The following is a 57,671-nucleotide window of genomic DNA, read 5'->3' as shown; positions in this document are numbered from 1 at the left end:
TCTTTAGCTAATGAAACAATCTCTGTCCGAGGAACCATAATTTCCTTTGCAATCCGATTATCAAATTCGAAGATTTTATTTACATACTTAAACTCAGATTGGTTAATTTCACCACTTTCATAGCTTTCAGAAAGTATAATACGAAGTTCTTCCTCAGAATGGGCCAACTCATGCTCTGATGCAGGCTTCAAACCGAATAAGCCAGTCAGAAGTCTTGCAGATCCGTTTAAAATCCAAATAAACGGGAACATTATTTTATAGAACAAGATCAACGGTTTAGCGACTAATAAAGTAACTGCCTCAGCTTTATGAATGGCGACTGTTTTAGGTGCGAGTTCACCAACTACCACATGTAAAAATGTCACAATCATAAACGCAAATGCAATGACCAGCACGTGTGATAGTGACTCAGGCAAGCTGAAAAATTGGAAGATAGGAGACAAAATACTTTCAAACGTCTTTTCACCGAGCCAGCCAAGGGCTAAAGCAGTAATGGTAATTCCTAGCTGACAAGCAGATAAATATTCGTCAAGATGTGTTGTCAGTTTTTTTACAGCAATCGCTCTTGTGCTGCCTTCTTCTATTAATTGGTCAATTCTAGAACTTCTTATTTTTACGATGGCAAATTCTGAAACTACAAAAAATGCCGTTAAAGCAATTAAAATGGCTACTATAACCAAGTTTAATATGTCCAAATAAGTTCCCCATGTCCCGAATGAACGGGCAGGGTGTCACCTCCTAATTTTCTTGAAAAGTTGGACTAGCTTTTTAAGCTGACAAGAGCTTGAAGCAAGGCAGACCCTTCGAAGGTCAGCTTCTTAGAGACATCGTCTTTTTCTTTCTCCTCTAAATTTTTGATAAGAGGCATCAAAACCGATATTTCATAATGAAGATGTTTCATTTGAAGGGTCACTGTCTCAACCTGCTTGTCGATTTCTCTTGTAAGGAAATCCCTTTTCGTATTCATTTCTAGCTTTCTCTTAATCTCTTCAAGAGGTATATGCATTTTTTTGCATTCATCAATAAACCTTAAGTCCAATATCACGTCTTCAGAATAAATTCTATAGTTGGATTTTGAACGTTCAGCATGTATTAATCCAATGCATGTATAGTAGTCTATTGTCCTTTTGGACACGTTTGCAATATTTGCTAACTCACCGATGCGATAGAATGCCCCATCGTATCACCTCAGTTTTCTTATAATATAAAAATAATTATACTTTAGTAAAAACCATACAGTCAAACGTATTGGTTTAAATAGCAGGTTCCAATTTTATTTTATGCGAAAATTCTGTTAATATGAAGTATTAATTTTAAAAAAATTTTATGTTTAAATATATATGGTGTTAGGGAAAGCATACTATATTCTTGTCCAAAATAATAAAAAAGGAGAGAGGTCTCCTTAAAATTCATGATTAATTATCCGTATTTTGAAATAAGGTTTGGACAGGGAATAGTGAAAAGAGTATTTCAACATAATAGTGTTAGTTCATAATGGTAGGTTTTATTTGTTTAAGTCAGATAAAAGAAAAGAGTAAACGACCAAATCGTGATAACGATTGTTAAGTAATTCACCATCTCGCATGAGACCTTCTTTTGTGAAGCCAAGCCTTTCAGGTATGGAGCGACTTTTGTTATTATTCAATCCGCACTTGATTTCAATTCGATTCAAATGTAACTCTAATAATACATATTGCATAAGGGCTTTAACAGATTTAATTACAATCCCGTTTCCTTGAAACTGTTCACCTAAGAAGTACCCGATATTAGTTTGCCTATTCATCCAATCGATTTGATGCAGACTAATAGAACCGACTAATTGTCCGTTGAAAAGGATGGCAGTATTTAATCCGATATGATTAGTATACATTTTTTGCCACATATCTATTAAATAGCGGCATTGAGCGTGCGATTGCGTTTGATCAATCCATGGAAGCCATTCCCTCAAATGCTTTCGGTTGGAGTCGATGAGATGGAAAAAATCGTTAGCATGATGAGCCTGCAAAAGCTGTAAATCGATTTCATTATCGACCTTTAGAGTGAACAAATCGCTCACACTCCCTTCTATATTAAAATATTCTCGTGCAAAGAATGAAATGCCGGTCCGTAGAAAATATTCGAATTTCTTAAACGAGTTGAAGGAAATAAAAAATAGTAAAAAAGAATTAAAATTATAGTAAGATAATTCATTTTCTTTGCGTTAGTAACGTGCAATATATTATTCTTATATTTCGAACTAAAAATTGGGAGGTCTTTTATGAAATTAACGACTAAAATTGTTATTGCTTTAATAGCAGGTGCAATTGTAGGTATTACTCTTAATATCACTGCCCCTGGTGTATTTGATGTACTAGATACTTGGTTATTTAGTCCGCTTGGCAAGATTTTTCTTAATTTGATTAGTATGCTTGTTATTCCTATTGTACTTTTCTCAATTATCTTAGGGTTTAATGGTTTGGGTGAACCTAAGCACTTAGGAAGAATTGGTGTAAGAACGATTTCATATTTTGTATGTACAACCTTTGTCGCTCTTGCAATAGGAATGTCATTAGCATTAATTTTTAAACCAGGTGAAGCTGGGGAATTTAATACGACAACTACATCTGATTATGAAGCATCTGAAGCACCGCCAATTAGTGAAACGCTATTAAATATTATTCCTTCTAATCCATTTGAGGCGATGTCTTCTGGAGATATGCTTCAAATTATTGTGTTTGCAGGGTTTATTGGATTTGCATTAACGGTACTTGGGGAAAAAACCAAAGGGGTTGTCAATCTGATCCAGCAAGGAAATGATATTATGATGTATCTTGTTGGAATCGTGATGAAATTTGCTCCTTATGGGACCTTCGGGTTGCTTGCCTCAGCTATTGGAAGCCAAGGCTTATCGGCAATAAAAGCAATGGGCTTATATATGACAATTGTTCTGGTGGCGCTTATAATACATAGTTTTATTATGTATGGAGGCACGGTATACTTCTTTGGCGGCAAGAGAAATCCATTGAAGTTCTTTAAGGGCTTTGCTCCAGCAATGGGAGTAGCTTTTAGTACATCAAGCAGTAATGCTGTACTCCCGGTATCGATGGAAGTCGCGCAAAAAAACTTGAAAATCCCAAAAACAATCAGCAGCTTTGTACAGCCCTTAGGTGCAACCATCAATATGGATGGTACGGCAATCATGCAAGGTGTAGCTACAATCTTCATCGCCCAAGTTTATGGGATTGACTTAAGTTTTGGGCAATTATTAACGGTAGTACTGACAGCTGTCCTTGCTAGTATAGGTACAGCGGGTGTACCTGGTGTTGGGCTGATCATGCTTGCAATGGTCTTACAGTCAGTAAATCTTCCTGTTGAAGGAATCGCTTTGATATTAGGTATCGACCGATTATTAGATATGGCAAGAACTGCAGTCAATATTACAGGTGATGCAGCATGTGCAGCTTGGATTACTGAGTCCGAAAGAAAAAGAGAGCTTAAAGAAAATACTGCACAATAAGCAAACAAAAAAAGACGACCAACATTCTATTTTGAAATGTAGTCGTCTTTTTTTATGGAGCCGTTATAGCTCCCATATTGGCAGGAGTTTAGATTCATACTAGCGCTCAATTGGTAGGATAATTGAAAAGATCGTCTGATTTTCTCCAGATATGCAAGATAATGAGCCACGGTGTTTTTCTATTATCTCCCTGCAAACAAATAGTCCTAGACCTGTACCAAGGGTCTTAGTGGTAAAGAAGGGCTCAAAGATGGTGTTTACCAAATTTGAAGGGATTTCTGGGCCATTATTAGCGATATGGATTTGTACCTGATTCATATCTGTTATCCCTAAACTAATTATTATTGTAGGGTTTAACCGCTCAGGACTTAATACATCAATTGCATTGAAAATAATATTAATCAACACTTGTCGAATTTCATCTTTATACCCGATTAAAATGACATCATCTTTTTGTATTTCTTTAATAATTTTCACTTTGCTATCAAGAATGCTTGGGTAGAGGAAGTTGAGTACTTCTTCAATTAATAGATTGAGTGAGAATTTGGTCTTGTCCTTTCCAATGATTTCTTTCTTGGAAAGGAGCAGGAACTGAGAGATCCGAAAGTTTAACTGCTCAATTTCATTTGAAATGATCTCCAGGTATTTCATATTGGGATAATCGGATTTGAGTAATTGAATGAAGCCCTGGATTGATGTTAATGGGTTTCTAAACTCATGAATGAAGCTTGATGTCATTTGCCCTAATAAAGTTAGTCGGTCCTTGTGTGTGGAATCAATAAACTGGTTTTTCTCCTTAATAATTTGGTTCTGATTCTCACTATAAAATGAAACCGCATAATACAGGAATTGATCAAAGCAATAATTCATCTGTTGAATATATGTGCGCATCTCAGCTTCAGTGGATTCGATTTGAAATAAATACTTTTGCGTTACTTCCCTTCCAATATTTACATTAAATACAAAGTCACCGATATTAATATTTGCTTTTACTCTTTGCTTTGCAACTGTTAAAGCGAGTTCTCTAAGGATATTGTCTAATTCTTTACCCTCATCGGAGAAAATTCTCATGAGTAGAAGATACATGACTTCTCCGTTAATTAAGACGGATTCCTTAAAAGGATCATTATTCGTAATTCTTATCTTATCAGCCCATTCATGCAATATCTCATTTTTCCTTTTAGCGAAAAAAGCAACTAGCTTTTCATAGGTTCCAGCATGCATATAACCTAGTACCCCCATTAATCTTTCATGTAAATATAGATTCGCCTAGATTGTCTTAAATCCTCTTATAATCAGTTGGAAATTTCATCCGTGAAAAATATTTGTGTTTTAATTGAAAAATCCTAATTATTCGCTTTATAATAGAGTTACCAGGTGTAAAATTACACTGCTACTTTTAGCCTACTACTTTAAAAGGACTGAATAAACTTTGACAAGAGATGAAATTATTTTAAAAGTGTCTGAAAAAATGCGCCTTATAAGAACTGAAGCAGGCTATACGCAAGATAAAATGGCTGAAATCATAGGCGTTTCTAAGAAAACCCTTGTCCAGATTGAAAAGGGAAGGGCAGAGGCAGGCTGGTCAACCGTGGTTGCTGTTTGTGCTTTATTTCGTGAAACGGAAACGGTCCGATTCTTATTTGGGAACGAGCCTTTGGAAGTGTTAGAGACGATCGCCAGAGAGGGTTTAGATTATAGAAAAGAAAAAACACTAGGTGGTAAAATTTGGTGGAAAGAAATGAAAAAAGAAAACGGCTATATCTTGCAGCAGAACATCATTAGCCAGCATTATCGGATTATTGATGAAGAGCACTTTAGAATTTACAGCAGTTTTGACGAGGGTACGGCTATTGACCGGTTTTCTGAAATTATTAAGGAATCTTATATTTAATTAGTGCCAGTTTTTTTGTAGCTAATGGCTCGAGGTCATAGGGGAAGGACTCCAGATATAAATCCTGAAGTCCTTTCTTTGATCACCCTTGAGCAACGCTTCTATGCGTTCCTATTTGGCTATTAAGACATTGCAGTTGGCGTTTTTCGTGATTTTTTCACTTGTGCTGCCAAGGAACATCCGTTTGATTCCCTGTTTTCCCGAGCTTCCTACAATAATTAGGTCAGCTCCTTCAGTATCTGCAAATTGACAGATGCTATCTGCTGGTTTTCCTTCGAGAATCTTATAATTAATCTCCATATGATTTTTTTCCACAATTTGTTTAGCGTGCTGTATGGCCTGATCTACGCTGTTAATGACTTTTGAATGAGAGGATGCCGGCGGCTCGTGATCACTAATCGATAATGGCTGAAGCTGCATACCTTCAATCATATTAGCATTTGCCCTAAGGTGCGAGTCTGGTGAAGCAACCTGGGCGTGCTCCAGCTTTTCTTCATCTACATGTGCAAGTAAAAGTTCTGTATTAGGTGTGAGTTGTGACAATTGAATGCCTTTTTCCAGCGCGTTCCTGCTTCCCTGGGAGTCATCATAGGCAACGATGATTTTATTAAATATCATAGACCATCATCCTTTCGTGATATGATAGTTCCTTACCCGATATTTAGTAAAGATAATCACAAATAATTTAAAATTTTTATGTGATTACATCGCTAAAATCCATATCGTTTACGAATATTAATACTAGGGAAAATAAATGTTAAAGCTTTAATTCTTAAATATTCAAGGGAACTAATTTGAATACGATAAGCATCATGGGAAGAGTTTGGAGGAAATATGCAAAAAAAATCTAAGGTATCCAAGTTAAAAGGAATATGGAACAAGTTCCATATTACGCAAGTCATGTTATTGTCATTATGTTTATTTACATTGTGCTCATTATTAGTTATTTACCCATTTTCCAGTAATGCTGATATCAGTACTATCGAAACGGGGTTATCTCAGCCGACAATTATCTATGATAAAAATGGCGATCCAGCCAGTTCAATATCGGCTAACAAAAATGAGGGGGTCGCAATTTCTGATATACCTGAAAACTTGAAACAAGCGGTCATTGCTATTGAAGATCATCGTTTTTATGATCATAACGGTGTGGATTACAGAGGGATTGGCAGAGCTTTCGTCAGGAATATACAGGCAGGTCAAGTGGTTGAGGGCGGGAGCACAATCACACAACAACTAACTAAAAATGCATTGCTTACATCAGAAAAAACATACGGCAGAAAGATTGAGGAAGTTTTCTTGGCGCGTGAAATAGAAAAGAAATATTCGAAGGATGAAATTTTACAAATGTATTTGAATCAAATCTATTTTGGTGAAGGTGCGTATGGTGTGAAACGCGCAGCAAAAAAATACTTTGGCAAAGAAGTGCAGGATTTAACAGTAAGTGAATCTGCGCTGCTTGCTGGATTGATTAAAGCACCATCTACAATTAATCCATATAAAAATGAAGCAAAGGCTCTGGAAAGAAAAAATGTTGTTTTAAATCAGATGAACCAGCATGGTTTTATTTCACAAGATGAGCTTCAGAAAACAAAAGGCGAAGAGTTAGTTTTTAAGGATGGGGGCGGAGATCCTCTGAAAGGATTGTTTCCGTACTATGTGGATGTCGTGTTGGAAGAGGCAATGGAAAAGCATGATTTAACTCTTGATGAATTGCTGACAAATGGTTATCACATATACACAGAGCTTGATCCCAGCATGCAATCAATGGTGGAAGAAACGTATAAGAATGATTCATTATTCCCTAACAGTACTGGTGAAAGACCTGTGGAAAGTGGAGCGCTATTCATAGATCCAGCAACAGGGGGAATCCGGGCCTTATCGGGCGGCAGAGGCGAACATACACTTTTAGGTCATAACCGTGCTATCCATCCTGTTGGACAGCCAGGATCGACGATGAAACCAATTGTGCCTTATGCGGCAGCAATCGAGGATGGTTGGAAGATTACGGATGTGCTTAAAGATGAAAAAATGGAGTTCGGCGATTATGCACCAAATAATTATGGCGGCCAATATAAAGGTGAAGTTCCAATGTATGAAGCCGTGAAGGATTCTCTTAATTTGCCAGCTGTTTGGCTGCTTAATGAAATTGGAATTGATAAAGGGACAGAAGCAGCAAGAGGTTTCGGTTTCCCAGAAGATGTGATTAACCCTAATCTTGGACTAGCATTAGGTGGTACAAGTAAAGGTGTTTCACCGCAGAATATGGCAGAGGCATACGCTGTTTTTGCGAATGAGGGAATGAAGACAGAGTCTCATACTATTAGCAGGATTGAAAATCAAGAGGGGAATATCATTGCTGAGTGGGAAGACAAACCAGCTGAAGTGATCTCTAAAGAAACTGCAGATCAAATTACGACCATGCTGCTTGGAGTAGTGGATCACGGTACGGGAAAAGCAGCCAAAATTCAAGGCAGAGAAATAGCAGGTAAAACAGGATCAACTCAACTGCCAATTGAAGGGACAACAGGGACAAAGGATCAATGGTTTGTCGGATATACACCACAGCTTGTCGGGGCTGTATGGGTTGGATATGATAAATCGGATAAAGATCACTATTTAACGACGACAAGCAGTGAAGGTACTGCACCTTTATTTAAGGAAATGATGTCAAAAGCTTTGGCGAATGAAGAAGTAGCTTCTTTTAATGTCTCTAAGATTGATGGGCTTATCCAGAAAAGGCAGCAACAGGAAGAAAGAAAGGCACTTGAGGAAGCCATCAATGAAGAAAAAGAGCGCTGGGATAACTGGTTTCAAAGAGGTAGAGAGCGCTGGGACGGTTGGTTTAGAAGAGATGGAGAATAAAAATAGCGCACAGCATCATTAATTGCTGTGCGCTTTTATGGATATATGGTTAAGATCATTGCAATTGGTAAGTTCTTGATCAAGTTAACCAAGTAATAAGGGCGCTGACAACAACGATTAACCCGATGATCATTAATATTGTACGAATCATTTATATTCACTCCTGTTTATATTAAATTTGGATTGTTTGGTATTGATGGATTGCTCTTTCCTTTGTGATTTTCAAATCTGCCACTTGAGTGGTGCAGAGTGCTTCCATTTTATCTAATTGATATTGGACGTCAGTACCTTCAACAATGATTTTTAATTTTGAGTTTGGTTTGACCATAAGGAGAAATGATACTACTCTAGAAAGATTTGAGCTATCAACAGCCTTTTGCTCGTTTAATAGATAAACAGTACCGTTGAATTCCTTTGCTGATTGATAAATATCAATCATTTTTTTCATAGTGAACTTTTTACTTACTGTTACATTAGCGGATATAATCTTTTTATTCATAATTTATTGTTCTCCTCACTTTGTGACCTAAGTTATTGTTATCGTTAATAAATAGTTACCCCAACTCCATAAATATAAAACCTTTCTCTTTTTACAAAGAAAGAAAAAATAAAAGGCAGTGAACGATTTTATTATTTATTCGTCTTATCTATATGAAAAAGGGATAGAAGTGAAAGTGAGTGTGAGAGCCGTGGAGGAAAAACAACTAATAAGAAGAGCAAAAAAGGGCGATCAACTTGCATTTGCCAAGCTTTTTCAAGAGAATTATCCCATTTTATTTAAATACTTAATAAAAGTAACCATGAGTGCAGAGCTATCAGAAGAACTTACACAGGAAACCATGGCAAAGGCCATTGAAAAAATGCATGTTTTTCATGAGAGATCTAAATTTTCTACTTGGCTCATATCAATTGCGACTAATCTTTATATCGATTTTCAAAGAAAGGCAAAGCGTGAAAGGAACTGGAAAGCACAAGAGGATGCTTACCGTAAAATGAAGTGGCAAGTTGAAAGCAATAATGAAGATTGGAATGACGCATTAACGGAGCTTGGCAAGTTGCCTGAAGGCCACAGGGTTCCCATCGTGCTGAAGCATTATTATGGTTATTCGTACGATGAGATTGGCGAAATCATGAACATATCTTCAGGAACAGTGAAGTCAAGAGTGCATAATGGGATTATGGCGGTCAGAAAGGGGATGAATATTAATGAAGAAGACTGAAACAAATACTGAGATGAAGGATGAAGTAATAGAAGAGCTTACAAAAGGGTTGGACTCCCTCGATCAGCAAGCTGAGATCGATGTTCCAAATATCAATTGGTTTGAGAACTATGTAGCGGAGCAAAAATTAACTCAGCGAAAAAGGTTAATAAAGGATTTATGTGTATTTGCGATCGTCGCTCTTTTCGTTTTAAGTACAGTCTTGTTTACTCTCTATCAGCAGCCTTATATCTTTCTCTCGATTCAGACGATTTGCATTGTATTTATAACTTTTTATACAATCTTCCGCTATAAGAAGAAGGTGAAGAGTGAATGATTGATGAAAATGTTACTTTCGTTATCATTACTGTAGGCTTCATCTTAATTTGCCAGAGCCTATTTCTGTTTATGGATGCAAGGAAGCATGGTCATAACTATTGGCTTTGGGGAATCATTGGCCTGATTCAAGCACCGATGCCAACACTATTTTACCTTACCTTCGTTCGTAAACTATGGATGAAAAAAGAGAAAAGAAATTGAAATTACTATCGATAGACAGTAAAGTGAATGCCTTATGATTTTGCCGAAAAGAGAGAATAAACGAAAACCGCATAAAAATTGGCGGTTTTTTTTGTGTGCTCCATAGGTCATTTAGCTTGTGGTGCTTTTGAATACAGAAAAAGAAAAGTTCATTGCTGTGCAGAGATAATAAAGTTGTTTACTTTACAATAAAGTCCTTTGAAAAATAATAAAGTTGTTTAATTCTTATAGAACTAACGGAGCAGGTTAGTTGAACAATATGATATAATCATTGTAAAAAAATGGAGGGTGCTGTATGGCGATTTATATATGGGAAGATATTGAGAATGAAGGACTGGAATTTCTGGAATTAAACGCACATTTAGATAACTATTAGAAATGATTGAAAATTTTGAGTCTTATCCAATTAAAGATGAGATGGCAGATTATTTAGAGTCTTATGTAGAACATTTTCAATTACCTTATCAACTAGGTGTGAAGGTTAAAAAGGTGGAAAAGCAAGATTATTGCTTCACTGTGCATACATCACAAGGGACTTTACAGACGAATGAAGTAGTTGTAGCTTCGGGTGCTTTTCAAAAACCGTATGTTCCGTCTGTAATTGAAGTGATGTTTCTATATCCCATTTACATACCTCCGAATACAAAGATTCATCGTCATTAGATAGTGGTTCTGTAATGGTTGTAGGAGGTGGCAAAGGGTTGTTTGTGGTATCTTTATGTAAAAAGGAAAATGACATTTATGTTAACTTTAATAAAAGATTGGGGAATTATTTAATAAAGGTATGGGTGTATTAATGGATATAAAAACATTATGGGGTTTAAGGGTTCAAGAATATTATAGAAAAATGTTCAGGTACTATTCAATAATTGGTGCAAGTGTTTTTTATTTTTTTCTGATCATTAGTAGTATTTTAATTTATTTTTTTAATTTATTTCTACAGTGGATACCTCCTCAAATATCTGTTGAAGTCATCTTATCACTATTAGTAACCTACATTTTAAAACGGACAAAAGTACGGACTTTTGTTAAAAGGGCAGATATACTCTTTTTGTTGCCATTAGAATGGCGGTTAAAGCCTTATTTTATTAAATCACTTATATATAGTTTTGTTATTGATGTTATTAAATTGGTAAGTTTCATAACTGTTTTTTTATCCCTATTTTTGCACACAACTAATATAAATCTTCTCTTTCTTTTTTTTATAGTGGGGATTGTTGTTTATAACATTTTAATGAAGTGGATTGAACAATGGTTAGAGAACCATGTACAACTTGTGTTACATAGGTTGAATAGGTTTTTTTTAATATATTTAATGTGTTACTTTTTGTTTAAAAATGACTGGATTTATGTACTTATATTAATGAGTATAAATCTCGTCTATTTAATTAACTTTATAAGAAAAAAAAGAAATTTGAATTGGCAGTGGCAAATAGATGAAGAAGAAAGTGCCTTATTAAGAAATTTTAAATTTATTAACTTTTTCATAGATGTCCCTAATCTTAAACGTTCTTTTCGGCGTAGACGATTGCTCACAATGATTCTGCAGAGGTGTATCCCATATAGTCAGAGTAGTACATTCGTATATTTATACTCACACTTGTTTGTAAGATACAATGATTACTTTTACCTTTATTTAAGACTGACTGTAATTGGCATATTTGTTAATTATGCTATGCCAGCAAGTGGTTGGATCTTTAATCTCCTCATTTTATTTATGACTGGATATCAAGTAATTCCTTTACAACATGAAATGAAAGAAAGTGTATTACTTTATCCTATTTCAAAATCTCAGATAAAAGATTCTTTCTTAAAGTTTGTCTTGGTCATACTATATGCACAATTTTTTATTCTATATTTCGCAATGTTCATGCATACTTCTAATGCTAACTTATTCAATCTTGTAATTGGAAGTTTATTTGTTTATGTATTTGTATATTTTTTTGTATCAAAGAGAGTCAATGTCTTAGGAAGTACCTTTAAAGAATAGCGTGGTATTCAACTAACGGGGGCTTTAGTTGAATAAGAATTAAACAACTTTATTATTGATTTTTAAGTACAAACACCATTAAAAGGATAGGAATTAAAACAACTTTAAAGAGCCTTACTACAATAAAATGTAGCAAGGTTCTTATATTTTCATATTAAAATTAAATAACTTATTAATCACTTTACAATTGCAAACCATTTAAAGTTCATGAAATAGGGAAATGAATACAATATAGAAAAAAGTTTAAGGAGGTATTCATTTGTCTGATTATCGTATTGAAAAAGACACTTTAGGTGAAGTAAAGGTTCCGGTAGATAAATACTGGGGGGCACAGACTGAACGCAGCAGAAATAATTTTAAAATAGGGATTGAAAAAATGCCTCAGGAACTGATTTATGCGTTTACGGTTGTTAAAAGATCAGCAGCCATTGTTAATTATGAGCTCGGAAAGCTTGCAGAACATAAAAAAACAGCCATTGTGACAGCTTGTGATGAGGTGTTGGCTGGGCAATTTGATAGCCATTTTCCTCTGGCTGTTTGGCAAACAGGAAGCGGAACACAAACGAATATGAATGTAAATGAGGTAGTGGCAAGGAGAGCAAATGAGCTTTTGGAAGAAAATGGGGAAAAGGAAGGTGTTCATCCAAATGATGATGTAAATATGTCACAGAGTTCAAATGACACATTTCCCACTGCCATGCATATCGCGTCTTTAAAAGAAATAACAAATGATTTGTTACCATCACTGCAAAAGTTAAAGGAGACAATTAAAGAGAAGGAAAATGCTTATCAATATATTGTGAAAATTGGCAGAACGCATCTTCAGGATGCAACCCCCCTAACATTAGGGCAAGAAATGAGCGGCTGGCGCTACATGCTAGAAAAAAATGAAAAAATGCTACAAGATGCAAAAAAATATTTAGAAGAACTTGCTATTGGAGGGACAGCCGTAGGAACTGGGATTAATGCCGATAAAACATTCGGTGATAGAATGGCAAAGGAAATCTCTAGGCACTCAGGTATTGTGTTTATTTCATCACCAAATAAATTCCAGGCTCTTACTAGTCACAGCGAGATGGTTCATGTTCATGGTACATTAAAAGGATTAGCTGCTGATCTCATGAAGATAGCTAATGACGTAAGATGGTTAGCTAGTGGACCAAGAAGCGGAATCGGCGAATTAACTATTCCTGCGAATGAACCAGGTAGTTCAATTATGCCAGGCAAGGTAAATCCAACTCAAAGCGAAGCATTGACAATGATAGCCTGCCAAGTGTTCGGCAATGATGCCACAATAGGATTTGCTGCAAGCCAAGGGAACTTCGAACTTAATGTTTATAAGCCTGTGGTCATTTATAATATGTTACAAAGCATTAAAATACTTGCGGATGGCATGATGTCATTCAATGATAGATGTATAGCTGGATTGCAAGCCAATGAAGACATAATTAAAAGTTATGTTGATCAATCTTTAATGTTAGTTACTGCCCTCAATCCCCATATTGGTTATGAAAAGGCAGCCGAAATTGCTAAGCTGGCTTTTACAGACAATTCGACTTTAAAGGAAGCAGCACTTAAAACAGGCTACATCAATGAGGAACAGTATCAGGAATGGGTCGTACCAGAAAAGATGATATAAAAAAGATAAGCCCCCTATGAATAGGGGGCTAGTCCATATTATGAAGTTTTCTTAATTAAAATTTGCCGCCGCCAAGTTGTTGTTCAGCCATTTGCACAAGACGTTTTGTAATTTCTCCACCAACTGATCCGTTTGCACGAGATGTTGTTTCTCCACCTAAGTTTACACCAAATTCGTTTGCAATTTCATACTTCATTTGGTCTAAAGCTTGAGATACGCCTGGTACTACTAGTTGGTTGCTGCCTGATTTGTTTGCCATGTGTGAACACTCCTCGTGATTTTTTTATGGTTTGGGTTAGCTGGAATTGCACCAGCACAATGTGATTGTACCTTCAAGGTTAACCCATCGGTAAGAGTGAAGCGTGTTGGTGAATTGCTGTTTGTACTCTCTATTATGTTTGATTTCTTAAAGTTTATTCTCTGAAATAGTAAGGGAATTATTTCCTTTTTTTTGTAGAGATTTTAAAACATGATTTCTTTGTTTTCTTGCTTTTTCATGTTCTAATAATCGGATTAGAACACGATTTCTTCGTTTTCTCGCTTTTTCATGTTCTAATAACCGGATTAGAACATGATTTCTTCGTTATCTTGCTTTTTCATGTTCTAATAACCGGATTAGAACATGATTTCTCCGTTATCTTGCTTTTTCATGTTCTAATAATCGGATTAGAACACGATTTCTCTGTTTTCTCGCTTTTTCATGTTCTAGTAACCGGATTAGAACACGATTTCTCCGTTTACTTGCTTTTTCATGCTCTAATAACCGGATTAGAACACGATTTCTCCGTTATCTTGCTTTTTCATGTTCTAATAATCGGATTAGAACACGATTTCTCCGTTTTCTCGCTTTTTCATGTTCTAATAACCGGATTAGAACATGATTTCTCCGTTATCTTGCTTTTTCATGTTCTAATAATCGGATTAGAACACGATTTCTTCGTTTTCTCGCTTTTTCATGTTCTAATAACCGGATTAGAACATGATTTCTCCGTTATCTCGCTTTTCCATGTTCTAATAATCGAATTAGAACATGATTTCTTCGTTATCTCGCTTTTTCATGTTCTAATAATCGAATTAGAACCTGATTTCTTCGTTATCTTGCTTTTTCATGTTCTAATAACCGGATTAGAACATGATTTCTTCGTTATCTTGCTTTTTCATGTTCTAATAACCGGATTAGAACATGATTTCTCCGTTATCTTGCTTTTTCATGTTCTAAATATCGGATTAGAACACGATTTCTCTGTTATCTTGCTTTTTCATGTTCTAAAAACCGGATTAGAACACGATTTCTTCGTTTTCTTGCTTTTTCATGTTCTAATAATCGAATTAGAACATGATTTCTTCGTTATCTCGCTTTTTCATGTTCTAATAATCGAATTAGAACACGATTTCTTCGTTATCTTGCTTTTTCATGTTCTAATTTTTTCATGTTCTAAAATCTATATGAAGAAGATCTTTATTTTTTTATAATTAAATAAACACCCTTTCAATAAATTTTTTTCTTTTTTCATGAAAATGTTATAATAGATAAAATGGATTATTAATGGCATGAGAGGTGAGCTAATGGAGTACTCACAAGATATGAAAAACCGATTAAAAAGATTGGAAGGACAAGTACGAGGCATTTTACGTATGATGGAAGAGGAGAAACATTGCAAAGATGTAGTCACTCAACTATCAGCAGTTCGATCTGCTGTTGATCGCACAATGGGATATGTCGTTGCGAAAAACCTTGAAGCGTGTATTCGCGAAGCAGATGCAGAGGGTAAAAATGCTGAGGAAGCGATTCAAGAAGCAGTGAATATGATTGTAAAAAGCAGATAATTATCTTGAAAGCATCCGAGTAAATAACATATAAATAAAAAAGAAGATGGGTTTATGCATAGACATAAATCCATCTTCTTTATAAATTCAATTTAAATTTTGGTTCCTGAGCTTAATCTGAAGTGTGCGGCGGATCTTCTTCTGGCAGGTCACGGGCTTCTTCTATGTTTGACTTGCCTCCGCGGACTTGAACAAGTCCCCCTGCCATGCCTTCATTGATGATGCGATCAATATCTAAGTAGGCTTCGTTTCTACCTTCATTTTCGATGTCTTTTTTTACATCTGGCTCTCTATTATCAGACATACAAAATCACTCCTATTATAAGAAATTAGTCTTATATTTCCAAATAAAGGAGAGATTTATTCAGTTACTTAAAGAGAAGAAAGGATAAAATTTCTATTGGAATAATGCCAAGCTCCAACGCCTATCAACTTCAGGTCTCCTCCTTTTCGAAAAGTCAACATCGGTTCGCTAGTGCTCACCGTGTTTCCTATAGCTCAGTCGAAGCCCTTCTGCGTTTGTACGGTAATGAGCAGGGCGCCCACGCATTTCTAATTATCATATACATGAAAAAGCATCAGTTCATGAATTTGGCTTTTAACTTGTTCTATATTAACTGCTTCAGGTGCACCCGATGTCCACTCTATCTTTCCATCTGGGTGATATACCCCGTTATACTTCTGTTTATGAAAGTAAAAGGAAAATTTCCAGCCTGGTAGCTGCTTGTTATCATATAATGGCTTGAATTGAAAATGTGTCAGCATTGTCTTCTCCCCCTTCAATTTATTGTACATGTTTTAATATGAAAGCCCAAGCGCTTCATGTAATATATTTTGAAATCTGTTTATGAATTGTCCTTTTTGGGGATTAACTAAATATAGATGTAAAAGTTCATGAAGGGAGGATGTAGAAAAATGAAAAACAAATTTGCCTTTACGACCATTGCCCTTGGTGCAGCTTACTTATTAAGAAACCCTAAAGCACGGAAAAAATTAGTCAAACAATTTGAGTCATTAAGAAGGTCATAACAGAAAAAAATGGTGATCAGGAATTCAAATCCTGAACACCGTTTTTTATTCATACTCACTCAATTCGAAAAATAATTGAGATAATAAGTGAATACGTTTTTTTTCAATCTCTGTTTCATCAAAACTCATTGGCTTTGAATTGACTTCATATATATAATAATCACCTTGATGAGAGATACCAGCATCAATGGAAAATTCTCCGAAGAAGCCATGACTTTCTGTAAGAATTCTGCCAACCTCTTTTACAATAGAGCGGAAAAATTCATCATGGGTACTGGTTTGAAACTGTTTATAAGGTATAAGAACCCCGCCATTAGGAATATGTGTGGTTACTTCCTGTGACTGTGATTGCCGAATGCCAACACCTGTAAGAATATGTTCATTGCCATTGTAGTGAGCGAGAATACGAAAATCATAGCGGTGGCCTTCATTCAGCGCAGGTTCAATGGCTTTTTGTGCTATATAGGTTTTTTTTTGCAAAGGCCTTTTCTGCTCTTCCCAAAATTCGTCAAAATGAGAATAAACAACAGTCTCTTTAACCCCTTCTAATTTAACCTCTTCATTAGGAAGGAAAGTCAGGAGATAAATACCTTTTCCCTTCGAACCAAGTGCAGGCTTTAAATAAACTTTTCCATTTTGTTTAAGAAACGTATTTAGAGTATTTTTCTTTGGATTAAGAATGGTTTCAGGTAAGTAAGTCTTTAAAATGTTCGATTTATTAAAAACATTATACAAGTTAAATTTATCTAGGAAGCCAGGGTTGAAAAACGGTATACCCTTTTTGCTAAAGAATTCTGCAGCTTCAATAAAGCTCTCCACCGCTTCCTGTTTTCTAAATGGGACCCGGTTATAAACGATATGTGGAAGAGGGCAGGTGACAGGCACCCATTGATTATGATTCGGTGAATAGAGAAAGCCTTTTACAGTTTCTTCACTGAGATTATCAGCTGTGAACACTACTGTGATTCCTTGGTTTTTTAATACTTCTTTTTGCAATGCAATAAAGAGGGGGCCATTTCCTGCTAAGGATTCTTTCTTTCCTTTACCTGTTAGGATACCTATAATTGGCCCAGCATTTTTATTGCAGGAACGAAGTTCAAACTGCAGCCAATTCTTTGCGGGTGCCTGCACTTTAATCAAAGGTATTGAGTTGCTCCCCAAAAACAAATCCTCTAAGCTATACCATTGATTCTTCTTTCTATCATAAAAAGCTTTCATCTAAAAATTTCCTCAGGCTTAGTTAGCATTTGCTCTGTTAAATAGATTGAAAAGGCTAAGGAGAGTTTTCGTGTCAGCAAATCAAATTCTTTCAGTTGCGGATGTTTAAAGATGGATCTTCCTGGCTTAGAGTTGGCTTCAAACAACCAAACCCTTCCGTCACGATCAAGTCCAAGGTCGAACCCAATTTCTCCGAGAATCCCTTCGATATTCTCATCCAGTGCTTCGCTTAAAATTAAAACGGCTGTCTTCAATTTTTCAGTGGCTGATATCTTTTCTGCATCATTATCAAAAATCTCACTCATTGATTTAATGACTCCTCCACTTTTCACATGAGTTGTTACACTGCCTGCGCCGGCAATTTTCGCTGCCATTGCTGTTACGTTCCAATTTCCGTCTTCATCTTTATTCGTATGCACTCGAAAATCGATGGGGCGCTGGTCTTTTCTTAATAAATATATCCCTTGCTGCACAAGCATGCGAGTTAGCTTCTTACCGCCAAATACATGCTTCATTAATGCTTCAAGTGATGGATATTTTCTTAAAATATTTTTATCCACCTTATGATCTCGATATCGGCAAAAATAGGTATGCTCATGCTTATCATAAATGATTTGATGAATCCCCAGACCAAGACTACCATTAACGGGCTTTATATACACATGACCATAGTCGGAGAGCATTGTTTCTATTGCAGAGAGTGAAGTGAAGGGCTGTGTTTCAGGAAGATAGCGTGTGACTTCATCCTCTTGCTGTAGCCGTTCATATATATCCATTTTGCTGAAAAAGCCTGGATTGTACCATGGAATTAAGTATTCTGTTTGTAAACGATTTTTCACATTTCTCAATTCCTCTTGCCGTTCACTTTTACGGTTTGGCAGTCTGTCATAGATAACATTTGGAAATGGGACTTCAATGGTTCTCCATCCCTCAAGATGATAAAACAAGCCCTTTATTGTTCCTTGCTCCCAGTCAATATGTTTTTCACCGAAGACAAAAGGGAGTGCACCGACATTCTTGCTGACTGAAAGAAGCTTGGCAAAGAACATAGACCTTTCTCCAATGGGTCTCATAGGAAAAGGGGTAAACCCGGAGGTGAAAATACCTACTAAAGGACCAACCAGCATCGTTTCATTTTCAATAAATAGATGGAGGGGGATCTTTATGGTTGGAATTTTAAGTTCTTCTGCAATATCCTTGCTAATTGTTATGGTCATTCGACTATCAGGCTGCTGTTTGAACTTAGCATCAATTGCCACGGTGCCAAAAGCAATTTTATATAAGGCTGTGTCTAAGTTTAGCTGATGTGGGAGGAAGACCGACCCTGAATGTTCATCTGATATATCAATTTGATATCTATTTCTCATCCTGTTTATCTCCCTTCAAGCGCGTCAGTTGACACCAAGGTTTTTCCGTATAAAAACGGTGCAGAATATAAATCATCTGCTAGATCAGGTCTTGTTTCAAGGACAAGCTTTCTGCCTGGCTTTGAATTGATATCAAGAATCCAAATGGCACCATTGCTTTCAATCCCAATATCTACACCAATTTCAAATAATGGCGGAAATTTATTGTCCAATATTGCGGGAAGTTTAGCTAAGATTTCTTCTAATTCTGCGCTTAAAAATGTTTGCTGATTTGCTGGAATAGTTTGAAGCCAGACTTCATAGGGTGAAAACTTCCCGCCTGCACTTATATTTGATATGATTCCGCCTTCACTCCCAGTGCGCATTCCTCTTGTTAATTCTCTCCATGTTCCAGCTTCTGTTTTTTGCATAAATATTCTTAGGTCAAATGGTTGATTGCACTCGTTTTGTAAGTATAAGTACGGTTGAATGAGATAGCGATATTTTCTTGTCAGTTTTGCTAACCAATTAGCTGCTGCCTGGAGTGAGAGTGTATGTGCAATATGATTAGTTTGCTTATCGGTTTTAATAAGAAAGTGATTATCGTACTTTTCTATTACATATATTCCTTTTCCTTGAGAGCCATCTATTGGTTTCAGCACAAGCGGTTTTCCGGTAGTTAATTGTTTTATGAAGTCCTTTGTCGAAGTGAAGGGCTCAGACTCTGGTAAATATGGTGAAATAGCTGTTTGCCTTAGCTCTTTATATAATTCAAGCTTGTTGGGCAGCCCAATCCCGAGAAAACGGCTTTGATGGTTTGTTTTCATCCAACTGACGATTGCCTTGCATTGCTGTGAATGAAAGTCTTCCTGATAGAAACAGCGATCATACAGGAGAGAAGGTAAAGGGAAATTACAAGCCTCCCATTTTAAGGTTGCTGGATTGAAATATTCTCCAGAAATCAATTGAGTTGCAGGGTTAATATCAGTTGGTATAAAACGATAGCACTTAATGTCATGTTGGTTTGCCCGCTTTGCCATTTCATTTATATAGGTTTGTTCACTTCTTTTACTCATTGTCATGATTCCTAGTGATATCATCATCAGAATCCTCCCTTGTCACTATTTTTGAAAAAGCGAGAAATGTACAGTATTCGACAAGTGCTTTTGCAGATGGACGGACTTTGTTAAGGGAATCTTCGCTTTGTTTGGATGGCTTTGAGTTTGCCTCAATAATCCAAAGGCCGCCTGCCTCATCCACGCCAATATCAATTCCTAACTCTGCAAATAATCCGCACGTTTTCTGATCGATAAGAGATGAAGCCTCTGCAGCTAATTCTTTCATTAAGGCTAGCTGCTGAATGGCTGTTTTACGATCAAAAAGCTGTGTAAGTAAAGAAAGGGGCTTCATCATTTCACCGCCCTTAGCAAGATTTGAGACAAATTGATTTTCGCTGGAAATTCTGGCAACCGCGGAAGTTGCTTTCCAAATCTCTTGGAAATTTTTATGGCAAAGAACGCGAAAATCTAGCGGTCTATTCTTGTAAGTCAATAATGGAATGGCTTGTTGTACAATATATTGCCTGTCTTTACTGTCACGATAAAACTGGCGAATGAACTTTTCCGGCGTTTCATAAAGTCGTGTACCTCCGTTGTTGGTACATGAAGAGTATTCAGCTTGATAGCGGTTATTCACCTCTGTAAGCCGAATAATTTGTCTGCCTTGACTGCCATGAATCGGTTTTATGAATAATGAAGAGTATTTTGCTATGAAATCAATAATTGTTTCTTTATTGGCTCTGGCTGTATCTGGAAGATGAGGCTTTAAATGGATCTCAGAGATTAAAAGCTGATGAACATCTTCCTTTGATAGAAATCTGTCATTGAATAGAGGGATATTGTGCTGATACAGCAGTTCTTTTAAACGTGAAAGACTTTTGGTAGCTTCAAGCTTTCGAGAGTGTATGCGGTTATAAACAACATCAGGCAATGGAAGATCTGCTTTTACCCAATCATCTTCTTGTAAGTAATAACCGTAAATTTTTTCCTGAGTAACATCTTTTGGATGAAATACGAAAAAAAATCCTCCAATATCAGAGACTACTTCCTGTAATTCGTGGCAAAATGAATGGATGGAACGGAAGTTAGGCTGCAAATTCTCATCACTTTCGTTTAAGTCAGTTAACAGCCCAATGACAGGACCAATGGTTAAACTATGATTTTTTTGGGTATACGAACCGATGAGCTTGATATTTAATAAAGGTAATAGAAGCTCTTTTTGCAGTCCTTCGCTAAAAAACACTTCATCCTTTGTTAAAGGACTGCATTCAATCATTACTTGAAGTTTTATTTTTCCGAAACTCACTGTTAAGGGTCTACTCGTAGGTATGTTCCAGTATTGTGCCAGTGAATAGCTCATTAATAGTCGGTGTTCTTCAATGTTTTGAAACGAGGTGGCCGGTTTAATCGTAATTGGTATGAAAGAGATGCTCATAGTCATTCCTCATTTGCTCGTCAATGCGTGTGGATATATAATGAAAAAATAGGCGAAAGCTGATACGGTATCGTATGTGATGCAGTCTAAAAAGGTGATTTTCGCGCTGCTGCACTCAAGAAAGGTAGAGGACTTAATGGAAATTTTAACAACCATCATATTAATGGCAGTTATTGGAGCGATAGTTGGCGGATTTACTAACTATTTAGCAATCAAAATGATTTTTAAGCCATACCACCCGATTTATTTAGGGAAATGGAGGCTCCCATTTACGCCAGGATTAATACCAAAGCGCCGCGACAAAATGGCAGACCAAATGGGTGATTTAGTTGTCAACCATTTATTAACAGCTGAGAGTATCCAAACGAAATTCTTAAATTCTAATTTTCAAACGGAAATGACAGTGCTTGTCCAAAATGAATTATCAAATGTACTAACATCAGAGAGGACCTTAAATGAGGTATTAGAGGGCTGGGGACTATCTGAAGGACAAATGAAAACTGAACAGTATTTGAACAATTGGATTGAATCAAAGTATGATGAAATGATGGGCACTTACAGGGATCAGCCGCTTAAGAATGTTTTATCGCCAGAGCTCATTGCAAAAGGGGAAGAAAAGATTCCAGTCATAAGCAGGCTGATTATCACTAAAGGGGTCGATTACTTTTCCAGTGAAGAAGGTAAGATTCGTATTCAAAGAATGGCAGATGATTTTGTCAGCGGAAGAAGTGGCATGCTGAGAAATATGCTGCAAATGTTTTTAGGAAATGTAAATCTTGCAGATAAAATCCAGCCGGAAATTGTTAAGTTTTTGAAAAATGAAGGTACAGCTGATATCATCACGGCTTTATTGATGAAAGAGTGGCATAAGCTGCTTGAAAAAGATACAAGTTTGATTGAAGAGCAATTGGAGAAAGAGAAAATCATAAGAATTATTAAAGGTTTTAGCTATAAGGTCATCAATATGCCTGTTTTATTCCATTCATCTATTTCTGAGCTCACGGTGAAAATCCGTCCGTATCTTATTGATGAGTTGACACCTAAATCAATTTTACTCTCTAGTAAATGGATTTCAGGTAAAATTGAAGGCTTAATGAAGAAGCTGCGCTTAAACGAAATTGTTCGTGAACAAGTCAGCACTTTTTCCGTTCAAAGATTGGAAGAGATGGTATTCTCCATCATTAAAAGTGAATTAAAAATGATTACCTTTTTAGGTGCATTTCTTGGAGGTTTAATTGGGGTTGTCCAAGGTGTAATTGCTGTTTGGATTCTATGATAAGGGTAACTGCTCGATTTCCTTATCATAGTCTGTTATAGTGGTAAGAACGTTTTAGAGATAAGGAGTGTTATTTATGGCAGTAAATTTACATGATTCAGCCTATGAAATGGAAAAAGTCATTCGTGAGAGTGATGAATACACAGCACTAAAGAAAGCATTCGATGAGGTTAATGCAGATCCTTCTGCTAAAGCAATGTTTGATAATTTCCGAAATGTTCAAATGGAGTTACAGCAAAAACAAATGGCAGGTCAGCAAATTACACAAGAGGAAGTTGACCAAGCGCAAAAAACTGTTGCCCTTGTTCAACAGCATGAACAAATTTCAAAGCTCATGGAAGCTGAGCAACGCATGAGTATGGCAATAACAGAATTAAATAAGATTATCATGAAGCCTTTAGAAGACCTATATGGGTCAGCTGAATAACTTCTGTGGTAAAAAACGATCGTAAAGTTATTGCGATCGTTTTTTATTTGCCTGGATAAAATGAAAAATAAATATACATGCTCCCTATATTGTTCTAATTCACATCCTAGTGTCATAAAAGTGAGATAAGGACAATTTTCACCAGGAATAGGGGGCAAGAAGATGATTTATCGTCTGCTAGCTTTAAATATTGATGGAACACTTCTGCAAACAAATGGAAGGCTCCACAAGTCAACTAAAGAAGCGATAGAATACGTGCAGCAAAAAGGAATATATGTAACCCTTGTGACTTCAAGAAGCTTTCCCTCTGCTAGGAAAGTTGCCAAAGCGTTAAAATTAGATTCATTACTTGTCACCCACCGTGGGGCATATATTGCAGGATCTTTAGAGAAGCCAATCCTCGTCAGACGTATTCCTGAAGAAATCACTTATGAAATTGTACGGCTTCTAGAAGGATTCCCATGTCAGATTAGATTAGTACACGAAAAATTTGCCTTAGCTAATAAGTCTAAGCTTAATCATAATATGTTGGCTAAAACGGTTTTTACTTCTGGAGATCCTGTGTTTTATTCACAGCAATTTGTAGAATCATTAAGTGAAACAATCATCGAGGAACCAGTGACACCGCCAAAAATTGAAATTTATTTTGAGCATCCTGAAGATCTCGTCGATGCACAAGCAGCCATTTCCGCATTATATGATGAGGAAATTAGCACCATTGTATTAAATGATTTGCGTTTGGATATTGTTCATGATGGCGTATCTAAATTGAACGGCTTGCTTTACTTAGGCGAGAGACTGGGCATTAACAGGCACGAAATGGTAGTCATTGGGGATGAACTGGACGATTTAGAAATGATTGAAGCAGTTGGCTTAGGGGTTGCGATGGGGAATGCCCCAGCTGAAGTGAAAAAAGCAGCTGATTGGCTGACAAGAACGAACGATCAGCAAGGTGTAACTTATATGGTAAAAGAACATTTTAGAAAACAGCACCCGATTCAGTTTCTAAGAAAAATGAATCTTTTGAAATGAAAGGCCGATGACTATCATCGGTCTTTTTTCTGATTTGAAGGAGATCGCTGTGATAAATAGCCTGTTTTATGAATGAATCAAAAAGTAAAAGCAGCTTATTTCCTTAGGTTCCATTGTTGACCTTAAATAGGCAATTTTGTACACTTAAAGAAGTTTGTCAAAAACAATCTGCTGTCGACCGATTGTGAGGCAGCCTGAATATATATAAAAGGTGATAACTTTGAAATTATTAATAACTGGTTTACATGATGAGCGTTTCTATAGAACGCTCCAATTAATTGGGGATTTGTTTTTTGAAGAATGTGTGATAAACCTCGAAAAAGCTGATGATGAAAGAGACCTCACCCTGGCATTTCATTTAGAGGCAGGGGATCAAGTAAAAGTACAGGTGAATCTGTTTGATCATGAAGGCAATGAAAAATCAACATCATATGTGAAGGCAATGCAGCCTGTAGAAACAGAGAAAGAAAGATTCAATCAACTGAAATACGCTGTGTCCCATGCATATTTAACTGTTCTGCAAGAGTGGACAGGAATGGTGCAAAAATGGGGGATATTAACCGGAATACGTCCTACAAAGCTGCTTCATCGCCATATGAAGGCTAAGACGGCTAAGGAAGAAGCACACAAGCAGCTCAAAGATGATTATTTGATTACTGACGAAAAGATCGAATTAATGCAAAGAATTGTGGATCGTCAGCTTGCAGTCGTTCCTGATTTATATGAATTGAGAGATGAGGTCAGTATTTATATTGGCATCCCTTTCTGCCCGACAAAATGTGCTTATTGCACATTCCCGGCGTATGCAATCAATGGTCGTCAAGGCTCAGTCGATTCGTTTCTTGGCGGACTACATTATGAAATGAGAAAAATAGGCGGATGGCTGAAAGAAAACAATGTAAAGATCACAACCGTTTATTACGGTGGAGGTACGCCAACTAGTATCACAGCTGAAGAAATGGATATGCTGTATGAGGAAATGTATGCTTCTTTCCCTGATGTTGAGCAGATCCGCGAGGTTACAGTGGAAGCAGGAAGGCCTGATACCATTACTGAAGAGAAGCTGGAAGTGCTGAAAAAATGGAATATTGACAGAATCAGCATCAATCCGCAATCATACACTCAAGAAACGCTTAAGGCAATCGGAAGACATCATACGGTTGAAGAAACGATAGATAAATACCACCTGGCACGCAATATGGGTATGAATAATATCAACATGGATTTAATTATTGGACTTCCAGGTGAGGGGGTAAAGGAATTCGCGCATTCTCTGAGTGAATCTAAAAAACTCATGCCTGAATCTCTTACTGTTCATACACTTTCCTTTAAGCGCGCCTCTGAGATGACAAGAAATAAATCTAGATATAAAGTAGCTGAACGTTCTGAAGTAGAAGAAATGATGAGCATGGCTGAAGAATGGACGAAAGAGCATCAATATGACCCATACTATCTTTATCGTCAAAAAAATATTTTAGGGAACCTTGAAAACGTGGGGTATGCCCTGCCAAATCAGGAAAGCATTTATAATATTATGATCATGGAGGAGCAACAGACCATTATCGGTATTGGCTGCGGGGCAGCAAGTAAGTTTATTCATCCTGAGACTGGAAAAATTAATCATTTTGCTAATCCAAAAGATCCTAAAACATATAATGAAAGTTTTGAAGCATACACAGAGAAAAAGCTGAAAATATTAAATGAGTTATTCGATAAGAAAGAATCGCATGCTTAATATCTTAAGCTTCCCTTGTGATAAGGGAAGCTTTTTTTTTTGCCGAGATAAGTAATTTCAATTGATTAACAAAAATATTATTTAAAAGAAGGAGATGTCTGATTAAAGAAGAATGATATAGGTACAAAAGATCATTAACTTCTACGATATTGGATGTAAGCGCTTTACCAAAGGAGGAATGGAATATGATGAATACACCTTTGACAATGACGCAAATGATCAACAGAGCAGAAATATTTTTCCCGAAAAAAGAAGTTGTATCAAGAACGGAATCGAGAACACAAAGATTTACTTACAAAGAAATCGCGAACAGGACAAAAAGACTTGCAGCAAGCCTAGAGGGGCTAGGTGTGAAACGGGGAGATAAGGTCGGAACGATGGCATGGAATCATCATCGTCACCTTGAAGCCTACTTTGCAATACCTTGCAGCGGCGCAGTCCTTCATACCATTAATATTCGCTTATCCCCGCAGCATATCGTTTATATTATTAATCATGCGAAAGATAAAGTGTTATTAATTGATGCGGATATTGTCCCGTTAATTGAAAAATGTCAGGATCAGCTTAGGACAGTCGAAGCATTTGTCATTATGACTGATGATGATGAGCTTCCTGAGACTAGTTTGTCACCTGTTTATCATTATGAAAAACTTCTTGAAAATGCGGATAGTGAATATGCTTATCCAGATGATCTAGATGAAAACGCCGCTGCAGGAATGTGCTACACATCTGCAACGACAGGTAATCCAAAAGGTGTCGTTTATTCTCACCGTGCCATTGTTTTACACAGTATGGCAATAGGAATGGCAGATAGTGCAGCTGTAAGCGAGCAGGACGTTGCAATGCCAGTTGTACCTATGTTTCATGTCAATGCTTGGGGGCTTCCGTTCGCGGCAGTCTGGTTTGGCACAACATTAGTTATGCCAGGCCCTTACTTCACGCCAAAGCTGCTAGCAGAGATGATCCAACAGGAAAGAGTAACAATCACTGCAGGCGTGCCAACAATATGGCTCGGCCTGTTAAAAGAATTGGAAGAAAACACTTATGACATGAGTTCCTTAAGAGGAGTGCTTTGTGGTGGTGCTGCTGCTCCAAAGGGGTTAATTCGAGCGTTCGAGGAGAAGCACAAAATACCGTTCATGCATGCCTATGGAATGACGGAAACCTCTCCATTAGTCGTTATATCGACTCTAAAAAGCTACCAAAAGGAGCTTTCATATGAAGAGCAGTTGGATATTAAAGCTAAACAAGGTGTCCTCGTTCCTGGTCTTGAAATGAAAATCATGGGAAGCAAAGGCGAAGTGGCATGGGATGGAAAGGAAATGGGCGAACTATGTCTGCGGGGACCATGGATTGCCTCAGAATATTATGATGATGAAAGAACAGCTGATTCTTTCCGAGATGGGTGGCTCCATACAGGTGATGTTGTTTCAGTTGATGGGGAAGGCTTCATGAAGATTGTTGATAGAACGAAAGACTTAATCAAGAGCGGGGGAGAATGGATTTCCTCTGTAGACCTTGAAAACACCTTAATGGCCCATGAAGCTGTCTTTGAAGCGGCGGTCATAGGTGTTCCCCATGAACAATGGCAGGAACGCCCATTAGCATATGTGGTATTAAAGGACCCATATAAAGGGAAAATATCACAGGAAGAGCTATTAGAATTCCTGAAGCCGCAGTTTGCCAAGTGGTGGATTCCAGATGATGTTATTTTCATTGATGATATTCCAAAATCCTCAGTCGGTAAATTCTTAAAAAGAGAACTAAGAGATATGCAGCAAAAGCAATTATCTAATAGTGAAAACTAGTTATGAGATGAAGCAGCCATTGGCTGCTTTTTTTATTGTAAAAATGGAAAGGTGAAGAAGCGTATTGAGTATCGCATTTATTAAGTTTTTCTCTTATATATCTTGAAATAAGTACCGCGAAATATGGCGAAAAAACCAATTTTTTTGTTAAAAATTGCGAAAATATAGAATTTTTATTTATAATAAGACTATGAAACCTTAAGGGGGAGATTGGTTTGGCAATCGATTATGTAACTGAAACGGTAAATTTAACAGTTGAAGGCAGAGTAGCAACAATCGAGATGAATAGGCCTGAATCTTTGAATTCATTGAATGTTGATATGATTAAAGGTTTAGCATCAGTAATGAAAGAGGTTAGTAATACAGAAGAAATAGATATTGTGGTACTAAAAGGTGCTGGTCGAGCTTTTTCATCCGGAGGTGATATTAAAACCATGCTTTTAGAGGCGAATGAAAGCGATTTCCCTCTTGTAATGGACGCAATTAATGAAATGGTTGTAACTTTGTATAGCATGCCGAAACTGACGATCAGTGCAGTGAAAGGTGCAGCAGCAGGCCTAGGCTTTAGCTTGGCACTTGCAACAGATTATGTTTTGGCAGATAAACAAAGTAAATTAGCAATGAATTTCATCGGTATTGGACTGATTCCTGACGGCGGATCTCATTTCTTCCTTGAGAGCAAGCTTGGGGAAGATAAAGCGAAGCAGCTTATTTGGGAAGGAAGGCCAATGAAGGCTGAGGAAGCGCTGCAAAAAGGTCTTGTTCATGAAGTGGCTGAAGGTGATTTAGATGAAGCCCTTCAAGTTAAACTACAAGCATGGCTTAATAGCCCTGTTCAAGCAATGATCAAAACGAAAAAAATTCTAGCCGATAAGAACCGTCCGCTACTATTAAAAGTGCTCGAGCTTGAAAAATTAGGTCAGGCGCAAATGCGCAGAACAGCTGACCATAAAGAGGGCATCGATGCTTTTATCCAGAAGAGAAAACCAGTTTTTAAAGGAGAATAGTGTAAAGGGGAAGAGCCTTGTGCTCTTTCTTTTTTTGTGGGAGTGATTAAGAAAAGGTGGCGAGTGACTAAAAAAGGGTAGTGAGTGACTAAAGAAGGTTATAACTGACCCAAAAAACCATCAAGCAGTGGGAGTGTAAGATAAACTGTGTAAGTAAAAGAGCGTTCGACTTTTACTGCGCATTTTTATTTGTTTTTGGAAGGATAAAGAGAATAAGAATGGGATGTTTTTTACATGTCTAAAACTAAGCGTGACCTCAGTCCGTTGAGTTAGCGAATCTCATCTAAGAGAAATATCAACCGAAGACGGTGGATGAAATGAAAAAGGCGATAAATGATATCTTTGGCCCAATGTTTGAATCCATGTTAAAAGGTGAAATGAATCACCATATAGGTTATGATTCAAATGATAAAAGCGAGAAGTCTACGACAAATAGTCGGAATGGATATGGAAAGAAAATGCTTAAGACAAGCTCTGGGGAAGTCCATATTCAAGTTCCGAGAGATCGTGAATCGATATTTGAACCGCAGCTTTTTCCGAAACGAAAAAGAGATGTTTCTGCCATTGAAGATAAGGTATTAGCTATGTATGCACGCGGAATGTCTCACGTGATGTTTCCTCCACGATTGAAGAGATCTATGGATTTTCTATTTCCCATGAGATGATTTCGGATATGACTGATCAAATTCTACTCGACCTAGAAGAATGACAATCCAGACCTTTAAGTCCGAGTTACGCCCTCTTATTTGTGGGCTGTATGGTTACAACGTTTCGTAATCAATATGAGATGTGTATGGAGCTCCAAGTCAAAAGGCTAGCGAAAGTGCATTCGAGTCATTTTTCCAACAGTGGTCAGCCTATCCTGGGGCAGTAGACGTATGGATTCGAAATAGGAATCATGTAGAACAGCTTTTTGATTATGGGAGTGCGATAAGAAAAATTATGTATACGACTAATGCAGTGGAAAGCATTCATGCCAGCTTTCGAAAAGTAACCAAAAAAGGAGTATTCCCCCATGAGAATGCCCTATTCAAGTTACTCTATTTACGTATTCAAGAACTAGAAACGAAATGGGGAGGTGGACATATACAAAATTGGTCAATGGTCATGAATCAACTCTTTCTATACGAAAAGCTGAAAGAACGTGCCCTTACCTACCTAGAATAATTTACACACTTAATTTGACAGACCCAAATATCTAATAAAAACCATCTAAAAAGGATGGTTTTCGTTTAAATCATTTTATTATCTGTGAAATAACACCAATTTACCCGCAGGAGATGAGCATCGATGTGTTTTTTCATCGAGTTGTTTTTCTTTAAGCATTCTTTCACCGATTCCTTTTGCTTCAGTGTCATCCTCTGCTTGGAATGCTTCATCAAGTATTTTTTCACCATTCGCTTCAAATGCAGTAAGTTTGTATGTTTTCATTGGAGAACCCCCTAATAATAAAGATGCGAAAATTCAAATAGTTACTATTATTCTTACATAATTTCTTGAAATGTGCAAAATATAATTTGTAAATAAATGAACCTTTTCTACAGTTCAATCGTAATAGTAATGAGAGAGGGAGGGTGTGTTCGACTATGACTTTACAGATTGACCATATTACGAAAAGGTTTGGCGAGTTTACTGCGGTAGATGATCTTTCTCTTACCATTCCTGAGAAAGAAATGTTTGGATTTCTAGGTGCAAATGGAGCTGGAAAAACAACGACTTTCAGAATGACTCTTGGTCTGATTGATCCTACTAAGGGAAGCATTACTTGGGATGGCAAACCGATTGATTATTCGACCAGTTCCATTATCGGATATCTGCCTGAAGAAAGAGGGCTTTATCCTAAATTAAAAGTGAAAGATCAGTTAGTTTACTTAGCAAGGCTGAGAGGCATGGAGAAGCAGGACGCATTAAAAGAGCTGGATTACTGGCTATCACTGTTCAAGGTCCCAGAATATCGGGACAAAAAGGTGGAGGAGCTATCAAAAGGAAACCAGCAAAAAATTCAATTTATATCAGCTGTTATACATAAACCGAAGCTTCTGATTCTGGATGAGCCATTTAGTGGATTAGATCCGGTGAATGTAGAACTCTTGAAGGATGCAGTAGTTGATTTGAAGAATAATGGCACAACGATTGTCTTTTCATCTCATAGGATGGAACATGTTGAAGAGCTTTGTGAACATTTATGCATTATGCAAAAAGGCAAACCCATTGTGCATGGCGAATTGCGTGCAATAAAACGTTCATTTGGAAGAAAAAAGCTAATTGTTCACGGTGATTTTAATATGGAATTCTTTAAGAGCCATCCGCTTGTAACGAAGGCGCGTATTACAGCAGAAGGGGCGAACCTTCAAATTGAGAATGAGCAAGCTGCGGAAGAAATTCTAAAAGGTATTGTCGGAATGGGCTTGATCAGGAAGTTCGTTATTGAAGAGCCTTCTTTAAATGATATCTTCATTGAAAAGGCTGGTGCAGCATATGAATAATTTCTGGATTATCCTTTGGCATACGTATAGTACTAAATTAAAGACGAAATCATTTATTGTTACGACAATTATCACTTCTTTACTTATTATAACCTTAGCAAATATGAGTAATATCATTAATTATTTTTCATCTTCTGATGAGAAGGAAAAAATTGCAGTCATTAATCAAGCAGAAAGCTCCATCCCAATAGTGGATCATATGTTGGCTGTTAATGAATCGATCGTGTTAGAAGATTATGATGGCTCAGTAAACGAGGCAGAATTGGCTGTTATTGAAGGTGAATATGAAGGACTGCTCATCCTTTCATTAAATAATGAAGACCTTCCAGTTGGCGAATATAAATCGAGAAGTGTTGCTGATACAAGCAAATCTTTAGAATTGCAAAATGCTCTGCAGCAAATTAAAACAGAGATGGCTGCATCAAAAATTAATTTAACATCTGAACAACTGAGCGAATTATACGCACCAGTTGAGTTTAACACAGTTGCATTGGAAGAAAATGCAAAGACTGAAGAAGAATTAAGCCAAGCTAGAGGGCTTGTTTATGTCCTGCTTTTCCTTATTTATTTTGCGGTAATCACTTATGCAAATATGATTGCCATGGAAGTGGCAACTGAAAAGTCATCTCGTGTAATGGAAATATTAATTTCTAGTGTTCCACCAATAAAGCAAATGTTTGCAAAAATATTAGGTGTTGGTTTATTAAGCTTAACGCAAATGGTTGTCATTGGTTTAGTCGGTTATTTTTCATTGCAGAAAAACCTATCTTCAATGGAAGGCGGCTTTTTTGAAGCATTTGGTTTCAGTGATTTATCCATCAGTACAATCGTTTATGCTGGTGTATTCTTCTTATTGGGTTATTTCCTTTATGCTACACTCGCAGCATTCTTAGGTTCACTTGTAAGCAGAATAGAAGATGTTCAACAAATGATTATGCCAATGACTATGGTTATTATTGCAGGCTTTCTTATTGCAATGTTTGGTCTATCGCAGCCCGATTCTACTTTTGTAACCATTACATCCTATATTCCATTCTTTACTCCAATGCTGATGTTTTTAAGGGTTGGGATGCTTTCGCTTCCGATTTGGGAACCAATATTAGGAATTGCCATCCTTGTTGGAACGACAGTTATTCTGGCGATTTTTGGATCGAGAGTATATAAGGGAGGCGTATTAATGTATGGAAAATCTTCCTCATACAAGGATGTGAAAAAAGCGCTGCAGTTAACAAAAAAAGAAGACTCCGCCGATTAAGGCGGAGTTTTTTTGATTATCCTGTAGCACCATCTAGATAAAACAAGTCAAATCATTCTTCAAGATATAAACCTAAAATTGTTAAAGGAAATCAGAAACTCTTTATAAAGTGTCGGAGAACAGAAGAAAATGCATGTGCTAATTTGGGTGTTGGTTTTTATTTTGAAAATTTAAAAATCGATCCGTGGATTGATTAGTAAACAAAAACCTTAGGGAAAGCTTGTCTCGATAATTTATTAAAAAGTGATATTGTTTTTTAATCAATGTGTCAAATGGGCTAATTTTACTTTTTCAGATGATATTCCCACATGTTGCCGTTTTTCCAGTAGGCTTGTTTTGAATTAAATCTATTAAAGTGTTGTGTTCCTCTAACCTTGCAAGATCTGCTACGACGTGTCCCACGAGTATTTCGGCAAGAGCAGTTAGATCTGCGAGTGGATCTGCGTGTGCATCTGCGTGTGCATCTGCATGTGCATCTGCGTGTGCATCTGCAGTTAGATCTGCGAGTGGATCTGCATTTAGACCTGCGAGTAGACCTGCGAGTGGATCTGCGATTAGATCTGCGAGTGGATCTGCGATTAGATCTGCGAGTGGATCTGCGATTAGATCTGCGAGTGGATCTGCGATTAGATCTGCGGGTGGATCTGCAATTAGATCTGCGAGTGGATCTGCGACTAGATCTGCGAGTGGATCTGCGACTAGATCTGCGAGTGGATCTGCGAGTGGATCTGCGGCTAGATCTGCGAGTGGATCTGCGACTAGATCTGCGGCTAGATCTGCGACTAGATCTGCGACCAGATCTGTTTGATCCTCTTTTTCCAGGGCCTTTTCTGGCTACAGGATCTTGGAATAAATAGAACTCCATTCCTGCCGATTTTACTTCATCCACTGCCAGCAAAATATCTGATTCATTATAGTTTCTCAAAGTAATCCTCCTTAACGTTTTAATAAAGGAAATGTTTAGAACATTAGTTAAATTAGAATGATTGAATATTACTAAAATCCCTTTTCCTCTATATCGTACGCTTAGCACTATAAAGTTGACTTGGTCATATGTGCAATTTGTTGAAAATGATTGAATCGCCCTCAGTGTCATACTCTCTTCATTTGTCATAATCTTTAATATCTTATGAAAACAGGAGGATTAGTCATGGGAGGTAGTGAGCTTTCAACATATAAGGTGTTTATTCAGCCGCAGGATTTCTCATTTTTAAAGAGTGATATTTGGTCAGAGGAAAAGGTTCCGGGGTATGTAACAATACAAAATAAAAAACTTGACATCGATATAGGATTTAGAGGGTCACATATAAGAAAAATCAAAAAAAAATCATATCAAATTGAATTTTATAAACCTAAATTGTGGAAGGGTGCGAAGGAAATTCATTTGAATGCAGAATATAATGATCCTTCTATGATAAGAAATAAATTATCATATGATTTCTTTTCCAGTATTGGCGTATTAACCCCCTCTGCAGAGCATGTTTTTATTACATTAAACGGTAAGAAAGAGGGAGTTTATCTTCAGCTTGAATCAGTAGATGAGTATTATTTTAAAAAAAGGGGGCTTCCGGTTAGAGCGATATTTTATGCAGTTGATGGTGATGCTAATTTTTCGTTATTTAGTGATCTTGATAAGGAATCTAAAAAATCTTTGACTCTTGGTTATGAGCTTAAGTACGGAGACGAGGAAGAGGAACTATTTCTCCAAGAATTCATTTATAAATTAAATACTCTTTTGAGAGATGAATTTGAGAAGGAGATCATTCGATATTTGGATGTGGAAAAATATTTACTCTGGCTTGCTGGGGCAGTATGTACCCAGAATTATGATGGATTTGTACACAACTATGCATTGTATAGGAATGGAGAGACTGGATTGTTTGAGATTCTTCCATGGGATTACGATGCCACTTGGGGCAGGGACATTAATGGGAAGAGTATGGATTATAACTACGTAAGGATGGAAGGATTCAACACTTTATCAGCCAGAATATTGGGAATACCAGCTTTTAGAAACAAATATTATCGTATTCTAAACGAGTTACTTGATGATCGATTTAATGTTGAAACAATTAGACCCCAGATAAATGCACTCTATTCTAAACTGAGGCCTTATTTTGGTAAAGACCCTTACAAAAAGGATAAGATTGAGGATTTTGAAAAGGAACCAGACTTTATTTGCCGGTTTATTGAAGACAGAAATTCTTACTTGCGAGCTGAATTAAAAAAATTAGGTCAATAGAAATGGGCGATAGATATGAGTGGTAAATAGGCATTTTATATAGTACATCCACCCTCCAAGATACGTATATATGAAATAGAAACAAACATTTAGATCAGACCATAAGGAGGAGAATGGGAATGAAGAAAAGGATTCTCAAGAATCCCATACAAGACAAATCTAATGGATTTTTAGATTCGTTTGTTGGCAGGAAGGTAAAAGTATACAGGGGGGGACCGGAATCTAAGGAGGGTACACTTCTGTACGGTAATGCTGATTATTTAGCACTTCATCTTGAAAAGGAAGAAAAGGACCTGAGTAATATTGTGTATTATCATACCCAGCATGTCAGAAGCATAAGTGAAAATTCAAAATCGAATTCAATTCAGAAGACTGTAATCAATACGATGGATCAAGAAGTAATAGATACGGATAGCTTTTCCGAAGTAGTCTATAGGCTTAGAAATAAAAAAGTGAAAATCAATCAAGGTGGTCCAGAAGCGACAGATGGATATCTCTTAGATTCAACAACAGATTATTTAGTTCTATTCACTGAAAAGGATGGAATAGTGTATTTTAATATCCATCATATTAAGAGTGTTCGAGAATTCATCCAGCAGGAGGGTGAAGAGACTGAACATTCCATGACATTTTTTCCAGCAAACAAATTTGAAGATTTGTTCAAACGGATGACTCACACATGGGTTTCGATCAATAGAGGCGGTCCGGAAGCACTTGAAGGGATTCTCGTCGAAATCGAGGAAGGGAATTACACATTAATTAACAATGAAGAAGTTCTCAAAATCCAGCCATTTCATGTAAGAAGCATTAGCCCTGGATCAAAAGGGTCTTTCGATCAAGGTGAAAAAGAAGATTCAATTGATGATGAAAAAAATAGTAATCATTCAGGGGATAGAGAAACTAGCGGTAATAGGTCAAGTGATAGAAGGTCTACCAGTAATAGGTCAAGTGATAGAAGGTCTACCAGTAATAGGTCAAATCGACGAAATACAGGTGGGTTACAGCACAGGGATGATGAGAGAACAGGACGCAGAGACTGGAGGGAAAAATATAAAAGAGAAAAAGTAGTCAAGTCAGTTGATTATGAATGGAAGCCTGTTAAGGAATATTAATTAACAGGGCTAATATAAAAAATAGGTGCATTTTATGGAAGATGCATCTATTTTTTCAGTAAGGGGTGAAGCTTAAGTTGTCAGGAATAGATCAATTACAGGGTGAAATGGTAGAAGTTAATATCTCGGGTAGAAACAATGTAAGAGGTATATTAATTGAAAATGGAATGGATATTTTAGTTATATTTGATGGTGAAATTTATTTTTATATACCTCTTATACATGTACAGAATGTAAAAATGAGTCCGCTTGAAGATAATGAAGAAAAGATAGAGTTAGATGAAGACTTACCGTCATTTATAAACCATGAGACGATATCCTACCGTAAAATGTTGACCAATGCGAAAGGGCGTTTTGTAGAAGTATTTGTAACCGGAAATAAAACGATACATGGTTATATTACAAGTATTCTGAATGATTATCTTGTTTTTTATTCCCCTGTGTATAAAACCATGTTCATCTCATTATCCCATATTAAATGGGTGACTCCGTATATTTCTACCCTCACACCGTTTACATTAAGTAATGAAAAACTGCCACTGCAGCCTTCAAATATTTCTGTCTCACGAAACTTTGAAGAGCAGCTAAAAAAGCAACAGGGAAAACTTGTCGTTTTTGATATGGGTGAAGACTCTGAGAAAATCGGCCTGTTGAAAAATGTGGATAATAATATAATCGAAATGGCAAATGCAAATGGAAAAATGATATTCTGGAAGCTAAGCCATTTAAAAACCATCCATTTACCTTGAACGATCAAAAGACCAACGTGCACATTACGCTGGTCTTTTTTCCATTCAGAATTTAAGGACTCATAATCAATCATGTTGATACTTACATAAAGAAAACCTGAAGCATCTAAGCAAAAACAATTTGAACCCAACAATAGAGTAGGAACAGTGTAATAATTGTTGTTGCAGGAATGACAAGGAGTGACACTTTTAAATAATCTTTCCACTTTATTTCAATTTGGTTCTGTCTAAGAATATGCATCCAAATAAGTGATGCAAGTGTTCCGATTGGCAACAATAATGATCCCATATCACTCCCTATAATATTGGCTAGATAAATAGTTTTTAAGGTGATTGGATCTAGACCCATCTCTGTCAATGTAATGGTTCCAATCATTAAGGCTGGATGATTGTTAAATATATTCGATAAAATGGATACTAGCCCTCCCATAATGAAAGTGGCATGAAATAACCCTTGATTAACAATAGGATTAAATAATTCGACCATCATCGCTGTTAATCCCGAATTATGGAGGCCGTAGATAATGACATACATTGAAAAAGCAAAAATGAGAATGTGCCAAGGTGTCTTTTTCAATATATCAGTTGGTTTGGTACCTAACAGATACCATCTCCATATCAAGAGTCCCAAAGATCCGGAAACAGCTACAAGTGCAATAGGGATGGAGAAGTAAGAGGCTACAAACAATAGACAGCGTAAAACGAAGACAAAAATTAGTATTTTTAACATAAGTTTTGTTCGTTTTCTCTTCGTTTCTACAGAAATTTTATCTTTTAATGGATGAAACTCTTTTGTGAAGAACATCTCCTCAATATTAATAAATGAATCTGGCAGGCGCTTAGGTAACTGTTTTTTGATTATTAAGAACATGAAAAACGACATGAATAACAATCCAATCGTCGCAGGTACAAACATCATGGCTGTATGCATATAAAGTGACATGTCAATAATCTCTAAAGCAATCAGATTGACAATATTACTGACACCGATTGGTGCACTGGAAGCTGTTGCAATCAGCGCTCCGCTTAACAGGTAGGGAATCATTTGATGTCGTTTTAATTGTAGATTTTGGAGAAGTAATATTAATATGGGAGTGGTGATTAGTATACTGCCATCATTGTTGAATAAAAGAGTCATTAAAAAACATAAAAGTTGAATATACCAGTAAAGTCGGTAACCAGATCCTTTGGATAAAATAACAAGCTTTGCAGCTGCCCAATGGAAGAAACCGAAGCTCTCGAGAATGACTGCCATAACAATTGTAGCGAGTATGGTTACAGATGCGCCACTGATTTTTTGAAAAATATCTGCAATATCATGAAGAGAAACAATCCCTGTAATAAGAATGATTATTGCTCCAATGGAAGCTGGCCAAGCTTCATTTATTCCCAGTGGTCTCCAAAAGATAACGAACATAGTCATTAAAAAAATTAGGATTGTTAGCCCTATTCCAAGAGTCATCATAACCCTCCTTTCTAAAAGTCTAACAAGACATTTGACTTGGCATGTCCTATTCCCTATATATATATTCGACCCTATCGAGGAGGACTAGATTGTAATCTAGTTTTTTAAAAAATGTATGTTTATCATTATAATAAAAATACCTATATGACAAATGGCTACTAATGTGTAAGCCCAATATTAAAGTATCAAATATACTCTTGATAAGAACGTGCATTCGTGTGGTGGATGCGTTAGAATGAAGGAAAAAGCTTGTGAGGGTTTCTATGAAGAATATTACATTTATTCATGCTGCGGACTTGCATTTAGATAGTCCAATGATCGGTTTAAAGCATTTACCACAAAGTATTTTTCGCAAACTGCAAGAAAGTACTTTTGAATCCTTTTCTAGAATTGTCAAAACAGCGATGATTAAAAAAGTTGATTTTGTTATTCTTGCCGGGGATCTGTTTGATGCTGCAGACCGTAGCATCAAAGCGCAAACGCGTTTTCGCAAAGAAATGGAAAGATTAGCTGATGCTGATATTCAGGTTTTTACTGTTCATGGAAACCATGATCATATGGGGGGAGAATGGGCTCATCTATCTTTGCCGGATAATGTCCATATATTTAGCAATGAACCGGAAATGCTGTCATTTATGAAAGAAGACGTGAAGGTTCATTTATACGGTTTCAGCTATCCAACAAGACATGTTCATCAGAGGAAAATTGATCACTATAAAAAGGTGGATGGCGGGGATTATCATATTGGAATATTACACGGTAATCTCGAAGGAAGCACAGACCATGGGAACTATGCACCTTTTTCTCTATCTGATTTGACATCTAAAGGATTTGATTATTGGGCACTTGGCCATATTCATAAGCAAGTGATCTTGAATCAATCTCCTCCCATTATTTACCCTGGAAACATTCAAGGGAGAAATAGAAAAGAAACAGGGAAAAAAGGTTGTTTTTTCGTTGAATTATCTGATGCTGGTCAATCCTTTGAATTTATTGAGACAGAAGCTGTCATGTGGACGGAAGCAACCCTCGATTGTTCTTCTATTGATTCTTTCCAAGGGATTATGACTGAGTGCTTAAAATTACTTGAAGCGGTGAGGTATGAAGGCAAAGGTACCCTTTTGATTTTAAATATCGAATCTGTTTCTCTGTCCCCGGTGGAAAAAAAGGGGCTGGACAACGGTGATTTATTAGAGCTCTTACAAGAGCAAGAAAAAGATGAGGAGTCATTTGTTTGGGTATCGGATTTGCGGTATTCAGACAAGGTTAAGTGGAATCGTGCTCAATTAAAAAAGGAATCGGAATTTTATCAAGAATTCTTTAAGCAAACAGACCAGCGTGAAAATTATCATCAAAGCCTATCTCAGCTATACGCTCATCCAATTGCATATAAATATGTGGAAAATTTGACGGAAAAGGAAATAGAAAAAATCGTAGATGATGCGGAAACAATGCTGCTGAATCTTCTTATGAAGTCGGAGGTGAAATCGTGAAAATCCAAGCAATACATATTTATGGCTATGGAAAGTTAACGGATGTCATCATCAATAATCTTCAAACGTTTCAAGTTTTCTACGGAGAAAATGAAGCAGGGAAATCGACAATAATGTCCTTTATTCACAGCATTTTATTCGGCTTCCCAACAAAGATTCAGACAGAGCTTAGATATGAGCCGAAGACAGGGTCGAAATATGGAGGACGATTAACCGTCCATTTTCATGATAGAGGTACGGCTATTATTGAGCGTGTAAAAGGAAAGGCTGCAGGGGATGTAAATGTTTTGTTAGATGATGGAACAAGGGGAGGAGAAACACTTTTAAATGAGCTCTTGCACGATGTAGATAAGCAATTGTTTCAATCGGTTTTTTCATTCAATATTCATGGATTGCAAAATGTACAGCATTTAAAGGGTGAAGACTTAGGAAAATTCCTTTTTTCCGCTGCTGCAATTGGAACAGACGGAATCGTGATTGCAGAACAAACCTTACAAAAGAAACTGGACGAGCGTTTTAAACCGAACGGAAACAAACCATCGATTAACGTACAATTAAAAGAATTGCAGCAGCTGCATAATGAATTAAAAAAAGCTGAGCGGGAGAACGGTGATTATTGGACGAAAATACAATTGAAAGAAAAATTAGAGAATGAACTTGATTTGCTAATTGAAGAACGTACTGATAAAGAAGGGCAGTTAGCGGAAATAAGAGAATGGGAGAAAATAAGGTCTTCATTTATTCAATATCAGCTATTACAAGTGGAGGCTCATTCGATGGAGACTGCTCATTTTCCAATAGGTGGATTAAATCGATTAGATCGTCTTGAAGCAGCCATGAAACCCATTGAAGCGCAAAAAACCAGCATAGAGGCTAGAGTTCATGCATTGAAAGAGAACATTTACGAAAACAAACCTCATGCTAAAACGCTTGAAAAAGAAAATGAAATTCAAGCTGTAATAGAGAGTATCCCAGTATGGGAAAGGATTCTACAGGAAAAAGAGGAACGCTCAATTCAATTAAGATCCATTGATGAAGAGTTGAGTATATTAGGTGAAAAGCTTCATATTGAAATTGAAGAAGAGAAAGTCAGAGCAATAGATACGAGTGTAATTCATAAAGAAAAAGTAATAAAAGCAGTCGAGAACCAGAAAAAGCTGCATAGTAAAAAAATGGAGCTAGATGAGCGTTTTGAAGAGGAAAGAAACACTTTAGTCGATCTGGAGGACAAGATAGAGAAGGTTAAAAGCAATTTATTGACAGATGAAGAACGTACCGAATTACTAAAGAAACAAACGGTTTATAAGGATAAAAAACAGATTGAACAAGAGTTACAAGAAATTAGAGAAAGAATGATCCATTTAACAAATGAGCAGAGTAGGACTCGTCAAGAACAATTGAGTAATAAAAGAAGAGATCGCTTCCAATTCTCCTTTTTCACAATAATGTTTGCATGTTTGGTCATCTGGGGACTTTTGAATTCGCACTGGTTTATGGCAGTTATTGGCTCGGTAGGATTCGTTTTCTCACTCTATTCAATATTAAAAAAGTCGCCTGCCATTACAGGTGATTTAATTACAGATGAGTTGGCTTCGCTTCAAGAGCGGGAACAATTACGAATAGCATCATTGAGCAAGATAGGCTTAATGGAAAATGAGGATGTAGAAGGTCTATTGACGATAGATGATGAAAGACAATCTCAATATCGCCATCATCAGCTTCTTTGGCAGCAAAGTAATGATAATTACGAAAAAATCATTCGTTCCTATGAGGAATGGGAAGTACTATCTGCTGAGGTTCATTCGGAAATTAATTGTTTAGGTCAGAAGCTCAACTTACCGGAGCATATTGTGAAATCACACCTTTTAGAAGCTTTTACGTTTATAGAACAGGTGAAAGCACTACTTAGGGAAAAGACGTATTTAAATGAGCGCCAAATCCTTGGAGAACAAAAACTCACATCAATAAACGATTTATTTAACGAATTAAATCAGCTTCTTGATCGAAAGCCAGCTAAGATACACGAGGGTGCATTCTTATTAAGGAAAAAGTTAAAAGAAGAAATGGAGAAACAAATTACACAAAGAGAACGGAAGGAAAAGCTGTCAGAATTAGAAGCTGAATGGGAGATGAATCATTCAAAATACCTTCATTATCAGCAGGAAGTTTCAGCGCTGCTGGCAGTTACTCAAGCTGTTTCGGTAGAAGAATTCATTAAAATAGGTAATCTTGCAGAGAAGAAGATCGCGCTAGAGGGAGAACTTCAAAATCTGAAATTGAAGGTAAAAATGTCTTCCCTTACAGATGAAAGGATGAAAGCGTTGGTATCAATAGACAACCTTTCAAACATTGTTATGGAAAACGAATCGAGATTATCGCATATTGAAAAGGAAGTTCCATCATTGCAAAGGAGGCTCGCTGAAACTAAATATGAAATTACCTTGATTGAGGATGGAGGAACTTATGCAGATATACTGCACACATTTAAAATGAAGAAAGCTGAGTTTGATGAAGCTGCGAAAGAATGGGCGACATATGCAACTGCAAAAGACATTCTCAAGAGGACCGTCAATCGATTTAAAGAAGAAAAGCTTCCTAAAATTGTGAAAGCGGCAGAACGTTATTTTTCTTTATTAACGGGAGAAAGATATAAAAGGGTCTATCTAAATCAAGAAAATGGTTTATTTCACATAGAAAATAAAAACGGCCTAATATTTGAAGCAAAAGAGCTGAGTCAAGCGACTGCGGAACAGTTATATATTAGCTTTCGGTTAGGATTAGCAGAAATTGTTTTTGAAAAATACGCAATGCCGATTATTATTGATGATAGCTTTGTAAATTTCGATCAGGAAAGAACAGAAAATGTGATTCGATTATTTAAAAGTATAACAGGAGTGCAAATATTATTTTTCACATGTCAGCGACATCTAATGCCCTATTTTTCAGAAGAGGAAGTAATTGAAATCAATCATTTGACGAGCATGCCTTCGTCTTTCTAGTGCCCATCCTGAAAACTTTAGTAGGGCAGAAGCTAGTATGATATAATTGTCAAATAGAAGAGTGCATGTAGAAGTTTTTGAGTAATTGTTAGAAGGGAGATTTTGGGCGGCTATGTCAAAGGGAATTGTATATTATGAAGTAGGAGAGCAAATTGAGGTTTTTTTACTAATCAAAAATGCCACAAAGGGAATTGCCAGTAATGGAAAGCCTTTTTTAACATTGATTTTTCAAGATCAAAGTGGAGATATAGAAGCAAAGCTATGGGATGTTTCTGATCAAGATGAAAAGAATTATAGTCCTGAAACGATTGTAAAGGTTACGGGAGATATATTAAACTATCGGGGACGTAATCAGTTAAGAATTCGTCAGATAAGACCCGCTTCACCAACAGACACAGTGAAACTGGCTGATTTTCTAGAGACTGCACCTCTAAGCTCTGAAGAAATGATGGGGAAGGTAACTCAGTATATTTTTGAAATGAAGAATCCTAATATACAGAGGATTACAAGGCATTTGTTAAAGAAGCATCAAGAAGCTTTTCTTGAATACCCTGCGGCTACGAAAAATCATCATGAGTTTGTTTCCGGTTTAGCTTACCATGTTGTATCAATGCTTGATTTAGCAAAAGGGATTGCTTCGCTTTATCCAAGCTTAGATAAAGACCTTCTTTATTCGGGTATCATTCTCCATGACCTTGGTAAAGTAATTGAACTATCTGGACCTATATCTACTTCCTACACAGTTGAGGGGAATTTACTTGGCCATATTACAATCATGGTCAATGAAATTGGCATGGCGGCAGAAGAGTTGTCCATTAACGGAGAAGAAATAATGATCCTTCAGCATTTAGTACTGTCCCACCATGGTAAAGCGGAATGGGGCAGCCCGAAACCACCATTAATAAAAGAAGCAGAAATTCTTCATTATATCGATAACTTAGATGCGAAGATGAATATGCTTGATCGCGCATTAGAGAGAGTGAAGCCTGGAGACTTTACTGAGAGAGTCTTTGCTTTAGACAATCGCTCCTTCTATAAGCCAACTTTTCATAAATAAATAGTAGAAATCGTCCGATCATAGGACGATTTTTTTTATTGGTTGGTTAATGCAGCACCATAAGTATTCATCTACTCGTGGTTATAGTCTTTGCTTGTAAAAGCTCAGGATATAGGTCATAAGGGTTTTGTTAGAGTAGTGAGTAACGAGGCAAATCATATCATTGTGTCGAAAGGAGGAGGCTCCTATACCTCTGAGGATCCTGGGCTGAGCAGTCGCCTCCGCATATCTATTTGTCCAGCTTCGGCTCCTAGCCCCTCGAGGTCTTAAGCCAGAGCAATCAAAAAGGCAAAGGTCACGCCTTTTCGTTTGCTCCGTCTTAAGCTTGTCGGGGCTGAGCAGTCGCCTCCGCATTTCTATTTGTCCAGCTTCGGCTCCTAGCCCCTCGAGGTCTTAAGTCAGAGCAATCAAAAAGGCAAAGGTCACGCCTTTTCGTTTGCTCCGTCTTAAGCTTGTCGGGGCTGAGCAGTCGCCTCCGCATTTCTATTTTTCTATTCATATTTTTGGATATTTGGCATAAATTTTAATAGAAACGTAGACAACCTAATAATAGGGAGGATTTAAATTGATACCAGTATGGATCTATTTCATTGTAGCAGGAATTTTTGTTAGTGCATTTATGGCTGTGAAAACGGGAAGAGATGAACGCAAGACTGAAAATGCATTCATTGAGCAGGAAGGCGAAGTATATATGAAGAGGCTTGAGGAAGAAAAAGAAGAGAGAAAAACAGAACAAGAACAGCAACAATCGCTTGGAGTATAAGAGGGTCAAATATAAAAAAGGAACCTATTTGGGTTCCTTTTTTCATTATTATTTTGTTTCGCTGTCTTTGTCGGCTTCAGCTTTTTCTGGATTAAAAAGATCTTTTAGTTCTTTATCATTTACCTTAACATCAGCTTCTTTTAATTCACGATCCATTGCTTCTTGGATGACTGTTCCGTCAAGCTTGGACACTTTTACATCATATTCCATTTCTTTCTTCATATCTTCAAAAGGTTTTTTTTCTTCTTTTTCAGTTACTTGAATAACATGGAATCCATGAGTGGATTGGACTGGTTCACTGATCTGATCAACATCAAGATCGTAAGCTGCTTCTTCAAATTCTTTAACCATTTGTCCTTTACTAAACCAGCCTAGGTCCCCACCATTTGCAGCAGATCCTTGATCAGTGGAGTATTCTGTTGCAAGTTCAGCAAAATCTCCTCCATCTTTAAGCTTTTTCTGAACTTCTTTGGCTGTATCCTCATCTTCTACCAGAATATGTCTTGCTTTAATTCTAGGTTCATAATTGTCGTAGTACTCTTTCACTTCTTTTTCAGTTACTTCAATATCTTTAATCGCTGCTTTTTCTTGCATTAAGCCTGTTCTTAAAGTTGATTTTAAATGTTCTTCATCTTTATAGCCATATTGCATCAGTGCCATTTCAAAGTTTGCACCTAGCTGTTCTTTCATTTCGTCTACTTTTTCATTTAACTCTTCATCTGAGACTTCGTAGTTTTTGGAGAGAACTTTTTCATAAACAAGTTCTTGAAGAACGGCATCTCCATTTTGAGCCTTCAATGCTTCGTAAAATTCTTCTTGACTAACATTACCGTTTCCTGTTTCCACAACTACATCTGAATCCCCAGAACTACACGCACTTAAACCAATGACGCCAGCTGCAACAGAAAGGGATATAATCCATTTTTTCATGTTGAACACTCCCAAATTATTTGTCGTTTTTGCACATAATTTACTATAACATAAATAGATTTGATAACAAAAACATTTTGGATAAAATTAGCTTAAATTCTGAAAATTTTGGGTATTCGCCTAACCATTTACTTCATTCATACATACGATATATAGAAACTTTAAGGATATTTCGTCCAAATTAAATAAATTTGGTTTAAGGCGAGATACGTACCTATTCGAAAAACAATCAGTATGAATAGAATATGGTAACTACCATAAGGGAGGTGTTATCATGAGCGGTGGATATGGCGGCGGAGGATACGGAGGCGGCTTCGCGTTAATCGTTGTATTGTTCATTTTATTAATAATCGTTGGTGCTTCATGGCTTTAATTTAGAGAATAACTATGGGATTTGCATATAATCCTATAGCGATTGTGAAAGGAGGGTTTGCATGTCTGGTGGTGGCGGCGGTTTCGGTTATGGCGGCGGTTTCGCTTTAATTGTCGTTCTTTTTATTTTGTTAGTAATTATCGGAGCTTCTTGGCTGTAAGCCAACCTGATCCTTATAAGACAGTATTGTATAAACATCCCTTTTACACCAATTAAATAAAAGCGGTGGACTCAGGTCCACCGCTTTTACTATTCATTAGTTACATAATTATGTGCTTTTTTACGTAAAAGCAATATCTACAAAAGAAGAAATCAATAATATCGTAATAAGGACATTGATTGTCCGATATACTTTAGGTTGTTTTTCTTCAGGGATTTCTTTTTGTAAACATAATGAATACGTCATTTTATTAATGTAATATAATATAAAGACGGCAAAAATAATGAAAATGGAGATCATCGAAGATTCCCTCCTCTAGTCAGACTGTTTGTATGTTACTTACCATATCAAAGTTAAGTAAAAAAAGAAAGTATAAAAGGCTGGAAGACTGATATTTTCGGTAATCTCCTGTTTATATGAGACTGGAAGCTTCTTTTTTTCAATCTGGATTGGTAACGAGTATTTCAATTCCATCAGCATTTTCTTCAATATATGAATGATTAGGTGCCATCATCACAAATTTCACATAAATCATATCATAAAATGATAATCCGACATGATAGGCTAGCAGGATGATAAAATACAGTGCAAATTGCGTATACATAAAACATAAGACAATTAATGAACTATTAATAATAATCGAAGGAGTCAATAAAGCCACTAAAAATGAAAACTTCGAAATCGGCTCCATAATTTGTACGGTGATAATTGGGTAAAATCCAGATCTGAATATTAATCCCTTCTTGATCTTTTGTCGCATATGCAAAACAGGTAAATAATGAAGTAGCTTATGCAACGGATAAATCATTAATAATGCTACAAGGAAGATGAAAAATATTCTGTCACTAAAGGTGGTTGAAACGAATATATAGGTTGCTGGTATATAGGTTATAATGAAAGTGAAAAACATGGTTAATAACGAGAAAATCATGATTCTTAAATGCCCATATTGTTTCGTAAAGTTAATTGCTCTCCAGCAATTCATTGTCATGATAATCCTCCATAAATAAATTCTTAAACTCAAAACTTACTTAGTTACTTTACTCCGAAAGAACTGAAAAATCAATAGGAAATAAAGTGGTCTTTTCATAAGAAAAAGGGGACATCAAAATGTTTATGTGAAACATTGAGCATGAGTGAACAAAAATAAAAAGCGGAGAAGATAGATCTGAGAGATTCCGCTTTATAATAAAAAATCATTTAATTAATTCTTTTTCATTTTCTTCTTTTTTTACTAATTTTCCATCTTCCTCTTTAAACTCTCTATCAATATTCGAGAAGGATTTTTCAAATATCTCCATAAAATCATCGCCATAAATGTTACGAATGATGGCCATCATTTCAATAATATCAGGAAACTTGCCATACAAATCCCGCAAAGGCATTGCACCAGAAAAAACTGAATTCTTATCTGGTTGAAAAGACTCCATTAAATTTAGAAAAACGCTTTCACCTTCTTCAGTCAGTTGAATATACGTATTTCTTTTATCACTTTCTCTCTTGGAAAATTGCAAATAACCTCTTTCTTCTAATTTTTTGGAAAAATTAAAAGCTGTTGATACATGCATTACTCCAAACTTAGCAACATCAGAGATGGATGCACCATTCAAATGATAGGCAATCCATAATATATGATGTTCATTAATGTTTAAGTCGTAAGGTTTAATCCATTGCTGCCAATCCTTTTCAATCGATTTCCATAAAGCCTTACTTAACTGCGCAATTCTTTGGCTGAAGAGCATAGCTTCCTTCATTGAGTAATTCACGTCTGACATTGAGTTCACCTACTTTTTATATATTGTATTATCATTATGCCAATAAAACAAAAATTAATAAAGAAATAAATTTACTTAATTTTTAGATATTATTTCATTTAAATATATAACTGGCATTTGAATAGAGAATTAAATTCGTTTGTTGGCATTTTTTTTTAATAACCATTTTTATAACATAATATATTAGTTTTCTGTTTATAAATAAAAAATCCTTCTTTTTTCCGAAAAATATTTATGGAAAAAAGAAGGTTAGCTTTTTACATTATTTTTTTTTATCTAGAGTTGCTTCAAGCTCAGCGATGGATTTTTCTATATTCTGCAATTCCTTTTGTAATTCTTTTTGATGAGGCAGAATATCGGCTTTCCATTGATTGATGGATTCTACCATATCTGTGGTTAAAGCTGTCATTGCTTCTTTTCCTTCGTGACCAACATGCACGAGGCGTTTTTTAATTACTGATAGTTGATCGTTCAGCTCACTCATTTGCGATGCGAACACCTTGCTTTGGATGGATATGTATTTTCTTGTTTCCTTTCCTGAAGCAGGAGCGGATAAAAGAGCGGCTACACTAGCGGCTGTTCCTCCAACTAGAAGCCCTAGAAAAAGTGATTTTGCTTTCATTTTTTCATTCACCTCTACAATTTAAGATATAGTTTCATCATACCTCATTTTATTGAATGATACACCTTTTCTGCTGTCATCATTAATTGAATAGGTTTTCATAGGTGAGAAAAGACGAGCATATACATGATTAAAGGTGTGGAAAGGAGAAAGAAAGCAGATGGCTGCCATTGCATTTATCATCAGTGGATTCTTGTTTATTTGTGGACTCTTATTTTTATTATCGATAAAGAAGCCAGGATTTTATCCACCTAGACATCTATTGAAGAGGAGAGCCATGACATCTTGTGGTGGAGGTGCAATTTTTTTGATCATAGGGATGATGATGATGTAGTTGTTATAGAAAAGGAAAAGCCCGCGGCTGCGGGCTCAGAATATATTATTTATGATTGTATTGTTTGTTCATTTAATTTTGTTCTTTTACTAATAGATTGAGCAATTGGATATAGAATAATAATTAACACAATATTAAATCCTGCTGCTGGTAATACGCCAAGTGCAAACATTGCAAGAAAAGCATCTGGCAGTCCAACGATAAAATAAGCGGATGATAAGAAGATAATGCCGGAAATAATGGTTCCAACCCCAGTCAGTATTGTACAGACAAGAGGTTGCATTGGTACTTTTTTCAGCAACATCAGTAACCCAAAAAAGATAAAAGCAGTGACAAGTTTATCAATTATATTAGGGAATTGTCCACCAGGAAATGTAGTGGTTAGAGCAGATAACAATCCGGTCACTAATCCCATGAGTAACACGCTCTTTTTATCAGGAAATAAAATTATGCCCAAAAACATCATCGTAAGCATCATATCTGGTTTCATACCCATAATAATTCCGGGTGTAATCGTATGGAGCACAACACCCATTCCTGCCAAAAGGGCAAGGGCAACAAGGTTCTTACTTTTCATTTCTCATCTCTCCTCAGCTATTCTATGACTCTGGTGAGCTTACCGTTCCTCCTGCAGTGCACTCTTTGCCTGCAGCGAAAAACTTTAACCAATTATATCACCAATTATCTAATATTGAAATGATATTTTCTGTTAATTATTTACACGGAACTTTCTCATAAATTGAACAAGCTCAAATACATGGTCTTTAGGTACGGCATTATAAATCGATGCGCGGCAGCCGCCAACAGATCGATGGCCATTTAATCCAACAAATCCGGATGCCTTTGCTTCATTTAAAAACTTTGCTGAAAGCTCATCATTTGCCAGATTAAAGGTAACATTCATTAAAGAACGACTATCCTTTTCTGCGTGGCCAATGAAGAATCCTCCACTTTCATCAATTTCATCATAGATTGCTTTGGCCTTTTCTGTATTTTCTTTTTGAATCGCTTCTAGCCCGCCGATTTCCTCCACCCATTCAAGGACGAGTGATAAAAGGTAGATGGCAAGGGTCGGTGGCGTGTTATATAAAGAGTTATTAGCTGAATAGGTATGGTAGTTTAACATAGTCGGCAGTTGTGTATGGGATTCGCTTATTAACTCTTTGCGAATGATCACAACCGTTACACCTGATGGACCTAGGTTTTTTTGTGCCCCTGCGTATATTAAGCCAAACTGATTCATATCAAGAGGCCTTGATAAAATATCGCTCGACATATCTGCTATGACAGGCGTATTTTTAATTTGAGGAAATGCATGCCATTGTGTGCCATAAATTGTGTTATTACTGGTTAAATGAAGATAGGCAGCGTCACTAGATAGGGTAATGTCATCTAATTTAGGAATGGAACGATAGCCACCTTCTTTCGTGGAAGCGGCAATGGCTGTCTTACCAGCTTTTTTTGCCTCCTTCAATGCTTTGTCTGACCAAGCTCCAGTTAAAACATAATGAGCGACTTTCCCTTCAGATAACAAATTCATCGGGATCATTGAGAATTGAAGGCTTGCGCCTCCTTGAAGAAATAAAACTTCATAATCATCAGAGATCGCCAAAAGGCTGCGCAAAGATGAAATCGCTTGATTATGTACTGCTTCATATTCTTTGCTTCTGTGACTCATTTCCATGATTGCCATGCCACTATTATTGAAGTTAAGCCAGTTTCTTTCGGCTTTTTTCAGAACGGCTTCTGGTAAGGTTGCCGGCCCTGCATTGAAATTCAGTGCTCGTTTCATCATTCTTTCCCTCCACACTTCACCATAGTTGTTCTATACCACTGTAAAGAATTAAAGATATACTTATGTTACCAAAAATATGCGATTTGTACAGATTAAAAATAGAATATTTTAATTGCAAGAAAAGGTCTCTCCAATTGGAGAGACCTTTTCTAATCATTGTTTATTATTTAAATTGAGACTGAATCGCTGTAGAGAGGGCATGCAAATCCTCGGCTGTATAATCAGATTGATTCGACTTCCAGACCACGCCTAAGCCATCCCCCTTTCCATAACGCGGAATTAAGTGCATATGATAATGGAAGACAGTTTGTCCAGCATGCTCGCCATTATTATTGATTAAGTTTAGTCCAATCGGATTAAATGCCTTTTTTAAGGCATTGGCGATCTCAGGAACAGATTCAAACACATCACGTGCCATTTCTGGATCTAGCTCAAATAAATTTTCTTTATGTATTTTTGGAATAACCAGAGTGTGCCCTTTAGTTACTTGACTGATATCTAAGAAGGCTACTACATGTTCATTTTCATACACTTTTGCTGCTGGAATATCCCCATTGACAATTTTACAGAAAATACAATCGCTCATGATTTTCATCTCCTACAATAACTGATATTTAACATATTTTATCATAATTTTAAACAATTCTTAACTAAAAAGGCAGGATTCGTTAAGAATCCTGCCGAAATGAAGGGGAAAGCTTCAATATAAACGTTTCTATTTCAGGAAATACTCTTTAACAAACACCTCATTTGGTAATGAACCTGTGTTATTGAGTTTAATGATCTTGGTGTGACGATCTATCCTATATAGGTTTCACAACTTATAAGGCATTGATTGTCGTATTTAATAAACACCTCATTTAATAAAATGATTAGGCAGACCACTTTTGGGTAAAGCGGCCTTGTGTTTAAAAAATGATCAGTGGGTTTTCATTACTTGTATGCAATAAAAACATCTCCTTGTTAGTCACGTAAGAAGCAATCGTCTTTGAAAGGAACTTGTCTGCTGTAGACACCTCATCTCAAATAGTTAATCATCTGTTGATGATTATTTGATTTTGTTCCCCTTCAAAGATTAGAATGTCCGTTTTGATATTAAATATGCAGATAAAAAAATCTTAAGTAAAATGTAATCGGCTTAATCTGGACAAGGTGCATTTGCATTTTTTACAATAGAGGGTAAGAATAACTTTTTTAAAATAGGAAGGACGTTGGTTATGGCTCTTTTGGAAATCAATCAGGTAACAGGAGGATACACGAGAAACCCTGTTTTAAAAGAGATTTCCTTTGATGTAAATGCAAATGAAATCGTAGGACTTATCGGATTAAATGGAGCAGGGAAAAGTACGACCATTAAGCATGTTATAGGGTTAATGGAACCTCATAAAGGTGAAATTAAAATAAAGGGCAATGCCTTTTTAAAGGACAAAGAAGAATATCGTAAACAGTTTACATTTGTACCGGAAACTCCGATTTTGTATGATGAATTGACACTGGATGAGCATTTGGATATGACAGCGATGGCATACGGTGTAGATCAAGCTGAGTACAAGGAGAGAAAAACACAACTTTTAAAAGAATTTCGAATGGAGAAACGCTTGAAATGGTTCCCTGCACATTTCTCAAAAGGAATGAAGCAAAAGGTGATGATTATGTGCGCTTTCCTAGTTCAGCCTTCCTTGTATATTGTGGATGAACCATTTGTTGGACTTGACCCCCTTGGCATTCAGTCATTATTGGATTTAATGGAAAAGGTAAAAGATAGTGGTGCAGGTATTCTAATGTCCACCCATATTCTAGCCACTGCCGAAAGGTACTGTGATCGTTTCGTTATTCTTCATGAAGGAAAGGTAAGGGCAAAAGGGACGTTAGCAGAGTTAAGAGAGCAATTCTCTATGCCAGGTGCGACACTTGATGATTTATATATCCAGTTAACAAAGGAAGAAGATTATGTTTAATGAACAAATATTGTGGAAAAATCGGCTCAGTAAAAGGGTAAAGGAGCTAAGCCGTTATTTAAAATATATTTTTAATGGGCATATACTTATCGTTATGGTATTCCTGCTTGGGACCGCTGCCTATTATTATCAAGAATGGGTCAAGCAGCTCCCGCCAGATTATCCCGTTGCCATAATAATGGCGGTTATACTCGGTTTATTAATTACATATAGCCCTATTTATAGCTTTCTTGAGGAAGCGGATCGAGTGTTTCTCTTACCGCTTGAGGAGAGGTTGAATCGTTATTTTACAAAGGCAACAATCGTAAGCTTTTTGTTTCAAGCATACCTAATTATTATCGGATTAGGTGTTTTTATGCCTATGTATGCAAGTGTGAATAATGGGCAATTTAGTTCGTTTCTACCGTTTTTATTGATTCTATTAGCAGTAAAGCTGGTAAATTTAATGATTCGGTGGCGCGTACAGTTTTTTACTGAAACAAATGTTCATATATTTGATTCTATCGTTAGATTTTCAGTTAATACTGTCTTCTTATATTTATTATTTGCAGGAGCAAATCCGATTTTCATAATCGTCGTTGGAGCCATACAGCTGCTGTTATACTTCTATTTCCATATGAAAACAAAGGAAAAGGGTCTAAAGTGGGAATATTTAATTGATACTGAGGAAAGAAGAATGGCTTCCTTTTATCGATTGGCAAATATGTTTACGGATGTGCCGCATTTAAAGGATAGAATTAAAAGACGCAAATGGCTTGATTGGATTGTTGCAGGGTTGTCATTTGATCAAAAGAAAACGTATAGCCACCTCTATACACGCACATTTTTACGTGCAGGGGATTACTTTGGATTATTCATTCGTTTGTCTCTTATTGGCGGGGCAGTTATTTACTTTATCTCTTTTGGGTTTGGTCAAGTGCTTTTTGCCGTCCTTTTCATGTATTTAACTGGGTTTCAGCTTTTGCCTTTATGGAAACATCACCAAAATAAACTATGGATCGGATTGTATCCAGTTGATCATGCAAGCAAGGAAAAGTCTTTTAAAAGTCTGCTTGCGAATATCTTGAACCTTCAAGCCTTAATATTTGGTGTAGTCTTATTTATAAAAGGAGATTTTCTTATTGGTGTGGCCGCACTCGCTGCCGGTCTGGCGTTTTCTTATTTTTATGTCAATATGTATATCGTGAAAAGGTTGCGATCTTAAAGAATGATTTAATCAAGTGAAACTTTATCTTGCTTCTCCCGTATATTATTTGTATGGGAGGCGTAATGACAATGAACGAATATGAGCAAAGCATATATCGAGAAGTACAGGATTGGAAATTTAAATTAACAAAGAAATCCCGCTTACTCAATCGTGTTTCGAAAAAGGCGCAAAATAAAATGAATCATTATATACCAGAAAAAGCTCATCAAGTGATTACCGATGGAATTAAGCATATGGTTAAGGTCACACTTGCTGGTTCTAATATAACGACAAAAAAATTGCAATCTGAAGGATTATCATTGGAACAAAAGGATAAGAAACTGGATGAAAAGCTGGCGTCTTACCGAAAAACGGCAACGATTGAAGGTGCAGGAACGGGAGCAGGAGGCATCTTTCTTGGAATGGCAGACTTTCCTTTGCTTCTGTCAATCAAGATGAAATTTCTCTTTGAGTCAGCCTCCATATACGGATATGATACGACTGAATATGAGGAACGCTTATTTTTGCTTCATATTTTCCAACTTGCCTTTTCCAGCGATGAGAAGAGAAGAGAAACTCTGCAGACGATTGAAGAATGGGACAATAAAAAGGAAGGACTGGCAGATATGGACTGGCGCCAGTTCCAGCAAGAATATCGCGATCATATCGATTTGGTGAAGGTGCTGCAATTATTGCCAGGTGTTGGTGCTGTAATAGGTGCTTATGCCAACTACAATTTATTAGATCAATTGGGAGAAACAGCAAAAAATTGCTATCGCTTACGCACACTAAAAACAACGCCTCGCTTCTAAAGCATCAGGGTGTTGTTTTTTATTATAAGAATGATGATTCTTCGACATCAATCGACCTATTCCCCGGGAAATGATCGTAATAAAGAAAAAAATTGTCTAATGATTCTTTTTGAACGGACAAACCATAGCTTCTCACATCTTTTTTTCACTCTCATACCCTATAGTAAACCAAATGGGATAAATGCCTATTTTCAGGGATGAGGAAGGAGTAAGAGGGATGGGGGTAGAGTTAACAGCACTCCACTGGATATATGTTCTTTTTATTGTATTGATTATTGGTTTTATGGTCATGAGACGTGATACGACGTTTATATGCATTGTCGGTATATTTATTATTGCTATCACTGCTACTGGCTCTTTGAGTACGTCTATTAGCAGTATATTTGGCAGTTTTATCTTCGCCATCACAGAGCTGCTCTCAACGATATTGGTTATCTCTATTATTGTTGGAATGAGTAGAACGCTTACGTCTACTGGAATCAATGATGTCATGATATCTCCGTTTACTAGATTGATAAAGACCCCTGCACTTGCTTATTGGATTATTGGTATATTAATGATGGTGATTTCCTGGTTTTTCTGGCCTTCACCTGCAGTGGCATTAATTGGAGCGGTGCTGCTTCCGGTAGCTCTTCGTGCAGGGCTGCCAGCACTCGGTGTAGCGATGGCGATGAACCTTTTCGGTCATGGAATAGCTTTATCAGGTGATTTTGTCATACAGGCGGCGCCCAAATTAACGGCAGATGCAGCAGGCTTGCCGGTAGGAGAGGTTATATCAGCAAGCATACCGCTTGTGATTGTTATGGGTATGGTTACAACTTTAACAGCTTTTTATTTAATTAAGAGAGATATGAAATCCGGTAAATTAACATCCACTACCGGCGTTACGTCACAAACCTCACTAGATGCTAATCAAGAAAAGGAATATCAGGATCGATTATCAATCAAACAAAAAAGGTTTTTTGCACTACTTATTCCTTTGCTATTTACGGCAGATGTAGTAGCCATGTTTATGCTGGATTTACAAGGTGGAGACGCAACTGCTTTGGTCGGCGGGACAGCGATCTTTATCCTTATTCTTATCACACTTTTCACCCATAAAAACAAAGGCCTCGAAAAAACGACTGCCTATTTAATTGATGGATTTCAGTTTGGGTTTAAAGTGTTTGGTCCTGTTATTCCAATCGCTGCTTTCTTTTATCTTGGAGATGCAGGTTTTCAAACGATTATAGGAGATTTTCTCCCATCTGCATCCCATGGGATTGTCAATGATCTGGGTGTTGCTCTTGCTTCTATTGTGCCATTATCCGCACAAGTGGGCGCTGTTACATTAACAGTTGTTGGGGCAATAACAGGCTTAGATGGATCAGGATTTTCAGGAATCTCCCTTGCAGGCTCGATCGCTAATTTATTTGCAACTGCCATTGGAGCAGGAGCGGCAACTTTAACAGCGCTTGGTCAGATTGCTGCGATATGGGTTGGCGGAGGTACACTAGCACCAATGTAAGACATTGTTATTTCATTGAAACGATTACTATCTCTCTAGCACCATGTTTAGGGTTGTAATCCTCTTTTGTATCAATGACAATTTGATCGAACAATGTATTCATTATTTGTTTTTTTTCACTTTCATCTGCATGTTTCCATAGAGAATCAATATTTTCAATTAAAAATGTAATCTCATCTGTGTTTTCAATAGCATTTTGATTTATATGTTTAAGTTCTTTTGCCAGTTTTTTCTCATTTAATCTTAAGTGCTCAGTTTTTTGAATTAATTCATCGATATCGATAATATCTTTTTCAAACATTTCTTTTTGCTTATTAATAAGTTTCTCAATGTGTTTTATTTCTCTTTCAATGTTTTCTACCTTATCAATAGAAACATCTTCGGCCTCAGTTTTATTATAAAAATTTTCAATTTTGAATTCGCTAAATACTGTAGTAACAAGATTTTTCTCTAAAATAATATGGCTTGAGCACTTTTTACCAGCCTTTTTTCCTGAACATCGATATGTCTTATATTGGCCAGATTTGTGACCAGACATTGAGTGTCCGCATCGTGCACATTTTAATATTGAGGAGAAGTAATAATTGCTTGTTTCTCTTTTGCTACCGCTGCCTTTTCTTTTCTCTAAGATATTTTGTAATTCCCAAAAGTCTTCTCGCTCAATAATCCTTGGATGTTTACCTTCAATTAATTTTTTTTCCTTTGCTTTCTTTTTATACTCTTTAATGCTCTCACTAAAAGTAAGGTATCCTGCATAAGTTGGATTATTTGCAATATCTCTTACTGAGTCAACGTGCCAGTTATTGCCTGATCTCGTTGGATATCCCTTATCGGTCAAAATTTTTGCAATACTATAGAATCCTTTTCTAGCAGCAAAGTTAAATATTTCTTTTACCACTTTTTCTTCTTTGTGATTTATAACTAATTTCTTTTCTTCAAGTTTATATCCGTAAGGGGGAGTTCCGCCTTTCCAAAGCCCTAATTTAGCTTTTTTCTCCATACCAAGTCGAACTCTCTCAGCTAGATTTTCTCGTTCCCATTGGGCTATTGCAGCAACTAAAGTAATGAAAAGACGACCCATCGCATTAGTTGTATCATACACTTCTGTTGCACTTTTAAAATTACAATTGTACTCATCTAATATTTTTAAAATACTATATAAGTCCACTACTGATCTAGTTAACCTGTCTAATCGATAAACAAGTAATACATCTATTCCGCCTTTTCTAATTTCCTCCATCATGATATTGAATTTAAGCCTATTTAGATCTTTAGCAGAATAACCATCATCGATATAAATATTTGAGATTTCCCAACCTTGAGAAAGGCAGAAAGCTTCTAATTTTTCTTGTTGTGCTGCTATTGAATAACCATGCTTTGCTTGTTCTTCAGTAGACACACGTATATATATAACTGCCTTCATTTTCTCACCTCGTTTAAGATTATTGTTTATGAAATGGGAATTATGTATTGGAAGAAAAAAATTGTGGGTAAAGTAAGTACTTGACTCTGGCCTCCAGTGAGATAAACTCACTGTTTATCCGACCAAACGAAATCGTATAAATCATCAATGTGTACATTTAGTTGATTTGAAATATTCTTTGCTGTTTTTAAAGACATAATGGTTTCATTAGTTGCATATGCATTAATCTGCTGTTTCTTCATGCCAAGTTTATCTGCCAATTCAACTTGTGATATCTTTTTGTGCACTAGGATTTCATTTAGTCGGCATTTGCCGACATCAAACACCTTCCCACCACCTTATTAAAACATTGGA

Annotated in this window: 61 protein-coding genes and 1 pseudogene (2 of these 62 only partly in view); 36 read left to right on the top strand and 26 right to left on the bottom strand. The window is 36.6% G+C overall.

The annotated features are described in order from the left end of the window. The 3 genes from J2S17_RS04105 to J2S17_RS04090 form a co-directional block, all read right to left on the bottom strand. Positions 1–695: the 5' portion of a hemolysin family protein gene (locus tag J2S17_RS04105; protein WP_307472173.1), read on the bottom strand. The gene continues 667 nt to the left of window position 1, outside the view; only the first 695 of its 1,362 coding nucleotides appear in the window; it begins with the start codon at positions 693–695; its stop codon lies beyond the left edge, outside the window. A 65-nt stretch (positions 696–760) separates the two neighbouring features. Beyond that, positions 761–1,162, bottom strand: coding sequence for a MerR family transcriptional regulator (locus tag J2S17_RS29070; protein ID WP_503128664.1), 402 nt, complete (start codon positions 1,160–1,162; stop codon positions 761–763). A gap of 342 nt (positions 1,163–1,504) precedes the next feature. Further along, entirely contained in the window at positions 1,505–2,056 is a 552-nt protein-coding gene (locus J2S17_RS04090; protein WP_370874943.1) for a GNAT family N-acetyltransferase, read from the bottom strand. Positions 2,057–2,257: 201 nt separating this feature from the next. On the opposite strand from J2S17_RS04090, the gene J2S17_RS04085 reads away from it, so the two are divergent. Continuing rightward, the gene (locus J2S17_RS04085; RefSeq protein WP_307472167.1) at positions 2,258–3,496 is read left to right on the top strand and encodes a dicarboxylate/amino acid:cation symporter; all 1,239 of its coding nucleotides are present in this window, start codon (positions 2,258–2,260) and stop codon (positions 3,494–3,496) included. Positions 3,497–3,595: 99 nt separating this feature from the next. On the opposite strand, the gene J2S17_RS04080 is transcribed toward J2S17_RS04085, so the two are convergent. Further along, on the bottom strand, positions 3,596–4,738 hold the full coding sequence (locus J2S17_RS04080) for a histidine kinase N-terminal domain-containing protein (RefSeq protein WP_307472165.1): 1,143 nt from the start codon (positions 4,736–4,738) through the stop codon (positions 3,596–3,598). Between the two features lie 190 nt (positions 4,739–4,928). Here J2S17_RS04080 and J2S17_RS04075 point away from each other — a divergent pair, with 190 nt between their 5' ends. After that, entirely contained in the window at positions 4,929–5,390 is a 462-nt protein-coding gene (locus tag J2S17_RS04075) for a helix-turn-helix transcriptional regulator (protein ID WP_307472163.1), read from the top strand. Positions 5,391–5,501: 111 nt separating this feature from the next. Here the strand turns inward: J2S17_RS04075 and J2S17_RS04070 are convergent, their stop codons facing one another. Beyond that, positions 5,502–6,008 carry a universal stress protein gene (locus J2S17_RS04070; RefSeq protein ID WP_307472161.1) on the bottom strand — a complete coding sequence of 169 codons (507 nt, stop codon included), beginning with the start codon at positions 6,006–6,008 and terminating at the stop codon, positions 5,502–5,504. Positions 6,009–6,224: 216 nt separating this feature from the next. Between J2S17_RS04070 and J2S17_RS04065 the strand changes: the two genes are divergently transcribed. After that, complete coding sequence (locus J2S17_RS04065; RefSeq protein WP_307472159.1) at positions 6,225–8,255, top strand: transglycosylase domain-containing protein; 2,031 nt, start codon at positions 6,225–6,227, stop codon at positions 8,253–8,255. Between the two features lie 172 nt (positions 8,256–8,427). On the opposite strand, the gene J2S17_RS04060 is transcribed toward J2S17_RS04065, so the two are convergent. Then, the gene (locus tag J2S17_RS04060) at positions 8,428–8,754 is read right to left on the bottom strand and encodes an HPr family phosphocarrier protein (protein WP_307472158.1); all 327 of its coding nucleotides are present in this window, start codon (positions 8,752–8,754) and stop codon (positions 8,428–8,430) included. Between the two features lie 118 nt (positions 8,755–8,872). Here J2S17_RS04060 and sigY point away from each other — a divergent pair, with 118 nt between their 5' ends. The 6 genes from sigY to fumC all read left to right on the top strand — a co-directional run bounded on the left by sigY (position 8,873) and on the right by fumC (position 13,623). Continuing rightward, entirely contained in the window at positions 8,873–9,475 is a 603-nt protein-coding gene (gene sigY / locus J2S17_RS04055; protein ID WP_307472156.1) for an RNA polymerase sigma factor SigY, read from the top strand. Continuing rightward, positions 9,462–9,791 carry a YxlC family protein gene (locus tag J2S17_RS04050; protein ID WP_307472154.1) on the top strand — a complete coding sequence of 110 codons (330 nt, stop codon included), beginning with the start codon at positions 9,462–9,464 and terminating at the stop codon, positions 9,789–9,791. Before sigY ends, J2S17_RS04050 begins: the two co-directional genes overlap by 14 nt. Beyond that, on the top strand, positions 9,788–9,994 hold the full coding sequence (locus J2S17_RS04045) for a sigma-Y antisigma factor component (protein ID WP_307472152.1): 207 nt from the start codon (positions 9,788–9,790) through the stop codon (positions 9,992–9,994). The genes J2S17_RS04050 and J2S17_RS04045 overlap by 4 nt, the downstream gene beginning before the upstream one ends. 378 nt (positions 9,995–10,372) lie before the next feature. Beyond that, positions 10,373–10,657: an NAD(P)-binding domain-containing protein gene (locus tag J2S17_RS04040; protein WP_307472150.1), complete on the top strand. Its 285-nt coding sequence runs from the start codon at positions 10,373–10,375 to the stop codon at positions 10,655–10,657. Between the two features lie 121 nt (positions 10,658–10,778). Further along, complete coding sequence (locus tag J2S17_RS28805; protein WP_370874942.1) at positions 10,779–11,984, top strand: ABC transporter permease; 1,206 nt, start codon at positions 10,779–10,781, stop codon at positions 11,982–11,984. 259 nt (positions 11,985–12,243) lie between these two features. Then, on the top strand, positions 12,244–13,623 hold the full coding sequence (gene fumC / locus J2S17_RS04035; RefSeq protein ID WP_307472148.1) for a class II fumarate hydratase: 1,380 nt from the start codon (positions 12,244–12,246) through the stop codon (positions 13,621–13,623). 55 nt (positions 13,624–13,678) lie between these two features. Here fumC and J2S17_RS04030 read toward each other — a convergent pair whose 3' ends face one another. Continuing rightward, positions 13,679–13,882, bottom strand: coding sequence for an alpha/beta-type small acid-soluble spore protein (locus tag J2S17_RS04030; protein WP_307472146.1), 204 nt, complete (start codon positions 13,880–13,882; stop codon positions 13,679–13,681). Positions 13,883–13,897: 15 nt separating this feature from the next. On the opposite strand from J2S17_RS04030, the gene J2S17_RS04025 reads away from it, so the two are divergent. From J2S17_RS04025 to J2S17_RS04015, 3 genes are all read left to right on the top strand, one after another. Then, positions 13,898–14,047 (top strand): hypothetical protein, encoded by a 150-nt coding sequence (locus J2S17_RS04025; RefSeq protein ID WP_307472144.1) that lies wholly within the window; start codon positions 13,898–13,900, stop codon positions 14,045–14,047. 62 nt (positions 14,048–14,109) lie between these two features. Continuing rightward, positions 14,110–15,096, top strand: coding sequence for a hypothetical protein (locus tag J2S17_RS04020; RefSeq protein ID WP_307472142.1), 987 nt, complete (start codon positions 14,110–14,112; stop codon positions 15,094–15,096). Positions 15,097–15,189: 93 nt separating this feature from the next. Next, a complete protein-coding gene (locus J2S17_RS04015; protein WP_307472140.1) occupies positions 15,190–15,450 on the top strand; it encodes a metal-sensitive transcriptional regulator in 261 nt (86 codons plus the stop codon). Positions 15,451–15,562: 112 nt separating this feature from the next. Here the strand turns inward: J2S17_RS04015 and J2S17_RS04010 are convergent, their stop codons facing one another. From J2S17_RS04010 to J2S17_RS03985, 6 genes are all read right to left on the bottom strand, one after another. Further along, positions 15,563–15,754 carry a hypothetical protein gene (locus J2S17_RS04010; protein WP_307472139.1) on the bottom strand — a complete coding sequence of 64 codons (192 nt, stop codon included), beginning with the start codon at positions 15,752–15,754 and terminating at the stop codon, positions 15,563–15,565. 248 nt (positions 15,755–16,002) lie between these two features. Beyond that, the gene (locus J2S17_RS04005; protein WP_307472137.1) at positions 16,003–16,215 is read right to left on the bottom strand and encodes a YheE family protein; all 213 of its coding nucleotides are present in this window, start codon (positions 16,213–16,215) and stop codon (positions 16,003–16,005) included. A 309-nt stretch (positions 16,216–16,524) separates the two neighbouring features. Continuing rightward, positions 16,525–17,697, bottom strand: coding sequence for a YheC/YheD family endospore coat-associated protein (locus J2S17_RS04000; protein ID WP_307472135.1), 1,173 nt, complete (start codon positions 17,695–17,697; stop codon positions 16,525–16,527). Further along, on the bottom strand, positions 17,694–19,064 hold the full coding sequence (locus J2S17_RS03995; protein ID WP_307472133.1) for a YheC/YheD family endospore coat-associated protein: 1,371 nt from the start codon (positions 19,062–19,064) through the stop codon (positions 17,694–17,696). Before J2S17_RS03995 ends, J2S17_RS04000 begins: the two co-directional genes overlap by 4 nt. A 5-nt stretch (positions 19,065–19,069) precedes the next feature. After that, on the bottom strand, positions 19,070–20,146 hold the full coding sequence (locus J2S17_RS03990; protein WP_307472131.1) for a YheC/YheD family endospore coat-associated protein: 1,077 nt from the start codon (positions 20,144–20,146) through the stop codon (positions 19,070–19,072). Beyond that, positions 20,112–21,536 (bottom strand): YheC/YheD family endospore coat-associated protein, encoded by a 1,425-nt coding sequence (locus J2S17_RS03985; protein WP_307472129.1) that lies wholly within the window; start codon positions 21,534–21,536, stop codon positions 20,112–20,114. Before J2S17_RS03985 ends, J2S17_RS03990 begins: the two co-directional genes overlap by 35 nt. Before the next feature lie 79 nt (positions 21,537–21,615). Here J2S17_RS03985 and J2S17_RS03980 point away from each other — a divergent pair, with 79 nt between their 5' ends. From J2S17_RS03980 to J2S17_RS03950, 7 genes and pseudogenes are all read left to right on the top strand, one after another. Next, positions 21,616–22,812: a DUF445 domain-containing protein gene (locus J2S17_RS03980; protein WP_307472127.1), complete on the top strand. Its 1,197-nt coding sequence runs from the start codon at positions 21,616–21,618 to the stop codon at positions 22,810–22,812. A gap of 76 nt (positions 22,813–22,888) precedes the next feature. Next, complete coding sequence (locus tag J2S17_RS03975; RefSeq protein ID WP_307472126.1) at positions 22,889–23,239, top strand: YlbF/YmcA family competence regulator; 351 nt, start codon at positions 22,889–22,891, stop codon at positions 23,237–23,239. 162 nt (positions 23,240–23,401) lie between these two features. Continuing rightward, a complete protein-coding gene (locus tag J2S17_RS03970) occupies positions 23,402–24,271 on the top strand; it encodes a Cof-type HAD-IIB family hydrolase (protein ID WP_307472124.1) in 870 nt (289 codons plus the stop codon). Between the two features lie 220 nt (positions 24,272–24,491). After that, positions 24,492–26,006, top strand: a complete 1,515-nt coding sequence (locus J2S17_RS03965; RefSeq protein WP_307472123.1) for a coproporphyrinogen III oxidase — start codon at positions 24,492–24,494, stop codon at positions 26,004–26,006. 185 nt (positions 26,007–26,191) lie between these two features. Beyond that, positions 26,192–27,814 (top strand): long-chain fatty acid--CoA ligase, encoded by a 1,623-nt coding sequence (locus J2S17_RS03960; RefSeq protein ID WP_307472121.1) that lies wholly within the window; start codon positions 26,192–26,194, stop codon positions 27,812–27,814. Positions 27,815–28,029: 215 nt separating this feature from the next. Beyond that, complete coding sequence (locus tag J2S17_RS03955; RefSeq protein WP_307472119.1) at positions 28,030–28,821, top strand: enoyl-CoA hydratase; 792 nt, start codon at positions 28,030–28,032, stop codon at positions 28,819–28,821. 234 nt (positions 28,822–29,055) lie between these two features. Next, a pseudogene (locus tag J2S17_RS03950) lies at positions 29,056–29,988 on the top strand (transposase). Between the two features lie 78 nt (positions 29,989–30,066). On the opposite strand, the gene J2S17_RS03945 reads toward J2S17_RS03950, so the two are convergent. Further along, positions 30,067–30,252 (bottom strand): YhzD family protein, encoded by a 186-nt coding sequence (locus J2S17_RS03945; RefSeq protein WP_307472117.1) that lies wholly within the window; start codon positions 30,250–30,252, stop codon positions 30,067–30,069. A 155-nt stretch (positions 30,253–30,407) separates the two neighbouring features. Between J2S17_RS03945 and J2S17_RS03940 the strand changes: the two genes are divergently transcribed. The 6 genes from J2S17_RS03940 to J2S17_RS03915 all read left to right on the top strand — a co-directional run bounded on the left by J2S17_RS03940 (position 30,408) and on the right by J2S17_RS03915 (position 36,665). Next, on the top strand, positions 30,408–31,307 hold the full coding sequence (locus J2S17_RS03940) for an ABC transporter ATP-binding protein (RefSeq protein WP_307472115.1): 900 nt from the start codon (positions 30,408–30,410) through the stop codon (positions 31,305–31,307). Then, entirely contained in the window at positions 31,300–32,562 is a 1,263-nt protein-coding gene (locus J2S17_RS03935; protein ID WP_307472222.1) for an ABC transporter permease, read from the top strand. The genes J2S17_RS03940 and J2S17_RS03935 overlap by 8 nt, the downstream gene beginning before the upstream one ends. A 358-nt stretch (positions 32,563–32,920) precedes the next feature. Continuing rightward, the gene (locus J2S17_RS03930; RefSeq protein WP_307472113.1) at positions 32,921–33,370 is read left to right on the top strand and encodes a hypothetical protein; all 450 of its coding nucleotides are present in this window, start codon (positions 32,921–32,923) and stop codon (positions 33,368–33,370) included. 342 nt (positions 33,371–33,712) lie between these two features. Next, entirely contained in the window at positions 33,713–34,804 is a 1,092-nt protein-coding gene (locus tag J2S17_RS03925; RefSeq protein ID WP_307472112.1) for a CotH kinase family protein, read from the top strand. 119 nt (positions 34,805–34,923) lie between these two features. Further along, on the top strand, positions 34,924–35,916 hold the full coding sequence (locus J2S17_RS03920; protein WP_307472110.1) for a hypothetical protein: 993 nt from the start codon (positions 34,924–34,926) through the stop codon (positions 35,914–35,916). A gap of 77 nt (positions 35,917–35,993) precedes the next feature. Continuing rightward, positions 35,994–36,665, top strand: a complete 672-nt coding sequence (locus J2S17_RS03915) for a YwrJ family protein (protein ID WP_370874948.1) — start codon at positions 35,994–35,996, stop codon at positions 36,663–36,665. A 106-nt stretch (positions 36,666–36,771) separates the two neighbouring features. Here J2S17_RS03915 and J2S17_RS03910 read toward each other — a convergent pair whose 3' ends face one another. Next, a complete protein-coding gene (locus J2S17_RS03910) occupies positions 36,772–38,127 on the bottom strand; it encodes an arsenic transporter (RefSeq protein WP_307472107.1) in 1,356 nt (451 codons plus the stop codon). Between the two features lie 266 nt (positions 38,128–38,393). Here J2S17_RS03910 and J2S17_RS03905 point away from each other — a divergent pair, with 266 nt between their 5' ends. The 4 genes from J2S17_RS03905 to J2S17_RS03890 all read left to right on the top strand — a co-directional run bounded on the left by J2S17_RS03905 (position 38,394) and on the right by J2S17_RS03890 (position 44,442). Beyond that, positions 38,394–39,623 (top strand): metallophosphoesterase family protein, encoded by a 1,230-nt coding sequence (locus tag J2S17_RS03905; protein ID WP_307472105.1) that lies wholly within the window; start codon positions 38,394–38,396, stop codon positions 39,621–39,623. Continuing rightward, complete coding sequence (locus tag J2S17_RS03900; RefSeq protein ID WP_307472103.1) at positions 39,620–42,622, top strand: ATP-binding protein; 3,003 nt, start codon at positions 39,620–39,622, stop codon at positions 42,620–42,622. Before J2S17_RS03905 ends, J2S17_RS03900 begins: the two co-directional genes overlap by 4 nt. Before the next feature lie 112 nt (positions 42,623–42,734). Then, positions 42,735–43,679, top strand: coding sequence for a 3'-5' exoribonuclease YhaM (gene yhaM, locus J2S17_RS03895; protein ID WP_307472102.1), 945 nt, complete (start codon positions 42,735–42,737; stop codon positions 43,677–43,679). A gap of 565 nt (positions 43,680–44,244) precedes the next feature. Next, positions 44,245–44,442 carry a sporulation YhaL family protein gene (locus tag J2S17_RS03890; protein ID WP_307472100.1) on the top strand — a complete coding sequence of 66 codons (198 nt, stop codon included), beginning with the start codon at positions 44,245–44,247 and terminating at the stop codon, positions 44,440–44,442. A 48-nt stretch (positions 44,443–44,490) separates the two neighbouring features. Here the strand turns inward: J2S17_RS03890 and J2S17_RS03885 are convergent, their stop codons facing one another. Then, complete coding sequence (locus tag J2S17_RS03885; protein ID WP_307472098.1) at positions 44,491–45,372, bottom strand: peptidylprolyl isomerase; 882 nt, start codon at positions 45,370–45,372, stop codon at positions 44,491–44,493. Positions 45,373–45,646: 274 nt separating this feature from the next. Here J2S17_RS03885 and J2S17_RS03880 point away from each other — a divergent pair, with 274 nt between their 5' ends. Together J2S17_RS03880 and J2S17_RS03875 are read left to right on the top strand one after the other, a co-directional pair. After that, positions 45,647–45,745, top strand: coding sequence for a YjcZ family sporulation protein (locus tag J2S17_RS03880; RefSeq protein WP_307472096.1), 99 nt, complete (start codon positions 45,647–45,649; stop codon positions 45,743–45,745). A gap of 61 nt (positions 45,746–45,806) precedes the next feature. Further along, complete coding sequence (locus J2S17_RS03875) at positions 45,807–45,905, top strand: YjcZ family sporulation protein (RefSeq protein WP_307472094.1); 99 nt, start codon at positions 45,807–45,809, stop codon at positions 45,903–45,905. Between the two features lie 120 nt (positions 45,906–46,025). Here the strand turns inward: J2S17_RS03875 and J2S17_RS03870 are convergent, their stop codons facing one another. The 4 genes from J2S17_RS03870 to J2S17_RS03855 all read right to left on the bottom strand — a co-directional run bounded on the left by J2S17_RS03870 (position 46,026) and on the right by J2S17_RS03855 (position 48,302). Next, positions 46,026–46,205: a hypothetical protein gene (locus J2S17_RS03870; RefSeq protein WP_307472092.1), complete on the bottom strand. Its 180-nt coding sequence runs from the start codon at positions 46,203–46,205 to the stop codon at positions 46,026–46,028. A gap of 139 nt (positions 46,206–46,344) precedes the next feature. Then, a complete protein-coding gene (locus J2S17_RS03865; protein WP_307472091.1) occupies positions 46,345–46,896 on the bottom strand; it encodes a DUF3267 domain-containing protein in 552 nt (183 codons plus the stop codon). A gap of 205 nt (positions 46,897–47,101) precedes the next feature. Beyond that, positions 47,102–47,680 carry an HTH-type transcriptional regulator Hpr gene (locus J2S17_RS03860; protein ID WP_307472088.1) on the bottom strand — a complete coding sequence of 193 codons (579 nt, stop codon included), beginning with the start codon at positions 47,678–47,680 and terminating at the stop codon, positions 47,102–47,104. 262 nt (positions 47,681–47,942) lie between these two features. Further along, positions 47,943–48,302, bottom strand: coding sequence for a YtxH domain-containing protein (locus J2S17_RS03855; protein WP_307472086.1), 360 nt, complete (start codon positions 48,300–48,302; stop codon positions 47,943–47,945). A gap of 160 nt (positions 48,303–48,462) precedes the next feature. Here J2S17_RS03855 and yhzF point away from each other — a divergent pair, with 160 nt between their 5' ends. After that, positions 48,463–48,636, top strand: a complete 174-nt coding sequence (gene yhzF / locus J2S17_RS29065) for a membrane protein YhzF (protein ID WP_503128662.1) — start codon at positions 48,463–48,465, stop codon at positions 48,634–48,636. A 49-nt stretch (positions 48,637–48,685) separates the two neighbouring features. Here the strand turns inward: yhzF and J2S17_RS03850 are convergent, their stop codons facing one another. From J2S17_RS03850 to J2S17_RS03840, 3 genes are all read right to left on the bottom strand, one after another. After that, a complete protein-coding gene (locus J2S17_RS03850; RefSeq protein WP_307472084.1) occupies positions 48,686–49,213 on the bottom strand; it encodes a tryptophan transporter in 528 nt (175 codons plus the stop codon). A gap of 132 nt (positions 49,214–49,345) precedes the next feature. Then, positions 49,346–50,428, bottom strand: coding sequence for a 3-phosphoserine/phosphohydroxythreonine transaminase (serC, locus tag J2S17_RS03845; RefSeq protein ID WP_307472217.1), 1,083 nt, complete (start codon positions 50,426–50,428; stop codon positions 49,346–49,348). 166 nt (positions 50,429–50,594) lie between these two features. Next, complete coding sequence (locus tag J2S17_RS03840; protein ID WP_307472082.1) at positions 50,595–51,017, bottom strand: HIT family protein; 423 nt, start codon at positions 51,015–51,017, stop codon at positions 50,595–50,597. 631 nt (positions 51,018–51,648) lie between these two features. Between J2S17_RS03840 and J2S17_RS03835 the strand changes: the two genes are divergently transcribed. The 4 genes from J2S17_RS03835 to J2S17_RS03820 all read left to right on the top strand — a co-directional run bounded on the left by J2S17_RS03835 (position 51,649) and on the right by J2S17_RS03820 (position 55,894). Beyond that, complete coding sequence (locus J2S17_RS03835) at positions 51,649–52,389, top strand: ABC transporter ATP-binding protein (protein WP_307472080.1); 741 nt, start codon at positions 51,649–51,651, stop codon at positions 52,387–52,389. After that, on the top strand, positions 52,382–53,593 hold the full coding sequence (locus J2S17_RS03830) for an ABC transporter permease (protein WP_307472078.1): 1,212 nt from the start codon (positions 52,382–52,384) through the stop codon (positions 53,591–53,593). The genes J2S17_RS03835 and J2S17_RS03830 overlap by 8 nt, the downstream gene beginning before the upstream one ends. A gap of 71 nt (positions 53,594–53,664) precedes the next feature. After that, positions 53,665–54,387, top strand: coding sequence for an EcsC family protein (locus J2S17_RS03825; protein ID WP_307472076.1), 723 nt, complete (start codon positions 53,665–53,667; stop codon positions 54,385–54,387). A 217-nt stretch (positions 54,388–54,604) separates the two neighbouring features. Continuing rightward, on the top strand, positions 54,605–55,894 hold the full coding sequence (locus J2S17_RS03820) for a hypothetical protein (protein ID WP_307472074.1): 1,290 nt from the start codon (positions 54,605–54,607) through the stop codon (positions 55,892–55,894). A gap of 7 nt (positions 55,895–55,901) precedes the next feature. Here the strand turns inward: J2S17_RS03820 and J2S17_RS03815 are convergent, their stop codons facing one another. From J2S17_RS03815 to J2S17_RS03805, 3 genes are all read right to left on the bottom strand, one after another. Further along, a complete protein-coding gene (locus J2S17_RS03815) occupies positions 55,902–57,317 on the bottom strand; it encodes a recombinase family protein (protein WP_307472073.1) in 1,416 nt (471 codons plus the stop codon). Positions 57,318–57,424: 107 nt separating this feature from the next. Then, complete coding sequence (locus tag J2S17_RS03810; RefSeq protein ID WP_307472071.1) at positions 57,425–57,643, bottom strand: helix-turn-helix domain-containing protein; 219 nt, start codon at positions 57,641–57,643, stop codon at positions 57,425–57,427. A gap of 15 nt (positions 57,644–57,658) precedes the next feature. Next, a protein-coding gene (locus tag J2S17_RS03805) for a LexA family protein (protein WP_307472068.1) crosses the window boundary here: on the bottom strand, positions 57,659–57,671 show its final stretch. Its footprint extends 668 nt past the window's final position; only the last 13 of its 681 coding nucleotides appear in the window; its start codon lies off the right edge, out of view; its stop codon occupies positions 57,659–57,661.

The sequence above is a fragment of the Cytobacillus purgationiresistens genome (genome assembly GCF_030813235.1).
Classification (GTDB): domain Bacteria; phylum Bacillota; class Bacilli; order Bacillales; family Cytobacillaceae; genus Cytobacillus; species Cytobacillus purgationiresistens.
The sequence above is the reverse complement of the archived record's forward strand: the minus strand, read 5'-3'. Positions and strand labels throughout refer to the sequence as shown.

What these genes read in the sequence shown, in the direction of transcription:
- J2S17_RS04085 (WP_307472167.1), top strand. Translation starts at nt 2,258, where the DNA reads ATGAAATTAACGACTAAAATTGTTATTGCTTTAATAGCAGGTGCAATT.
- J2S17_RS04080 (WP_307472165.1), bottom strand. Translation starts at nt 4,738, where the DNA reads ATGGGGGTACTAGGTTATATGCATGCTGGAACCTATGAAAAGCTAGTT.
- J2S17_RS04070 (WP_307472161.1), bottom strand. Translation starts at nt 6,008, where the DNA reads ATGATATTTAATAAAATCATCGTTGCCTATGATGACTCCCAGGGAAGC.
- J2S17_RS04065 (WP_307472159.1), top strand. Translation starts at nt 6,225, where the DNA reads ATGCAAAAAAAATCTAAGGTATCCAAGTTAAAAGGAATATGGAACAAG.
- J2S17_RS04060 (WP_307472158.1), bottom strand. Translation starts at nt 8,754, where the DNA reads ATGAATAAAAAGATTATATCCGCTAATGTAACAGTAAGTAAAAAGTTC.
- J2S17_RS04050 (WP_307472154.1), top strand. Translation starts at nt 9,462, where the DNA reads ATGAAGAAGACTGAAACAAATACTGAGATGAAGGATGAAGTAATAGAA.
- J2S17_RS04045 (WP_307472152.1), top strand. Translation starts at nt 9,788, where the DNA reads ATGATTGATGAAAATGTTACTTTCGTTATCATTACTGTAGGCTTCATC.
- J2S17_RS04040 (WP_307472150.1), top strand. Translation starts at nt 10,373, where the DNA reads ATGATTGAAAATTTTGAGTCTTATCCAATTAAAGATGAGATGGCAGAT.
- J2S17_RS28805 (WP_370874942.1), top strand. Translation starts at nt 10,779, where the DNA reads ATGGGTGTATTAATGGATATAAAAACATTATGGGGTTTAAGGGTTCAA.
- J2S17_RS04030 (WP_307472146.1), bottom strand. Translation starts at nt 13,882, where the DNA reads ATGGCAAACAAATCAGGCAGCAACCAACTAGTAGTACCAGGCGTATCT.
- J2S17_RS04015 (WP_307472140.1), top strand. Translation starts at nt 15,190, where the DNA reads ATGGAGTACTCACAAGATATGAAAAACCGATTAAAAAGATTGGAAGGA.
- J2S17_RS04010 (WP_307472139.1), bottom strand. Translation starts at nt 15,754, where the DNA reads ATGTCTGATAATAGAGAGCCAGATGTAAAAAAAGACATCGAAAATGAA.
- J2S17_RS04005 (WP_307472137.1), bottom strand. Translation starts at nt 16,215, where the DNA reads ATGCTGACACATTTTCAATTCAAGCCATTATATGATAACAAGCAGCTA.
- J2S17_RS04000 (WP_307472135.1), bottom strand. Translation starts at nt 17,697, where the DNA reads ATGAAAGCTTTTTATGATAGAAAGAAGAATCAATGGTATAGCTTAGAG.
- J2S17_RS03995 (WP_307472133.1), bottom strand. Translation starts at nt 19,064, where the DNA reads ATGAGAAATAGATATCAAATTGATATATCAGATGAACATTCAGGGTCG.
- J2S17_RS03990 (WP_307472131.1), bottom strand. Translation starts at nt 20,146, where the DNA reads ATGATGATATCACTAGGAATCATGACAATGAGTAAAAGAAGTGAACAA.
- J2S17_RS03985 (WP_307472129.1), bottom strand. Translation starts at nt 21,536, where the DNA reads ATGAGCATCTCTTTCATACCAATTACGATTAAACCGGCCACCTCGTTT.
- J2S17_RS03980 (WP_307472127.1), top strand. Translation starts at nt 21,616, where the DNA reads ATGCAGTCTAAAAAGGTGATTTTCGCGCTGCTGCACTCAAGAAAGGTA.
- J2S17_RS03975 (WP_307472126.1), top strand. Translation starts at nt 22,889, where the DNA reads ATGGCAGTAAATTTACATGATTCAGCCTATGAAATGGAAAAAGTCATT.
- J2S17_RS03970 (WP_307472124.1), top strand. Translation starts at nt 23,402, where the DNA reads ATGATTTATCGTCTGCTAGCTTTAAATATTGATGGAACACTTCTGCAA.
- J2S17_RS03960 (WP_307472121.1), top strand. Translation starts at nt 26,192, where the DNA reads ATGATGAATACACCTTTGACAATGACGCAAATGATCAACAGAGCAGAA.
- J2S17_RS03945 (WP_307472117.1), bottom strand. Translation starts at nt 30,252, where the DNA reads ATGAAAACATACAAACTTACTGCATTTGAAGCGAATGGTGAAAAAATA.
- J2S17_RS03940 (WP_307472115.1), top strand. Translation starts at nt 30,408, where the DNA reads ATGACTTTACAGATTGACCATATTACGAAAAGGTTTGGCGAGTTTACT.
- J2S17_RS03935 (WP_307472222.1), top strand. Translation starts at nt 31,300, where the DNA reads ATGAATAATTTCTGGATTATCCTTTGGCATACGTATAGTACTAAATTA.
- J2S17_RS03925 (WP_307472112.1), top strand. Translation starts at nt 33,713, where the DNA reads ATGGGAGGTAGTGAGCTTTCAACATATAAGGTGTTTATTCAGCCGCAG.
- J2S17_RS03920 (WP_307472110.1), top strand. Translation starts at nt 34,924, where the DNA reads ATGAAGAAAAGGATTCTCAAGAATCCCATACAAGACAAATCTAATGGA.
- J2S17_RS03910 (WP_307472107.1), bottom strand. Translation starts at nt 38,127, where the DNA reads ATGACTCTTGGAATAGGGCTAACAATCCTAATTTTTTTAATGACTATG.
- J2S17_RS03905 (WP_307472105.1), top strand. Translation starts at nt 38,394, where the DNA reads ATGAAGAATATTACATTTATTCATGCTGCGGACTTGCATTTAGATAGT.
- yhaM (WP_307472102.1), top strand. Translation starts at nt 42,735, where the DNA reads ATGTCAAAGGGAATTGTATATTATGAAGTAGGAGAGCAAATTGAGGTT.
- J2S17_RS03885 (WP_307472098.1), bottom strand. Translation starts at nt 45,372, where the DNA reads ATGAAAAAATGGATTATATCCCTTTCTGTTGCAGCTGGCGTCATTGGT.
- J2S17_RS03880 (WP_307472096.1), top strand. Translation starts at nt 45,647, where the DNA reads ATGAGCGGTGGATATGGCGGCGGAGGATACGGAGGCGGCTTCGCGTTA.
- J2S17_RS03875 (WP_307472094.1), top strand. Translation starts at nt 45,807, where the DNA reads ATGTCTGGTGGTGGCGGCGGTTTCGGTTATGGCGGCGGTTTCGCTTTA.
- J2S17_RS03870 (WP_307472092.1), bottom strand. Translation starts at nt 46,205, where the DNA reads ATGATCTCCATTTTCATTATTTTTGCCGTCTTTATATTATATTACATT.
- J2S17_RS03865 (WP_307472091.1), bottom strand. Translation starts at nt 46,896, where the DNA reads ATGACAATGAATTGCTGGAGAGCAATTAACTTTACGAAACAATATGGG.
- J2S17_RS03860 (WP_307472088.1), bottom strand. Translation starts at nt 47,680, where the DNA reads ATGTCAGACGTGAATTACTCAATGAAGGAAGCTATGCTCTTCAGCCAA.
- J2S17_RS03855 (WP_307472086.1), bottom strand. Translation starts at nt 48,302, where the DNA reads ATGAAAGCAAAATCACTTTTTCTAGGGCTTCTAGTTGGAGGAACAGCC.
- yhzF (WP_503128662.1), top strand. Translation starts at nt 48,463, where the DNA reads ATGGCTGCCATTGCATTTATCATCAGTGGATTCTTGTTTATTTGTGGA.
- J2S17_RS03850 (WP_307472084.1), bottom strand. Translation starts at nt 49,213, where the DNA reads ATGAAAAGTAAGAACCTTGTTGCCCTTGCCCTTTTGGCAGGAATGGGT.
- serC (WP_307472217.1), bottom strand. Translation starts at nt 50,428, where the DNA reads ATGAAACGAGCACTGAATTTCAATGCAGGGCCGGCAACCTTACCAGAA.
- J2S17_RS03840 (WP_307472082.1), bottom strand. Translation starts at nt 51,017, where the DNA reads ATGAGCGATTGTATTTTCTGTAAAATTGTCAATGGGGATATTCCAGCA.
- J2S17_RS03835 (WP_307472080.1), top strand. Translation starts at nt 51,649, where the DNA reads ATGGCTCTTTTGGAAATCAATCAGGTAACAGGAGGATACACGAGAAAC.
- J2S17_RS03830 (WP_307472078.1), top strand. Translation starts at nt 52,382, where the DNA reads ATGTTTAATGAACAAATATTGTGGAAAAATCGGCTCAGTAAAAGGGTA.
- J2S17_RS03825 (WP_307472076.1), top strand. Translation starts at nt 53,665, where the DNA reads ATGAACGAATATGAGCAAAGCATATATCGAGAAGTACAGGATTGGAAA.
- J2S17_RS03820 (WP_307472074.1), top strand. Translation starts at nt 54,605, where the DNA reads ATGGGGGTAGAGTTAACAGCACTCCACTGGATATATGTTCTTTTTATT.
- J2S17_RS03815 (WP_307472073.1), bottom strand. Translation starts at nt 57,317, where the DNA reads ATGAAGGCAGTTATATATATACGTGTGTCTACTGAAGAACAAGCAAAG.